Raw genomic sequence first — 45,807 nt, 5'->3', positions numbered from 1 at the left:
ATGCCAATCTGATAAATATTTTTGCAAAACAGCTAACATTTCATTACCTTTGCGTAAAGCTTTCCCTTGTGTGTGAGCCATATAAACTTTGTTTTTTCTCTCAACAATTATATGGCTCTTTTTTTACTTTTTCAAACTAAAAATTTTGTCGGAGGACTGAACTGAATGAAATAAAAATTTAAGCACAAGAGAAGCAAAATATTCTTTGCCTCTCTTGTTTGCTAATCTAAATATTCGTAAGCAGGAATGGTCAGAAACTCTACAAAATTTTCATTCAAAACAATTTCATCAAATATTTTGATAGCTTTTGCCAGATTTCCCGCTTGTATTCTTGTTTCTCCAAGCAATTTCTTGCACTTTTCTATTTCTTCCTGCAAGATTTGCTTGTAGAAAGGTACATCAATCGTTCTACCATCATCTAATTTAGCCAGTGTTTTGAGCCATTGCCAAACCTGAGCTCTGGAAATTTCAGCTGTAGCGGCATCTTCCATCAGATTGTAGAGAGCCGCCGCACCCACTCCCGAAAGCCAAGACTCAATATACAAAATGCCTACATTGATGTTTGTTCGCAAACCTTGTTCGGTAATTTTACCGCCTTCAATGTGAAAATTCAGCAAATCTTTATCCGAAATTTGCAAATCTTCGCGTAAAACGTGTTTCTGATGAGGATTTGAGCCCAGCACTTTATCAAAGGCTTCTTGGGCAATAGGCACAAGGTCGGGGTGGGCTACCCAAGTGCCATCGTAACCTGTCGTGGCTTCTAATTCTTTATCGGCACGTACTTTGGCGAAAGCGTTTTTATTGACTTCCTCATCTTTGCGAGAAGGAATAAACGCCGACATTCCACCAATAGCGTGGGCATTGCGTTTGTGGCAAATCTTTACGAGCAGTTGGGCGTAGGCACGCATAAAAGGCACTTGCATCGTGATTTGACCTCTATCGGGAAATTGAGCTTGGGGCAAATGATGAAGTTTTTTAATGGTGCTAAAAATGTAGTCCCAACGACCTGCGTTTAGCCCTGCCAAATGGTTGCGAAGCTCGTAGATGATTTCCTCCATTTCAAAAGCCGCCAAAATGGTTTCAATAAGTACCGTTGCTTTGATAGTACCTTCGGGAATGCCTACATAATGTTGTGCTTCTACAAAAACTTCGTTCCATAGGCGAGCTTCTAAATGACTTTCCATTTTAGGCAAATAAAAATAAGGAGCTGTGCCACGAGCAAGCAAATTTTTCGCATTATGGAAAAAGAAAAGCCCGAAATCAAACAAAGATGCAGAAATAGGCTCACCTTCTACTAAAAAGTGCTTTTCTACCAAGTGCCAACCACGAGGGCGAACTTTCAGTACAGCAGTTTTTTCATTGAGCCGATAAGTTTTGCCATTTTCAGCGGTAAAATCTATTTGTCGTAAAATAGCATTTTTCAGATTGATTTGCCCCTCTAAACAATTTTCCCAAGTGGGCGAATTGGCATCTTCAAAATCTGCCATAAATACCTTTGCCCCTGAATTGAGGGCATTGATAACCATTTTTCTATCCACCGGACCCGTGATTTCTACACGGCGGTCTTGCAAATCGGCGGGTATGGGGGCTACTTTCCACGATGAGTCTTCGCGTATAGCTTGAGTTTCGGGCAAAAAAGTAGGCAACTTGCCATTTTTGAGTTCCTGCAAACGCTCCTGACGCTTCGCAAGTAGCTCTTTACGCTTGGGATTGAATTTTTTGTGTAAATGTACCAAGAAAGCGACTGCCTCATCGGTGAGCACTTCGCTGTACCGATTGGCGGCTGAAATTTGGGCATTGAGCATCATTATTCCAAAATTTGGGGTTGAAGTATGGATTGGCAATTTAGCGAAATTTCGCTAAAAGTGAAAATTTTGGAAATAAATTTTATGGCTTGCTACGATAAAAGCGTATTATTTTCGCCCTTTGCATTTCAATAAGCCCTTTCCAATCTGCCCTCCAAATAGTTTTTTAACGATTTATTCACGACTTTATAGCCGCCAAGTGTGGGATAATTACCTGTAAAATACCAATCGCCTTGGTGTTGGGGGCAGGCTTTGTGCAGGTTTTCTATACTTTGATAAATAACTTCCACTTCTGCCTGAATTTTACTTTTTTGCTTAATCATTTGAGCAATTTTCGCAGAAATTTGCTCTTCGGTGAAAAGATTATACCATTTTTGAGCGAGATTTTCATTTTCACTAAGCAATTTTTCATCAAAAACAATATGTTCGCCTCGTTCTTTCAGTAGTTCTAACATTGCCCGAAAAGCAACAAATTCACCCATTTTGGACATATCAATTCCGTAACAATCAGGATAGCGAATTTGCGGAGCAGAAGAAACAATAATGATTTTTTTGGGTTCAAGTTTATCAAGCATCTGCAAAATGCTCTCTTCCAATGTAGTGCCTCTTACGATAGAATCATCAATGATAACAAGCGTATCTTGCTTTTTACGAACTACGTTGTAAGTAGTGTCATAGACAGAATTTACCAGCTCTTTGCGATGGCTATCATCAGTGATAAAAGTACGGAGTTTGGCATCTTTGATAACCAACTTTTCTACACGTATGCGTGAGGAAATGATTTTTTCAAGATTTTGATAATCTTGCTTTTGCAAAAGTTCTTTTCGTTTTTGCTCTAAATGATACTCTAAACCTTTCAGAAGTCCTAAAAAAGAGGTTTCGGCTGTATTAGGAACGTAAGAAAAAATAGTATTTTCCAAATCGTACCCAATGGCTTCTAAAACTTTGGGAGCAAGTAAAAAGCCTAACTGCTTGCGTTCCTGATAGATAGCAGGGTCTGTTCCCCGTGAAAAATAAATGCGTTCAAAACTGCAAGATTTCTGAGGCAAAGGCTCGGCAAAAGGTTTTTGCTCAAAAGTAGCATTTTTATGAATAATAAGAGCGTGAGCAGGTTTTATTTCTTCAATTTCCTCATAGGAAGCATCAAAAGCAAGTTTAATAGCGGCTCTTTCAGAAGCTACTACGATAAATTCATCATTTGCCCAAAAATAAGCAGGACGAATACCCGCAGGGTCGCGAGCTACAAATGCCGCCCCATAGCCTGTCATTCCTACAATGGCATAGCCTCCGTCAAAATCTTTGCAAGCTCTTCGTAAAACTCTTTGTAAATCAATTTTTTCCTCAATCACCGCCGACATTTCTTGCTTGGTGTAGAGTTCTTTGTGAGCGTCATAAATGAGTTGATTTTCCTCATCTAAAAAATGCCCGATTTTTTCAAGTACGGTTACGGTATCAATTTTTTCTTTGGGGTGCTGACCAAGTTGAAGCAGTTTTTCAAAAAGTTCATCGTTGTTGGTCATATTAAAATTGCCTGCCAACACTAAATTTCTGCTTCTCCAATTATTCTGACGCAAAAATGGGTGGCAATTTTCTATGCTATTCAAGCCGTGTGTGCCGTAGCGTAAATGTCCTAAAAGCAATTCTCCTGTAAAAGCTACATTTTCTTTGAGCCATTGGGCATTGAGAGCCTCTTTTTTATGCCCTTTGACAGCTTTTTTGATTTTCTTGGCAATCTTTTTGAAAATTTTATGCGTAGCCTGTTGTTTGATAGAACGATACCTACTTATGTAACGATTCCCTGGTGGTACATCTAACTTTATAACCGCTACTCCTGCTCCGTCTTGTCCGCGGTTGCTTTGTTTATCCATTAGCATATACAATTTTTGCAAAGGATAAAGCACAGAGCCGTATTTATCCAGGTAGTATTGATAAGGTTTTCGCAAGCGAATAAAGCCAATGCCACACATTTTGCCAAAAGTTTAGAAACCAAAAACTACAATTTTTCTGCAAAGATACGTAACTTCTTTGGATTACTCTAACTTGCAGAATATTTTACAAAATTTTGTACCTTTGTGCCTTATTTTACTAACAAATGAAACATTTAATTCGTTTCTTTATTCGTTTTGTACCTCGTAAGTATTTGCAGAAATTTGGCATAGGTGCTTTGCGTGTGGTGTCGGTATTTTACAGAGGCAATCAGGTACAATGCCCTATTTCAGGCAAAACTTACCGAAAATTTTTGCCTTATGGCAGAATAAAACCTCGCGAGAACGCCCTTTGCCCTGATTCTCTTTCATTGGAGCGTCATCGTTTGCTTTGGCTTTACTTACAAAGAAAAACCAATTTTTTCCAAGCTCCGCTAAAAGTCTTGCATATTGCCCCTGAAATTTGTTTTCTGAAAAAATTTGAAAAGCTCTCTAATTTACAAGAATACATCACTGCTGATTTAGAATCGCCTTGGGCAAAAGTGAAAATGGATATTCACCGAATGCCTTTTGCTGATGATAGTTTTGATGTGGTTTTTTGCAATCACGTTTTAGAACACGTAACAGATGATTTGCAGGCATTGCGAGAAATTCGTAGAGTGCTGAAACGAGGCGGTTGGGCTATTTTGCAATCGCCATTGGATTGGAACTTACCGCAAACTTATGAAGATAAAAACATTACCTCGCCCAAAGAACGTGAAAAAGCCTTCGGACAAAGCGACCATTTGAGACTCTATGGCAGAGATTATGCCGAACGCATTGCTTCTGTTGGGTTTCGGGTAGTTGTTGATGATTTTGTAAAAACACTTTCAGCAGAGGAAACTAAACGCTATGCTCTTGATGTTAATGAAATGATTTTCGTAGCTTACAAAGATTAAAACAATGAAAACCAAAACTTTACGCAAAAATAAGGTCAATATCATTACTCTGGGTTGTGCGAAAAATTTGGTGGATTCGGAGGAAATTTTTACCCAACTCAAAGCCAATCGTTTTGAAGTTACTCACGAAGAAGTAAATTCCGATGCCAATATTGTCATTATCAATACTTGCGGCTTTATTGAAAATGCCAAGCAAGAATCCATTGATACCATTTTGCAATACGCCGATGCCAAAGATGAAGGTTTGATTGATAAACTTTACGTTACAGGTTGCCTTTCGCACCGATACAAAGATGAACTTTCTGCTGAAATTCCGCAGGTAGATGCTTTTTTTGGCACAAATGAATTGCCTCGTTTGCTCAAAACCCTTAAAGCCGACTACAAACACGAACTCGTAGGCGAAAGGTTGCTTACAACTCCTTCGCATTATGCTTATTTGAAAATTTCCGAAGGTTGCGACCGCCCTTGTTCGTTTTGTGCCATTCCGCTAATGAGAGGCAAGCACGTTTCGCGTCCTATGGAGCAACTTGTGGAGCAAGCCAAGAATTTTGCTAAAAAAGGCACCAAAGAACTTATTCTTATTGCCCAAGACCTTACTTACTATGGATTAGATACCGAAGGGAAAAGAACTCTGCACTTGTTATTAGAAAAACTCGCTGAAGTAGAAGGTATTGAATGGATACGCTTGCAGTATGCTTATCCTGCGGGCTTTCCTATGGAAATTTTGGACGTTATGCAAAAGTACCCCAACATTTGCAAATACTTGGATATGCCTTTACAACACGGCTCAACGGAAATGCTCAAAATTATGCGTAGAGGCATTACGCGTGAAAAAACAGAAGTGCTTTTGGACAAAATTCGTCAGAAAGTACCTGAAATTGCTTTACGAACTACGCTCATTGTCGGACACCCTTACGAGACCGAAAAACACTTTGAAGAGATGTGTGAGTTTGTAGAAAAAATGCGTTTTGATAGATTAGGTGTTTTCACGTATTCTCACGAGGAGCAAACACATTCTTACACAATGCCCGATGATGTTCCGCAAGAAGTAAAGCAGGAACGTGCCGCTGAAATAATGAACATTCAGCAAGAAATTTCTTGGGAACTCAATCAGCAGAAAGTGGGCAAAGTTTTCAAGGTGCTTTTTGATAGAAAAGAAGGGGGGTATTTTATAGGCAGAACTGAACACGACTCCCCCGAAGTAGATAATGAAGTACTCGTAAAAGCCGATAAAAACACCTATGTACGCATAGGCGATTTCGCCAATATTCGCATTACTGAAGCCCAAGAGTTTGATTTGTTTGGCATTCTTGTCTAAAAATCATACCCCATAGAAATAACCCACACGGGACGAGGAGTAACCACAAAATCTTCCACTTTCCAAGCTATATCGGCTTTCAGGTAATAGCCCAAAAAGGTTGTCCGAAAGCCCCAACCATAGCTTGCAAGGAAAGGACTTTTGAAATTATTCACAATAATGGTAAAAGGAGGAGTATCAATAAATTGTGTATTTACGTCATTTTGTCTGTTCCAAGGGGCTGTATTGTTCCAAGCCGAGCCAAAATCACCGAAGGCAATAAATTGCAGATTTTTGAAAAAGTTAGAAGAGATTGAGTTTTGAAGCAAATATTTAATAATCGGCACTCGCAATTCGGCATTAAGAAGCATAAAATATTTGCCGTTTTGGCTATTGAAGTTAAATCCTCGCAAATTAGTTGCAAATTCGTGAAAAAGCACATCAGGATTGCCCTGTTCAAAACTTATGTCTAATGGCGGATTGCCCCCTAAACCTGCTTGTTGTGAAAGATTGTTATCCACACCGCCAAGCATAAAGCGTTTGGGCGAACGCCCCCCGAAAGCCCCTGCACTGAAACGAGTAGCAAAAGTAATTTCCTTGTGCAAAGATTGATAGTGGCGAATGTCTAACATTAACTTATCAAAACCTTCGTTGATATGGCTAAATGAGGGATTGAACTCGTAATAAATTTTTGCTCTTGTTCCCTCCACCATATTTGCTCCTTTCAAAATGGTGTTATCAAAATTAAATTCGGCTCTTGTGTGCAAATAACTGATGTACTCGGGGAATTTTGTGAGTAGAAGCAAATTTACAGAGCGTCTGTCCATATACCCGCCTGTTAGGCTCACACGCATAGAATTGGTAAAGGGATAGGAAGCGGTAAGTGTAAAACGATTACTTGCGTAACGTTGAGCAATGCCCACCGAGGGATTATTGGCAAAAATGCTTTTTCTGTCATAACGAGCGATGAGGTCAAGACGATTGGCAAGATACTGATATTCTGCAAAATAATTGGCACTACGAAGGTCAAAAAGTCCTAACAAGCCGCCTTTCATTCGGTGATTTTCGAGCAAATCGCTTACTTCCATTTCAAAAAGCAAGCCAAAGCCACGAATAGGGTCTATAAATGGCGTAGAAACACTACTTTCAGTAGTAAAAAGCGGTTCGTAGGGATAGGCACCACGTATTTCAGGATTTTTGTTTTGTTTTTTTCTTTGCGAAAAACCGCTCACCATTGTCAGGTTATCGTTTTTCTGATTTTTCATCTTTTCTTTGACGTCCTTAACTACCTCGGGGTCAAACTGATAATCGTCTGTGTCAATTTCTTCGGGATTGTAAGGTTTTTCAGGTTTGTAATCGGGTTCTGCGGGTTGCTGTGCTTTTTCTTCTTGTTTTTCTTGGGCAGAAGTATCTGTAATAGCTTGTTGCTCGGGTAAAAGACCTTTTTGCTTCAAATACAAAATACGAGAAGTGGGAATGCTTTTTCTGTTTTGAGAAAAATCAAAGTTTCGTTTGAGCATAAGTTTTTCTTTACGCTTGTGCCAAGAACGAAAGGCAAATAAATTTCCTCGCTCTGCTACACTAAATTTCTGTATGCTATGCCTTGAATTAGTAAGCTGACGAACCTCTTTACTTATCAAATTCACGCTGAAAAGATTAGAAATGCCATTCTGCTCGCTCAAAAACATAGCTGTTTGTTCGTCAAACATTACAGGATACAATTCTTTTTGCGGGGCATTGGTAAGACGAACTAATTTGTTAGCAGATTCTTGCGGATTGTAATAGAAAAGGTCATAATTTTCTCCAATAGTTCTGAAATCACCGGGCGGAACGTTCAAACTATCCGCAGGGCGATTAGAGGCAAAAACAAGAATTTCGTTGCTTTTGCCCACAAAAACGGGGTCTGTGTCGTCGTAGAGGTCATTGGTGAGGCGTTTCATAAAACGCTCACGAATGGTGTAAAGGTACAAGTCGTTACTACCTGCTTGCACGCCTGCCGAACCGATGCGGTCGCTACTGATAGCCAACACACTCCCATCTGCTGAAATATCAAAACCCGTAACCTGATTGAAAAACTCAAATTGCAGTTGCTCTATTTTTTTTACCTTTCTCTCACCTACTTTAAGAATTCGGAAGCGAGTTTTATTTTTATGTTTGTAACAAATAGCGAGTTGATTATCGTCAGACCAAGCCAAAAGTGGGATTTTTTCGTTTATTCTTTGTGCATTGAGTCTAAAGCCGCCTCTGAAAACCACTTTTCGCTTCATATTATCCAAATTCCTCACCACCACGGCGTAATGTCCGTTTCGGTTTTCAGAATAAGCGACAAATTTTCCGTTGGGGCTAATTTTTACCTCGTTGTAGGTTTTCCGTTTATGATTTTGTTTTTTGAGTTGGGTATCAAAATCCAGTGCTTCGTAATCGTTTTTGGCTTGTTTTGCCATTTCTAAATAAAAATTTCGCCAATCTTCAATAAAATCCTCATACGAAATGCCCAAAGTGCTGGCAATGGCATCTTTTTCGCTACGTATGATACGCGTAAGGTTTAGAATGTTGGAAATATTATTTTCGCCGTATTTGATAGCAATATAATTCCAAATAGATTGCCCTACGAGCATTGCCTCTTTGCCCACTAATTTATGAGGTCGTTTGAGTTGCGGATACTCAATAGAATTTCGCATATAATCGTCCATTTCGCTACTCCACGCATCAGCGACGAAAGCGGCTACGCCCGGCATAAACCAATCGGGCAGGGTGAGCAAAGCTCCATTTTTCAAGATTTCACGAATATTACCGCCGTACATCATTTCATTGACAAAAATCTGGGCAATGCCGAAAGAAATTTCTTTCTTAAACTCGTACAAACTGCCCGTAAAAGGAATTTCAATTTTAGGCTTAATAAAATTCGTTTGCCCACCTATGGTACGGCTGTTCTCATTGGCAAGCCCAACGTTACTTTGTTGCAAATCGGAAACGGAATTATAGATGAAAAGTTTGGTTTTGGCAGTGGGGTTATGCCCTAAAAGAGTGGTAATTCTATCAAATTCACTTTCAGCATAAAGCAAAGCAAAATCGGCAATAGCACTCCCAAAATCGTAGTAATACACTTCAAAATTGGTAGTAGTTTTCATTCGCCAGTCAAACTCTTGAAACTGCACACGATTTTTTCCAAAAGGTCTTTGTGTAATCCCTTCTACTTGTGAATAGAGCGGAAAAGAAAAGCAAAGAATAGTTGCAAAGGCAAAAATGATTTTGCCAAAATTTCTAAGCAGGTTGGTTAATTTCGTGAGGTAGTGGAGCATTTTCGTAAATATGTTTGTAAAACCTATCTGCCAAATAAGGTGCAAGCGAAACGCCTTTGCTACCTAAACCATTAAAAATGCCTACTCGGGGCATTTGTGGGTGTAAGCCGATAATGGGTCGGCGGTTTTTAGTAGCAGGACGTACCCCCGCATTTTGGGCAATTACTCTGAAATCTTTTTTAAGCAAATTTCTTGCCTTTCCTATCAATTCGGTTCGGGCTTTTTCGGAAATTTCCCAATCTAAGCCTTCCCAGCTATATGTTGAAGCTACTCGGTAAGTATTTTCTTGCAAAGGTATCAAACTAACTCCCTGATTAACAATACTCTCAAAACTTGCATCTTCTACCCAAACATCTATCATTTCTCCTTTGGCAAAGTTGAAAGGCAAATTTTGAAAAAAAGGGTTATGAATAGCTTGAGTCCCTTCACAGAAAATAATTCTTTCAGCTTCAATATCTTTGTAAGCGACTTTTTCTGAAAAAATCTGCAAAGCCGAATAATCAAAAATTTCCCTGAAATATAAAGATTTTTTTTTCAAAAAGCAATGAAACGAATTGAGAAGTTTAGGGAGTTCAACCCAACCTGCTTGTAAGGTTTCTACTCCGCCAAAAGGATTTTTAATGTCAGAGCAATATTGATTTTCATTTACATCTGTATTCAGATAAGGCTTAAACTCTTGTAAAGCACTTTTAGCCAGCCATTCATTTTGTTCTTCAATAGAACGAAAAGGACGATAAATAGGCGTGGAGTGCAAAAATTTCTCACCCAAAACCTGCTCCAACTCTCTGTAAAATGTATGCAAAAAGGGAAATAATTCATCAGCGAGCCAAGTTTTTACAAGATTTTTGCCTGTAAGAGGGTTAAAAATACCGCCTGCGACTTGCGAAGCCGAAGGCAACTTGTCGGTACTGATGACAAAAGGTGTTTTTTGATTTTTCAGAAAAGTATAAGCCAAAACCGTTCCCGCAATGCCTTGCCCCACAATAATACAATCGTACATAAAAGCCTTGATTTGTCGTAAAATCAAATTTACAACAACGTTTTACACCTAAAAGTTTGTTCTTTTGGGCATTGCTCTGTAAAATTTACGAAATACCCTAAGTTTTTGTACCTTTGTGAAACAAAGATGTATCATTCAGCGTTTGAACTTTTAAGAACTCCAAAATATGAAAACAGGCGAGGGAGAAATTATTACTACGCGTTTGGAAGATTTGCTCAATTGGGCAAGAGCTTCTTCGCTTTTTCCGATGAGTTTTGGGTTGGCTTGTTGTGCCATAGAGATGATGGCTACTTATGCCTCGCATTACGATTTAGATAGATTTGGCGTTATTCCTCGCACTTCGCCTCGCCAGTCTGATGTGCTGATAGTTTCGGGTACGGTTACGTTCAAAATGGCTGACCGCATACGCCGAATTTACGAACAAATGCCCGAACCTCGTTATGTAATTTCTATGGGCAGTTGTGCAAATTGTGGAGGTCCTTATTGGGAACACGGCTATCACGTGGTAAAAGGGGTTGATAGAATTATTCCTGTTGATGTATATGTACCGGGCTGTCCGCCACGACCCGAAGCCTTGGTAGGGGCTATTTTAGAACTGCAAAAGAAAATTTTGCAAGAAAAACCTTTATCAGACTTAAAAAAATCTACCGAAAATACTGCTTCGGACTGATTTTTGCTTATCTTTGCTTAAATGCTTTTGTGTAATGAATAGGTTTTGGATAGTTTTCGCTTTGCTTGTAGTTGTGCAAATGAGTTTTGCTCAATCTTATCAACAGCTTGAAAAGGAAAGAAAAGAACGGCAAAAAAAAATAAAAGAAATTTTGGGCGATGATGGCTCTACCGAAAATCCTACTTTTGATAAAGAAAGGCAAGTCAGCCTTACGGCGGAAACTGCTCTTTTAGAGGGTTTTTTTGATTTTTCTGTGGAAGAATATGAAAGTGCTTTGCCAAAATTCAAAAGGGCTCTTAAAATCAATCCTAAAAGCTCGGGTATCAATTATCAGATAGCCCTTACACTTTTGGAACTCAAACGATACAGCGAAGCCACCGAATACGCCAACGCCGCTATCAATCTGGAAAACCATATTCCTGATTACTATTTGCTACTTGTAAAAATTTACCAAGAACAAGGTCTTTTCGGCGAAGCGGCACGCACTTATGAAAAAATGTTTGATAAGAAACTTCCTAATACCGAAATTTACTGGAAAGATTTAGCAGAACTCTATCATAAAAAGCTCCAAAAATCTGAAAAAGCCCTCAAAATCTATGAAGATTTAGAACGCAAATACGGCATTATGGAGCATATCAATGCTCCCAAGCAAGAAATTTTTTTGGAGCAAAGAAATCTTACCGAAGCACTGAAAGAAGCAGAAAAATTAGTCAAATTTTACCCTGAAAAACCCGAGTGGCAAGCCAATTATGCCAAAATTTTGCTTTTGAGCGGAAAAGATGCTCAGGCGGAGCAGTTTTTATTGCCTAAAATCGGTTCAGATTACACGTTTCAAACCCATTTGCAACTTTTGCAAGCCTATCAAAAACAAAACAAAAACACTCAAAAAGAGCAATTAGTAGGCGATTTGCTGAAAAACAGCCAATTACCTGATGAGGTTAGGAGTGAAATCTTGAAAAATTTTGTAAATAAAACCGCTCAAAATTTTGAGCAAGTTGTGAAAAATACACCTCAAAACGCAGAAAGTTGGTTAATGCTTGCCAAAGAAGCAGAAAAACAAAAAGATTTCTCCAAAGCTCGTGAGGCTTACGTAGAGGTTGTGAAACTTGATAACAACAATTTTGAGGCTTGGAAAAAACTTTTATTGTATGATTGGCAACTTTATGAAATAGAACAATTGCTTGAACACTCCAAAGAGGCTTTAGAATTGTACCCTACTCAACCCGAAATATGGTGGTACAACGGCAAGGCTTATTTTGAACGCAAAAACTACAAAAAAGCTCTTGAAAGTTATGAGCAAGGAAAAAGTTTTACACGCAAAAATAAATCTGCTATTCTTGAAACCGCTATTGCTGAGGTTTATTTAGCAGAAAACAAAAGTAAGGAAGTTGAAAATATAATTGCAGAATTGCAGCCAACTCTTAATGAAAACAACGATTTTCTGAATTTTTATGCTTACTTTCTTGCTCACAAAAAACAAAAACTTGATGAAGCTCTGAAAATAGCTCGTAAGATTGTAGATTTAGAAAACGAAAATGGTGAGTATTTATACACGTTGGCTTACGTACAATATCGCCAAAATAAACTTTCCGATGCCCTAAAAACCCTTGAAAATGCCCTTAAATACAAACAAGGAGCAAAGTTGCAAGAACTTTTAGGCGATATTTATTTCAAAATGGGAGAGAAAGAAAGAGCCATAAGCCATTGGCAAAAAGCCCAAGACCTCAAAGGTGGTAGCACCTTGCTTTCTAAAAAACTAACCGACAAACAGCTTTACGAGTAAAATGAGTAACTCTATCGTTTCAAAACCAACTTCTACCTTATTTTTTATTCCCTTTGGGGGCTTGCACGGAAAAAAGGTCATTCTACTTTTTGCTTTTGCCTTTGCCTTGCTTTTTTTGGGTAGCTCTTGCCGAAAAAAGCGAATACAGCCCATCAAAGATAATACACAAATTATTCAAAATCCTTTGCCTGCGGGGCAAGATGTGCAAGAAAGCAAGGAAAACTTTTTTTCGCTTTCTCAGAAACCTGCTTTGCTGAATTTTAAGTACCTCTCTTCCAATTCCAAAATTGATTTCACAGACGGCACCAACGAGGAGAAATTCAAAACTACAATGCGAATTCGCAAGGATAGTGTTATTTGGCTTTCTTTGCAGGCAAATGTAGGCGTAGAAGGTATGCGTATTCTCATTGATAAAGACTCCATTCGCTTCCTGAATTATCAAGCCAAAACTTATCAGAGTTATTCTTTTGGGCAGTTAAGCGAACAATATGGCATCTCATTGAATTATGCTCTTTGTCAGGCTATTCTTATAGGTGAAATGCCTATTAAAGAATTTGACGAGAAAAAAGTGCTGAAAGATACTGCCCACTACATTATTCGTCAGAGAATGAATTTTTTGCAAATTGATAACTATTTGCGTTTGCAAGATAGTCAAATGGAAAAACTTTGGGTAAGCGATATGGAACGAGGCAGTCAGTTGCAGATTATTTACAGCAATTTTCAGCCGCTTGCAGAAGGGCTTTTCCCTGACAAAAATCAAATAACACTCAACTATCGGAACGCACAAGGGACTTTCCAACTCAAATTGGATATAGACCACAAAAAAACGAAAATTTCTGATACCCCCCTTGATTTTCCTTTCAGTGTTCCTAAAAAGTATGGACGATTGTAAAAACGCAAAAACTTTCACATTTTTGAGAATTTTTTGCAAAAGTTTTTATTTTTGTGCCAAAATTGCCTGATTTCGGCAGTTTTACGCCAAACTCATTTCTTTTATGAAGCATCTTGTGATTGTGGAGTCGCCAGCCAAAGCTAAAACTATTGAAAAGTATTTAGGTAAAGACTTCACGGTACGTTCCAGTTATGGGCATATACGCGACCTTCCCGAAAAAGGATTGGGTGTAGATATTGAAAAAAATTTTACACCTACTTACGAGATTTCGCCCGATAAGACGGCAATTGTGAAGGAACTCAAAAAAATGTCAAAAGAGGCTGAAAATGTTTGGCTTGCCACTGACGACGACCGCGAAGGCGAGGCGATTTCTTGGCATTTGAAAGAATCTTTGGATTTAGACGACAGCAAAACGAAAAGAATAGTTTTCAGAGAAATTACTAAAAATGCGATTCTGAAAGCTATCCAAAATCCGCGTAAAATTGATATAGACTTGGTAAATGCCCAACAGGCTCGCCGTATTTTAGACCGCCTTGTAGGGTATGAACTTTCGCCTGTACTTTGGAAAAAAGTCAAATCGGGGCTTTCGGCAGGACGAGTGCAGTCAGTTGCGGTGCGTCTGATTGTAGAAAGAGAAAGAGAAATTGAGAAATTTCAGGCGACTTCTACCTTCAAAATTACAGCTCAATTTGAAGTGGGTGGCGGAAAAACTCTCATCGCCGAACTCAAAGATAAAATTAGCACCGAAACTGAAGCACAAGCCTTTTTGCAATCTTGCATCGGTGCAAAATTTTCCATTAAAAATTTAGAAGTTAAACCCGCCAAAAAATCGCCTGCACCGCCTTTTACAACCTCTACGCTCCAACAGGAAGCGAGTCGTAAGTTAGGTTTTTCGGTTGCTCAAACAATGACAATTGCCCAAAAACTTTACGAAGCAGGTAAAATAACTTATATGCGTACCGACTCCACTAACCTTTCCCAAGAGGCTATCGGTGCGGCGGCAAAGGAAATTGAAAAGGCTTTTGGCAAAAACTTCGTACAATCGCGTCAGTACAAAACCAAATCCGAAACAGCCCAAGAGGCTCACGAGGCTATTCGCCCTACGGATTTTTCGGCACATCAAGTAGATGGCGACCGAAACGAACAACGCCTCTATGAGCTCATTTGGAAACGTGCAATCGCCTCACAAATGGCTGACGCTCAATTAGAACGTACTATTGCTACTATTGATATATCCACTAACCCCGCTTTATTTTTTGCCGAAGGGGAAGTAATCAAGTTTGAAGGATTTTTGAAAGTATATTTGGAAGATACTGACGAAGAAACTGATGAGGAAGGCACTAGCAAAATGTTACCACCTTTGCGAGTAGGACAAGATTTGCCACTGCTTGAAATGAAGGCTTTGGAGCGTTTTTCACGTCCGCCTGCTCGCTATACAGAGGCAAGTTTGGTAAAAAAATTGGAAGAATTAGGCATTGGCAGACCTTCCACTTACGCCCCTACCATTTCTACTATACTTAAAAGAGGCTATGTGGTAAAAGAAAATCGTGAGGGCAAAGAGCGAAAATATCAGGAGATAACCCTTAAAAATGGTAAAATCTCTGCCAAAACCAAAACCGAAATCGTTGGTTCGGAAAAAGCCAAACTTTTCCCTACTGATGTAGCTATGGTTGTGAATGACTTTCTGCAAAATCACTTTGAAAGCATTGTAGATTATTCTTTTACCGCCAAAGTAGAAAAACAATTTGACGAAATTGCCGAAGGCAAGCAAGATTGGGTGAAAATGATAAAAAACTTTTACAAAGATTTTCACCCCAAAATAGAAGAAACCGAAGAAATCAAGAAAAGTGAGGTAGTTGCCCATAGAGAGCTTGGCATACACCCTGAAACAGGCGAAAAAGTATTTGCCAAACTGGGAAAATATGGAGCTTATGTGCAGATTGGCGAAGCAGGTAGCGATAAAAAACCTATTTTTGCCAAACTCAAAAAAGGGCAATTTTTAGAAACGATTACCCTGCAAGAAGCCTTAGAGCTTTTCAAATTGCCTCGTGAGGTAGGCTCTTACGAGGGCAAAACGCTTACGGTGGCGATTGGTCGGTTCGGTCCTTATGTAAAAATGGGAAATGAGTTTTTTTCTTTGGGTAAAGATGATGACCCTTACAGCATTACCGAAGAAAGAGCCATTGAAATTATTGAAGCCAAACGCAAAGCTGATTCCGAAAAAACCATTAAAACTTTCCCTGAAAATCCCGAAGTACAAGTTCTGAATGGCAGGTATGGAGCGTATATCAAAGTTGGTAAGCAGAATGTCAAAATTCCCAAAGGTAAAGAACCCAAAACTCTAACACTTGAAGAGTGCTTGCAACTTGCCCAAGAACAAAACGATAAAGAAAAAACCAAAAGTGGAAGCAAGAAAAAATCTTGAGATGACCTGATTTTACACTTTCAAAATAAGCATTTGAAGTATGGCAAATAAATCACAAGTTACCCCCGAAGAAGCAACTTTGCAAAAAATTGTCGCTCACGCCAAGGAATACGGCTTTGTTTTTCCAAGTTCGGAAATTTATGATGGTTTGCAAGCCGTTTATGATTATGGGCAAAACGGCGTAGAACTCAAAAACAACCTCAAACAAATTTGGTGGAAGGCAATGACAATGCTCAACGAAAACGTCGTGGGTATTGATGCCGCAATTTTTATGCACCCGCTCGTATGGAAAGCCTCTGGACACGTGGATAGCTTCAACGACCCAATGGTAGATAACAAAGACTCCAAAAAACGCTATCGGGTAGATCATCTCATTGAGGCGAAAGCCTACGAGTACGAAGAGCAAGGCTTTCCCGACAAAGCCGCCGCACTTATTAGCCAAATGAATAGCTTGCTGGAAAAAGAAGATTTTGAAGGTTTGGGTAAGCTATTGCAGGAGGAAAAAATTGTTTGTCCGGTTTCGGGTACAAGCAATTGGACAGAGGTAAGGCAGTTTAATCTGATGTTTGGTACATTGCTCGGCTCAGTAGCTGATGAAGCCTCTGTGATTTATTTGCGTCCTGAAACAGCACAAGGTATTTTCGTCAATTTTTTGAATGTACAACAAACAGGCAGAATGAAAATCCCTTTTGGCATTGCTCAAATCGGAAAAGCCTTCCGAAATGAAATTGTCGCAAGGCAATTTATTTTCCGTATGCGTGAGTTTGAGCAAATGGAAATGCAATTTTTCTGCCGTCCGGGTACGGAAATGGAATGGTACGAATATTGGAAAGAAAAACGCTATAAGTTTTTGCTTGCTTTGGGTTTGCCTGCTGAAAAGTTACGTTTTCACGTTCACGAAAAGCTCGCTCATTACGCCAACGCCGCTTTAGATATTGAATATGAATTTCCTTTTGGCTTCAAAGAATTAGAGGGTATTCATTCTCGCACCGACTACGACCTAGGCAGGCATCAAGAGTTTTCTAAAAAGAAATTGCAATATTTTGACGATGAAATTACGGATAAAGCCAAGCAACGCTACGTACCCTATGTAGTGGAAACATCTATCGGTGCTGATAGATTATTTCTTGCTATTCTTTGTAATGCTTATACCGAAGAGGTGAAAATCAATGCCAAAGGGGAAGAAACTAAACGGATATTTTTGAAGTTTCACCCTGCAATTGCCCCTGTGAAAGTAGCGGTGTTCCCGCTTTTACGCAAAGATGGCTTGCCCGAAAAGGCTCGTGAAGTGTTTGAGCAACTGCGTTATGATTTCAATACAATTTATGAGGAAAAAGGTTCTATTGGCAAGAATTATACGCGTATGGATTTAATTGGCACGCCTTTCTGCGTAACCATAGACCACCAAACTCTGCAAGATAACACCGTTACTTTGCGTTACAGAGATACTGCCGAGCAGGTGCGTTTGCCAATAGCCGAACTTAATAGCGTAATTGAAAAAGAAGTTTCGCTTAAAAATATTTGGCAAAAGATTGTGTCCTAATATAGTTGTTTCAATTTTTTACTTTTTCGGTGCTTGAATGAGCCAAGCACCGAAAAAGTGTTAGCTTCAAATTTGCATTGGCACTTCTATCAGTAAAATTTGGGTATTTTCCTGAAATTCAATCTCAAAGTTATCTGTTTCCCACACCCCTAAAGCATCTCGCTTATTGAGTGCTTCTTGGGCAATTTGAGTTTTCCCTTCAATTACAAAAGCATACACACCATTCCCCTGTTTTTGAATTTGATAAGTTGTTGTTTTCCCCTTTTCAAAATTACCAAGCCAAAAGTAGGCATCTTGGTTTATCCAAAGGGCATCGGGTTTATCGGGAGCAACTATTACTTGTAAGCGGTTCTGATAGCTTTCAGGAGAGAAAGATTTCTGAGCATAACGAGGTGCTATGTTCCGAATTTTTGGAAAAACCCATATTTGCAAGTGTTTTGTAATTTGGTCGGCGAAGGCGTTTTTTCAGAGTGATAAATTCCTGTTCCTGCTGACATTATCTGCACATCATTTTTGAGAATTACCCCCGACTGCCCTGTGCTGTCAGCGTGAGCTAACCCTCCTTCCAAAGGGATGGTTACAATTTCCATATTATCGTGAGGGTGCGTAGCAAAACCTGTTCCCCCCAATATTTTATCATCATTCAACACTCGTAAAGCTCCAAAATGTATTTTTTCGGGGTTGTAATAATTCGCAAAGCTAAACGAATAATAGGCTTCTAACCAACCAAAATTAGCATAGCCTCTATCTGTGGCACGATGAATGACTTTTTTCATAAAATAAATGTTTTAACATCTATTGTTAAAACAATATTTTTACAAAAAAGTTTCAATTCTCTTTTCCGAGTTTCATCAAGCTATCGCGTTTTTTCTGCGTATTGGGTTTATTTTGCAGATTGGGCGTGCTTTGTGGCTTGTTTTCAGCGAGGGTACTCGTGGGTGTGTTAGGGGCTTTACGTGGTTTAGGAGGTTCTAAAATATTTTGCCTTGTGGGACGATACTCTTCTTGCCACGAAAAACCGCTCAATTTTTTATTTCCTTCTTGCAATTCGTGAGGAGGAATAAGCTCGCCGTTTATTTGCTCGTAAAAGGTAGCCTCTGAAAGTTCATTCTCTTCAAACTCGGCTTTGATACTCCCACAGATTACTTTGTACATTCCGATAAAATTCTCGTTTTCATCAAACTGAAAGTAAATACTTTCGCTATTGCCTCGTACGAATACCTTATCCATTTTGTTATCTTTCAGCAGGGCATCTATGAATTTGCCTTTGATTTGATTGAAATTACCTGCACTATCTTTGGAAATAATAAAGGCATTGTGTCGCATTACGAGCCTATCAGGTTTGTTGTTTTTAGTGAGAATGTGAATAGAATCGGCGAAAATTTGATTTTTTTTGCTCCACAGAATAGGCAAACGATAAAAATGTATTACCGAATCTTTCATATTGTAAGTGAGCGAATCGCAAAGTCCTTGCAAATTGCTTTTGTAAATTTTTACATTTCGGTAGGCAAAAAGCATTTTGGGTTCTTGTGCTTTGCGTAGGCTATCCTCTTCCATTTGTTTTTTCGTCTTTTTGGCTTTCTGCTCTTTATCTTCCATTTTTGTACCTATGGAAACAAGTGTATCAGCAACAATCCAGAGCGTATCTTTGTCTTCATCAATTATACGCATATAGGCTCTGCCCCCATAGAAACGAGAAATTCCCTGTCGCCCATTCATTTTACCTTTACCTGCATTGATGAACACGTTATCTTTCTTAGAAAAAAATTCCACATTACCTTCGGCTTCGCCTTTTTGCTGGTTTTGGTCATAATCTAAAAAATCGCCTTTGAGAGAGTACTCATCAGTTTCTATGCGAGGTTTGCCTTTGAGTTTGGATTTTTTGGTTTTGGTATTGAACTCGCCATCGGTAGTGTAAATAATGCCATCTTTGGTTTTAATTTGGGCTTCTTTGCCAAGAATTTTAATATTCTTGCTGAAATCGTTGTAAGAAAGGGTATCGGAACGAACTTCATAAGGCTCGCCATCTTCGCTGATACCTTTGGCTTTTACGTTCTTGCGGGCAAAAAGATTTTTGGTGTTGGTATCATAAGCCCCCGACTCGCTGGTAAGTTCGTTTTGAGCGTCAGAGAGTTTTCCTCCGCCATAGTAATACATAATTTTGGAATTGATGTTGTAGTCAATAGCGGGAGCTCGCACATTGGTTTGGTCTTTGGTGAAATTAGCATCACCGCGAGCCATTAGCGTTCCTGAATTAGCATCAAAATCCATTTGCCGAGCCGAAAGGGTTGTGCCTACATCATCAGTGATTTGTACATTTCCCATCGCCTTGATAAAATTCTTGCGAGGGTAGAAATACGCTGAATCGCAAAAAATATATCTATTGCCTTGCTTTACGGTGATATTTCTGCCCGTAACCTTGATAAGACTATCATAGCCAAAACCTTCGCTTTGCAAAGCTCCACTTAAAAGTTCTATGGGGTCGCCTTTTTCGTATTTAGCTGTGTCGTAAGGGAGTTTCTGGTAGCGAAAGGTATCTTTTTCAAAGACATTTTCGGGCAAGCGAGGCTTTTTCTTGGTTTTAGGTTGAGCCTGCAAAACAGTTGCTCCAAATACCAAAATCAGTCCTATAAGCCAACAAAAAGTTTTTTTTGCAAGCATTTTCCACCTAATTTTTCTTATTTTGCCTTGCAAAAATATTACCAAAAAAGCCAAAAGCCAAAAAAACTTATGTCAAATCAGGAAAAAATACAAATACTGCTTGCTGAAATCGGAAAAGTAGTGATAGGACAAGAAAAAATGATAAACCGCCTGCTCATAGGACTTTTCACCAATGGACATATACTTTTAGAAGGAGTGCCCGGTCTTGCTAAAACACTTACTATCAGCACACTTGCTAAAACACTTCATTTATCTTTCCAACGCATACAATTTACCCCCGACCTTTTGCCTGCCGATTTGGTAGGAACAATGATTTTTAATCCCAAAGAAGCCGAATTTGAAGTAAAAAAGGGCCCCATTTTTGCCAATCTGATACTCGCTGATGAAATCAATCGTTCGCCTGCCAAAGTACAATCGGCTCTTTTGGAAGCTATGCAAGAAAGGCAAGTAACCATCGGAGAAAATACCTATCCATTGGATTATCCCTTTTTAGTGCTTGCCACTCAAAATCCCGTAGAGCAAGAAGGCACCTACCCTTTGCCCGAAGCCCAAGTAGATAGGTTTATGATGAAAATTTTTGTGGGCTATCCGAGCAAAGAGCAAGAACTTGCTGTAATGCGAAAAATGGCAAATATCAATTTCAAACCCGAAATCAATGCAATACTGAATAAAGAAGATATTGCTAAAATTCGAGATGAAATCAATCAGATTACCATTTCCGAAACTTTGGAAAAATACATCATAGAGCTTGTATTTGCTACGCGTTATCCTGCTGAATATGGCTTAACACAAGAAGCTCAATACATTCAGTTTGGGGCATCGCCGCGAGCCTCTATCAGTATGAACCGAGCCGCCAAAGCCCTTGCTTATCTAAAACAACGAGATTTCGTTTTACCCGAAGATATCAAAGAGGTAGCTGTTGATGTACTCAATCATCGTATTATTTTGAACTACGAAGCCGAAGCCGATGGCATCAATACACGACAAATCATTGAAAATATACTCAAAAACGTGCCTATTACGCAGTAAAAATGTCAGCTTTGTATTTACATATTCCTTTTTGCAAACAGGCTTGCCATTATTGCGACTTTCATTTTTCCACGCAAATAGCCCAAAAAGAGAATATGGTGAAAGCTATTTGTCAGGAAATAGCACTGCAAAAAGATTATCTACAAAACAAAACGCTTCAATCTGTCTATTTTGGCGGAGGAACGCCCTCCCTTTTGAGCAAGCAAGATTTAGAAAAGATTTTTGAGCAAATTCAGCGTTTTTTTGCCCTTACACCTCAAACTGAAATCACGTTGGAGGCTAACCCTGATGATTTAACTTTGGAAAAACTGCACATTTTACGAAAAGTGGGTATCAATCGGTTGAGCATTGGTGTGCAGAGTTTTCATCAGCCTCATTTGATTTTTTTGCACCGCTCCCATACTGCTTTACAGGCGGAAAATTGCGTGAAAATTGCCCAAGACGTAGGCTTTTCAAATATCACCATAGATTTGATATACGCTATTCCCGCCGAAAATCACCACATTTGGGAACAAGATTTACAAAAAGCCCTTTCTTTGAATGTACCTCATATTTCAGCGTATTGCCTTACAATTGAACCTCGCACCGTTTTTGGCAAAAAACTTGAAAAACGTAAAATGCAACCCATTGACGAAACCTTTGCCCGCGAGCAAATGCAAATACTTATTAGCACGCTTACAAGTGCAGGGTTTGAGCATTACGAAATCTCAAATTTCGCAAGAAAAGGCTTTTACTCTAAACACAATTCTAATTATTGGTTAGGTGGTGAATATTTGGGGATTGGGGCTTCGGCTCATTCTTACAACGGCGAAAGCAGGCAATACAATATTGCTGATAACAAAAGTTATATTGCAGAAATTTTTGCAGGCAAAATACCAGCTACCATTGAGCAACTATCACCCAAAGAAAAACTGAATGAATATTTGCTCACAAGTTTGCGTACCCAATGGGGAGCAGAAAAAAGCAGAATACAAGCACTTGAACCTAATTTTTTCAGAGAAAATCGGGATTTATTGCAGAGATTTGAAAAACAAAACTTAATTTTTTGGAATGATGAGAGAATTTACCTTACTCACGAAGGTAAATTTTTTGCCGACCAAATCGCCGCAGACTTGTTTTGGGTTTAGCTAAATGAGCATTATACCTGCTCCAAACCTACCTGTTTGATTTTTATCTCGGCGAGCTGAAAAAAATAAGTCTTTTTCGGTGTAGGTGCATTGAGGCATTACTTCAATGTGTTTGCTAAGTACTCCTGCTTCTTGAAGTTGAAATAGATGCGAATATCGCAAATTGAAATGAAATTTCTGACTTTGAGCATTCCACAATAAGAAATTTTCTTTTGTTCCAAAAACTTTTTCCACTTCGCTTACTACCTCTTCGCCTACTTCGTATTTTTCTACGCTTATGCAAGGAGCTATGCCGACCCAAATATTTTCAGGTTTTGAGCCAAACTCCTTCTGCATTGTTTGTATCATTTTTTTGGGTAAAAGTTTGAGCGTGCCTCGCCAGCCTGCGTGTGCGGCTCCAATTACTTGTTTTTCAGGGTCGTAATACAAAGAACAAACACAATCGGCAGATTGCACCACAAGGGCAATATGTTTGTGTTTAGTGAGCAAGCCATCAGTATCGGGTAAGGCGTTGTTCCGAGAGAAAGCTCCTTTGCCACGTTCCAAAACAGAAATACACAAAATATTATCGCTATGGGTTTGACGTGGTACGCACCAATTTTCTAATGGCATTTGCGTAGCTTCGGCAAGTATTTTTCGGTTTTGTACTACATTTTCGGGCAAATCATCTGTGCCAAAACCTAAATTGAGGCTATCAAAAGGGGCGGCACTTACTCCACTTTGTCTTGTAGAGATAAAATGCTTAAGAAAAGAAAATTTTGCTAAAATCTGGAACTTTAAAAACATTGCTATACACTTTTCTGCTTTTTAAGTCAAAAAGTTTGCTTTTTCAACTCGTTTTATTCAACGAAAGAAGTAAAAAAAATTACTCTTCACAAATCTGTTCTAAACTATATTGAAATTTTACAAAAAAGCAAAAAATATCCAAACAAAAGCCTTTTACATTGTGTTGCAAAAGCACGAAAACACAGAAGGAAATGAGAGTTAGAATCGTTTTTGGCTTAAAAAACAAAGGGGCTTGCGTGCCTTTTCATCATCAACACTTGCTTTATGAGCTGGTAATGAGGCTATTACCTCCTACCTACAATCTTTACACTTACAGTTTTTCAGGTTTGAAAGGGCAAACTCAAACTACGCAAAAGGGATTGCATTTTTATTCCTCAAAGGTTACTTGGGTCGTTTCAAGTGTAAGCAAAAGTTTTCTAAAACAATTAGTTTCGGCTATTTTTCAGCAAAAAGAATTGCATATCGGCGAACTTTTGCTTAAACCTGAATATGTTGAAAAAGAACTTTTGCCCGATTTGAGCAATAAAACGCAGTTTTTATGTATTTCTCCGATAGTGCTTGCCAATCCGAATAAAAATAGTTTTTATGCCAAGCATTTTGTTTCCCCTTCGAGTAGTTTATTTTCTGATTTAATCTATGAGGCTACACTTTCGCGTATGGAAGCCTCTCATTTATACTCGCCTGATGAAATGAAAGAGTTTAGCAAATTTCAAATTGTTCCTGATGCAGAGTATTTGGAACGCATCAAAAACAATGACAAAAAATTTGCTCGCATCTATACTTTACAAGAAAGTGGTATTCGCTACGAAATACGAGGTTATACCTTTCCTTTTACCTTGTATGCTCACCCCAAAGTTCAGGATTTTGTTTTGGCTTGTGGGTTAGGCTCTTATACGTACAGGGGCTACGGAATGTTAGATTTAGCCGACCATAGCCAAACTCAAAAATTTATTTTGCCCCATTGGGAGATGATTGATGAAGATTTAGAAGTTATCAAAGTGAATACCAAAGATGAATTTTAAGTTCAAATTTTATAGCTTTGCCCAAATTTTAGCTTTTTCTGTATGCAAATAAAATACTGGATAAAGGCTTTTCGCTTGCGAACTTTGCCTTTGGCTTTGTGTAGCGTAGGAATGGGAGCTATTTTGGCGTATCAATATGGTAATTTTCAAGTAAAAATTTTTTGGCTTACGATTGCTACAACCACTTTTTTACAGATACTTTCCAACCTTGCCAACGATTATGGCGATGCTCGCAGTGGTATTGATAAAAACCGCAAAGGCGAGCAAAGAATGGTGCAAAGTGGTTTGATTAGCCACCAAGCGATGTTGAAAGCTGTATTTGTTTTTATTTTTCTTTCGCTTTTTTCGGGGATATGGCTTTTGTATGAAGCCTTTTTTAGGGGTACGCCACAAATCTATCGTTTTTTGAGCTTTTTAGGATTGGGTTTGCTTGCTATTGTTGCGGCAATAACCTATACAATAGGCAAAAAACCCTATGGCTATGTAGGTTTAGGAGATTTGGCGGTACTAATTTTTTTCGGTTGGGTAGGTGTGATAGGGGCTTTTTATTTACATACTCACCAATGGAACTGGTTAATTGTATTGCCTGCAACCTCTTGCGGATTGCTTTCGGTTGCTGTTCTGAACATCAACAATATACGCGATATAGAAAGCGATAGCCAAGCAGGAAAAAACTCTATCCCTGTGCGTTTGGGGAAAGAAAAAGCAGTATGGTATCATTATTTTTTGCTCATTACAGGTGTTTTGTTAGTTGTCTTGTACAATTTGCTTATTTCTGTTCCTCTACGACAATACCTATTTTTGCTTATTCTACCACTTTTGTGGAAAAATGCTTGGGCGGTTCGCCATTTACAAGGATTGCAATTAGATAGTTACCTTAAACAAATGGCTCTTACTACTTTGCTTTTTGTGATGCTTTTCGGAATAGGAATTTTTTGGCACTAAAAAGAAAAAGGATAGTTGAGACTATCCTTTTTTGTTTTTTTATTTTTGCAATTTTTCTTTTTCAGGTAGGGCTTCTTTGGCGGGTCTGCCGATGAAGCTCGCCATTGAGTTGTAAATATTCAGCCCCTTACCCACTACCAAATCAAAAAGACGTGTGGGCATAATGCCTCGCAAAATGGGTATCAGATGCACTGACCAAGGAGCTTTTACCTCTATTTCATTGTATTTTACTGCTTTAATAATTTGGTCAGTGATTTCTTCGGGCTCAAGCAATGGGGCTAAAAGAGGAGCTTCTACGCCTTCAAACATTCCTGTTTTGATGTAGCTGGGGCAAACCGTAGTAACGTGCAAATCCCCTTCCATTTCTTCTAACTCTAAACGCAAAGACTCCGACCAACCCAAAACCGCCCATTTGCTACCCACATACACACTCATTTTAGGATTAGCGAGCAAACCTGCCGCCGAGGCAATGTTGATGATATGTCCGCTTTTTTGCTTTACCATTTCGCCCACAAAGCATCGTGCTACGTGCATAACCCCTAATACATTGATACGAATGGTTTTTTCAATTTCTTTGTGAGAATGCTCGTGAAAATTTTTTCCAACTACAACCCCCGCATTATTAAAAAGAATATCTATTCTGCCCACTTCTGAAAGAGTAAGGGTTGCGGCACGTGTAATATCATCTAAATCGGAAACATCTACCACATAAGGATGCACCGAATAGCCTTTTTCGCTTAGTTCTTGGGCTGTTTTCTCTAAATTTTCAGCATTGATGTCCCAAATTATCAAATCAGAAGCTCCTTCACGCAAACATTTTTCTCCCAAAAGTTTGCCAATGCCGTTGGCTCCACCTGTAACCAAAACTTTTTTGCCTACAATCTTTGTCATAAGATTTCAGTTTTTGTGCGAATTTACAAATAAAATTTGGTAAATGCTCGGCTTGCAGAAAGTTTTTTTGCAAAAAATAACTGCCTTCTAAAAAGTAGTGTAAAAAATAGTTTTCTTTTGAAAAAAATGCTATTTTTGCACCTCAAAAATATTTCGCAAACGTTAAAGAGCGGTATTGTTTATGATGGAAGAAGATAAAGTACTCGGTAACCAAGCAAACTTGGTGGAAACGGCATCTGAAAGCCTTGTTTCAGAAACAGAAGAAAATCACACAGAAGATTTTTCTCATTATTCAGCCGAACAACTCCTGCATTTGGTTGAAAAATATCATAAAAAAGAACTGCCCGAGCAAGAGGTAGAAGAGGCTTATCAGCTATTAAGGCAAATAAAGCGTGTTTTTGATGCTTGGGTGGCTCATCAGAAAGAGGAAGCCTTACATAAATATATTGCCGAAGGAGGAGAAGAGGATAGTTTTATCTATAAGCCAAGTCTTACAGAAGCGAAATTTTATCAGATATACAATCAGATTGCCAAAAGTCGCAAAGAAATACAGAAGAAAATAGAAGAAACACTCCAAAAAAATTTGGAACGCAAAAAAGAAATTATTGAAAAATTGCGTGAGCTTATACAACTCGAACAAGAAAGCCGACAGACCAACGAAATGGTCAAGAACTTGCAACAAGAGTGGCGTAAAATAGGAAACGTACCCAAAGGGCAATCAGGAAATTTATGGGCAAGCTATAATGCCCTGATTGATATGTATTACAGCCGATTAGGCATTTATAATGAACTCAAAGAACTTGACCGAAAACGCAATTACGAAGCCAAACTTGCCATCTGCGAAAAAGCAGAAAAATTGGCAGAGTTGCCTTCTATCAAAGAGGCTATCAAGCAACTTACCGATTTACACGAAGAATACAAACACATCGGACCCGTGGGTAGCAAAGAAGACCAAACAGCTCTTTGGGAGCGTTTCAAAAAAGCCTCTGATGTGATTTATAGCCGTAAAAAAGAACTCATAGAAGAACGTAAGAAAGAGCTTCAAGAAAATCTTGCTAAAAAAGAGGCTCTCTTGCACAAAGCAAAAGAATATGCAGATTTTTCGGGTGAGAAAATCAAGCAATGGCAAGATGCTACCCACTATCTTATGGAACTGCAAAAAGAATGGGAAGCCATAGGACAAGTTCCTTTGGAAAAATCCAAAGAAATCACCAAAGAATTTTGGCACTGCTTCAAGATCTTTTTCCGCAGAAAATCTGAATTTTTCAAGAGTTTAGACGAAAATCGTCAGAAAAATTTAGAACAAAAAATTGCCCTTTGTGAAAAAGCAGAAAGTTTGACCAGCAACGCTACTGAAGGAAATTTAGAGGAAATTGCTGAAGAACTCAAAAAACTCCAAGAGCAGTGGAAAGAAATTGGAGCTGTTCCTGAAAACCAAAAAGAAGCTATTGCTGAACGTTTTAGAAAAGTGTTAGACGAATTTTTTGACAAACGCCGTAGCTTTTTTGCAGAAAAAGATAAGGAAGAAAAAGAAAATTATGACAAGAAAAATGCCTTGTGTGAGCGTCTGAAAAATTACTCTGCCGAAGATTTAGCAAATTTGGATATAGAAAGCCTTATTGACCAAGCCATTGAAGAGTGGAAATCTATTGGCTTTGTACCACGCAAACAAATTACCAAAATCAAAGATAAATTCTATAATGCTCTCAAATCGCTTGCAAAAAAAGTAGAAGACGGCGAAAAGAGAGATTATGTTGATTTGATTGTGGAAATTAAATGGGCAAACCTCAATGGTAAAAATTCTGCCAAAGACCTCGCCAAAAAAGAACAAGCTATTCGTAAGAAAATTTCACTATTGGAAGATGAAATTTCAACGCTTAACAATAATTTAGGATTTTTTGAGGTTTCGGGCAAAGAAAATGCTATTCGGGGTAGTTTTGAAGAAAAAATTCGCAAAACAGAGGCTCAAATCAAAAGCCTTAAAAATCAGCTTAAAATGATTAGAAACTTTTAAGCAAACGTATATCTAAAAAATTTGCAATATGTCGGTGGGCTTTCATAGAAAAGCCCACTTTCCATTTCTGCCAAACCTGATAAGTAAGCCCCCAACGATGATACCACCAATGAAAAAAATCGGTGTCATTGTAAAGATATAAACCTAAATGCTGTGTGAAACGAAACCTACCCAGAGCAAACTGATGCCCTGCAAATACCCCCCAACGCCAAGCATTTTGAGATAAATTGGCTTGCCTGATACGTTCTTGCAGTGAGCCGTCCCAATACACTTCTGTTCCGCCGCCTACAATACTCAAACGTCCTATTTGTTTGTGCAGTTGCCCACCTACTCCGAATATCATAAAACGTTCTTTTTGCCCCACACCTGCCCCTTTGTTTGAAAGAAATAAGAATGCCTCTCTTTCCCATTCTGGGTGGGGCTGAAAGGGAGTTTTCGGACGTTGAGGAATTTCAAAAGGGTGTAAAGTATAAAGCAAACCTACGGAAGTAGTAATCCAGTTGATACCCTTATTAGGGTCTTTGATGCCTCCATTAGATATGTGCTGATAATTGATTTGCCATTGAAAATGCCAAAATTTATTTACACGCACTTGTAAGCCTCCTGCTACATTCAAATAAGCACTCATAGGCAAGCTGTAAGAGCGATTGTTCGGATTTTTAATTGAGTCAAAAGGATTAGTAAGATAAGAAAAACCCGCAATTCCTCGTAATGTAAATTGTAAGCGTTTGGAAAGATAAAAAGTAGGTTCTAAAAAATAACCTACTTGAAGGCTATGCCCCAAAACTGCGTTGTCGTAGTTATAGTAGCTAAAAACCAGCCCCGATTGTGGATAGCAAAGACAATTTTGCCAAACTTTTTCAGAAATTTTTTGCCAATTTGCCTCCAATTGCAATCCCCAAGGATACGAGCCTGCTGTATTTTCCACTTCGGGAGAGTGGGCAAAGATAGTTCCATAATGTAACTGCCCCCCCAAACGAAAAATACTTTTGGTGCTATCATTTTGGGTAAAAGCTTTATGAAAAATACAGAAAGCAAGAATCCAAGCAGTACATCTCATAAATTCAGCTTAAACGCCCTCAAAAACAAACGGCTGCTTATGAATGTTTTGAAATGAGCTATTTGATTTACTTAGTCTCTAATAACTGCTCCCAAATCTTTTCTAAACCCTTCCATAAGTTTCTGCATAGTTTTATCAATTTGCGATTCGGTAAGGGTTTGCGTTTCGTCTTGCAAAATAAAACTAACGGCATAAGACTTCTTTCCTTCACCTATTTGCTCTCCCTCATACACGCTAAAAATATTTACAGCTTTGAGCAATTTTTTCTCCAAAGCAAAGGCTTTTTGTTCTACTTCTTGGTAAGAAACGGATTTATCTAAAACCAAAGACAAATCGCGGCGAACTTCGGGGAATTTGGGGATTTCTTGGTAGGTAAATTCATCATTGTATTGTGCTATGAGCCAATCCCAATCTAATTCGGCATAAAACACCGAGCCTTTCAAATCTGCTGTTTTGAGAATATAAGGTTGTAGTTCTCCTATTTGAGCAAAAATTTTATCATTTTTTTGTAACGCCAAGCCGTAAGCAAAAACTCGCTCATCTGCCTCTTGTTTTCTAACATCAGAAACTTTCAGACTTTGCAATATTTTATCCACAATATTATACAAATGATGAAAAGTAGTTTTGGGTGCAGGGCTATGTTGCCAGCCTTCGGCATTCCAATTGCCTGTTACCCAGAGAGCTAATTGGGTTTGCTCTTCATATTTTTCGCTTACACTACCTTGTGAGCCTTTTTTACGATAGATTTTGCCAAATTCAAAAATTTTAATATCTCTTTGCTTGCGATTTAGGTTGTAGGAAATGGCTTCTAATCCCGAAAAAATCAAACTCTGACGCAATACTTCTAACTCTTCGCTCAACTTATTAAGAATAACCACATTTTGAGATTTATCAATATTTTTCAATATCTGGGCATACTCAGGTTTAGTAAGGGAATTAGTGATAATTTCATTAAAGGCGTTTGCGGTAAGAATTTCCGTGATTTTTTGTTGAAGTTTGTGCTTATCTGTTTTAGGAAAGGAAGCTATAAAAGAAGCACTTAAATTTTCACTAAATTCAATGTTGTTGAAGCCATAAATGCGTAAAATTTCCTCTACAATATCAGCTTCTTTACGCACATCTACACGATAAGGAGGCACACTCACGCTAAATCCTTGTGCTGTTTCATTTGTAATTTTAATTTCTAAACCTTTGAGAATGTTTTTGATGAGCGTTCTATCCAAAGATTTACCAATAAGTCTGTCCAAGTTTTTGTAACTTACTTCAAAATTGAAATGTGTAATTGGTTGTGGGTAAATATCAATAATTTCAGAAGCGACTTTGCCCCCTGCTACCTCAGAAATCAGTATAGAAGCAAATTTGAGGGCATATACGGGCATATTGGGGTCTGTGCCACGCTCAAAGCGGAAGGAAGCGTCTGTTTTGAGGCTATGTCTTTGGGCTGTTTTACGAATAGTATCAGGGTGGAAATAGGCACTTTCAAGAAATATTTTGGTGGTATTTTCAGTAACACCCGAATGTAGCCCCCCAAAAACACCTGCCAAAGCAAGAGGTTTTTCAGTGTCGCAAATCATTAGGTCTTGGGCAGAAAGTTTGCGTTCTATGCCGTCAAGTGTTACGAATGGTGTATTTTCGGCAAGTTTTTTGACAATAATTTTGCCCCCTGCAATACAATCGGCATCAAAGGCGTGTAGGGGTTGCCCTAAATGATGTAAAACGTAGTTTGTAATATCAACAACGTTGTTGATAGGGTTCAGACCAATGGCTTTTAATCTATTTTTCAGCCAATCGGGAGAGGGTTGCACGCTTACACCTTCAATGAGAATTCCTGCATAGCGAGGGCAGGCTTGGGTATCTTCTACAATTACCTGAATAGCTTTGCCTAAACCTTCTACGAATTGAGCATTTGAGGGCTGGCATAGTTCTTTTTGTAAAAGCACTTTCAAATCTCGGGCTACGCCTAAATGTGAAGCGGCATCAATGCGGTTGGGAGTAAGCCCTATTTCAAAAATATAGTCTGTTTCAATGTTGAAAAATTCTGTGGCAGGTGTGCCGTTAGGTAAATCTGTTTGCAGAACTATTATTCCTTCGTGAGATTCACCTATGCCGATTTCATCTTCGGCACAAATCATACCTATGGACTCTTCGCCACGAATTTTGGCTTTCTTAATGGTAAAAGGCTCACCTGTTGTAGGATATAAGGTAGTACCTACCGTAGCTACTACTACTTTTTGCCCTTGGGCAACATTGCTTGCACCACAAACTATGGGCAAAGTTTCTGAGCCAACACTAACAGTAGTTTTGGAAAGTTTATCGGCGTTGGGGTGTTTTTCACAAGTAAGTACCTCGCCAATTACCAGACCTTCAAGGGCATTATTGAGCTTTTTGCCTTGATATAAATATATTTTTTCTACGCTTTCCACTTCCAAACCTGCTTGGGTAAGTACTTGGGCAAGGTGTTCAGGTGTTTCGTTGAGGTCAAGAAAGGTTTTGAGCCAATTGTAAGATATTTTCATACTACATTATTTACTTGCAAAGATACGCTAATTTTGATGTAAGGCAAATTTACTTGCGTACAGAAAAATAAAGGACTTCCGTTGGGAAGCCCTTTGTAGTGAGATGCAGGGGGGAAATTATTTTTTCTTTCCTCCTGATTTTGCGGTAGATTTTCCGCCAGAGGCTTTTTTGGCTCCTCCGCTTTTTGCTTTGGAAGCCGCTTTTTTGTTTTTAATTTCTTGAACTTCCTTTCGAATGTCTTGGGCAAGCACTTTCAAATCTTGCATTGCCTTACGCACGCGAGTACCAGCGGCTTGGTTGTCTTTGTCGTAGAATTTTTCTACATCTGCTTCAATAGAAGCCACAATTTCCTTTACTTTTTTGAATTTTGCTGACATAGTAGTAAGGGTTTAAGTGAAACAAATAATGACGATTAACTTTCCAAATCTAAATATTCTTTTGAAAAGTGCAATAAAAAAAATCATTTTTTTTTCAAAAATTTTCAACTTTATTTATCAAAGTATTGAAAATCAAAATTTTGTTAAAAGTTTTAGTATGCAAAATTAAGGCACTTTTTTTTGAAAAATTTTGCTTTTTGAAACTATAAAATTAACTTTGATAAGTAAAGTTTTTCCTAAAAAGCCTTACAACTCACTTTTATTTTTGAAGTAAAAGCCTGTTTCTTGAAAAGTTACTTTGAAAAAAAAAGTGGCTTTTTTGGATATTTGAAATAAGTTTTGAAAATCAAAGTATCACTTTTTGAGAAGATTAGACAATGAAAAAGTAGCTTGTAACGTTTTTTGCTGAAAAATGTATTTTCAAAATTTTCAAACCTTGAACATTTTGAACACAAATAGGACGAAAAATCTTTATTTTTACGGCAATTCCTTCAACCTAAATTAAAAAATTTATGCTCACCGTGGAAAAAATCGGCGGAACGTCTATGTCCGCTTTTGGAGAAGTTTTGCAAAACATCATTCTCTTTAACCCCAATCGTATTTACAACCGAATTTATGTAGTTTCGGCATATTCGGGGGTAACCAACTGGCTGCTGGAAGATAAGAAAACCAAAGAGGCAGGTATCTATCATTTTTTTGTAAAAAAGCAGAATTATGCTCAAAAATTAGAGGAACTGAGTTTGAAACTGCAAGAAATGAATGCTACCTATCAACATTTAGGATTAGAGGTAGCAGTAGCCAACGATTTTATTCAGAAGCGTATCAGTGATGCTCAAAAGTATTTGGAGAGTTTGGCAGATGTTTTAGCTTCGGGCTACTTGCCACAAGAAAACATTTATCAGGCGGCAAGAGAAATATTAGCTTCTATCGGAGAAAGCCATTCAGCCTTTAATGCTGTCAATATTTTACAAAACAAAGGCTATAATGCTACACTTATAGATTTGAGCGGCTTTCACGATTCTGAACCGCTAACAATTGATGAGCGTATTAGAAAATATCTGGCAGGTATAGATTTTAATCAGACCATTTGCGTTGTTACGGGCTACGCCAAGGGCATAGAAGGTATTATGAGAGAATTTGACAGAGGTTATTCCGAAGTTACTTTTAGTAAAGTAGCAGTGCTTGTAAAAGCTGATGAAGCCATTATCCACAAAGAATATCATCTTTCATCTGCCGACCCCAATATTGTAGGCGTTGAAAACTGCCGCCCCGTAGGAATGACTAACTATGATGTAGCCGACCAGCTCGCTGATGTAGGAATGGAGGCTATTCACCCCAAAGCCTCAAAACCTTTGGAAATAAATGGCATCAATTTGCGTATCAAAAACACTTTTGAGCCTACTCACGAAGGTACACTGATTACCAAAAACTATGTATGTCCTGAAAGTCGTGTGGAAATTATTACAGGCTCGGATAAAGTAATGATTTTAGATATTCACGACCCACTAATGGTAGGCTCGGTAGGCTACGATTTGCGTATAATGCAAGAGCTTGAAAAGCATAGCGTAAGTTATATTTTCAAGACTACAAGTGCCAATAGTATTTCAATGGTAATTTGGGAAAAAGATGCTAAAAAGGAGCTATTAGAGGCTTTGCAGAACAAATACGAAGCCGTAACTATACAAGAAGCGGCTTTGGTGTGCTTGGTAGGCACTAATATTCACCAGCCGGGCATTTTGGCTCGTACAGCCCAAGTGCTTGCCGAAAATGCTATCAATATTCTGAGTGTGGGTTGTGCTTTACGCCAAGTGAATATTCAGGTGGTAGTAGAAAGGCAGTATTTTCGCAAGGCAATTAGCTTGCTCAATCAGTGCTTTGCAGAAAGAGGAGCGGTTTTTTCAAAGTAAAACACCCATTACGGCAATATCATCAATTTGCTCTTCGCCGCCTCTCCAAGTTTCTACAAAATCCGAAAGAATTTTTTGTTGTTCTTGGAGGGGCTTGTGCATATTTTCGGCAATAAGTTCAATAAAGCGTTTTTTGCCAATTTTTCGGTGTTCTGTATTAAATTGGTCAATGTAGCCATCGGAAAATAAATAAATGAGCGTGGAAGGAGCTAAAATTCTTTCTTGCTGTGTAAATATTTTTTCAATTTGTGTATTGTAGCCACCAATATTGTAGCGGTCGGTTCGGATTTCTTCCAAGGTTTCTTGTGATTTTAGCAGAATAAAAGTTTTTGCCCCTCCGATAACAAGTTTGCGAGTAGCAGGATACCAAACACAAATTGAAATATCCATTCCATCGTGGTTGTGGGTTTCTTGCTGATGCAAGAATTTGACGACACTTTTATCAAGTTCTTGTAAAATTTGGGCAGGCTCGTGAATGTGCTTATCAATGATGATTTGGTCTAAAAGCGTAACAGCCATAATACTCATCAAAGCACCGGGTACGCCGTGACCAGTGCAGTCGCCTAAAATAATAAAGGTAGCCTGATTTTGCTGGGTAACATAATAAAAATCTCCACTAACTATATCTTTGGGCTTGTAGAGAATGAAATAGTTTTGTAAAGTTTTTTTCAAGCGATTTTCGTAAGGCAAGAAAGTTTTCTGTATGCGTTCGGCGTATAGTATGCTATCCATTACATCTTGGTTCTTGACAGCCAGAGCTTCATTGATAGCTAAAATTTCTTCGTTCTTTTCTTGTAGCAAGGCAGTTTGTTTTTGGATTTTGAGTCGGCTCAGAAGGGTTACAATTCCTAAAATAATACTGACAAGGGAAATTATAGCAGAAATTACCAAAAATAACTCTCTTTGCTTGATTTCTTTTTTGAGTTTATCGTTTTCTAATTCTTCTTTTTGCACTTCAAATTCAGCGTTGAGCATTAAAACTTGTTGGGCATTCGTTGCCTTATTGATTGAGTCAGAAAGATGTATGAATTCTTTTTGAACTTTGAGGGCTTCGGGATACTTACCTGTTTTCTCAAAGATTTCTGCCTGAGCTTGCAAGATATTTCTGCGAGAAATGTTAATGAGAATAGGGTTAAGAATGAAAATATCTTTATTTCGTGCATTAAGAATACTATCAGCCTTGAAAGCATTTTCTTGAGCTTTGGCGAGGTTACCTTTTTTCAAATAATAGTTTGCCATTTTGGTATGCCCTGCTACTACGATGCTCCAGTCCTGATGCTTGTAGGCATTGTTCAGATATTCTTGGAAATAGGTGTAAGAACTATCTACATAGCCTTTTTTTAGTAGTATATCCCCGATATTTCCTTTAGGCAAACTTACCCAAAAATCTAATTTTTCTTTTTTAGCGACTTCAATAGCTTTTAGGTAATAAGGCATAGCCTCATCGTATTTTTCCTGACGAAAATACATTAGTCCGATATTGTTTAGAATACGAGCATAGGGGTAATGATACTTTTCGTTTTTGGCAAATTTTTCTGCAAGGATTTTTTCTAATTTTCCCCAGTACAAAATAGCTTTTTCGTAGTTGGAACTTCTATAAAAAGTGCTTCCTAAAATATCATAAAGTTCAATGACTTGTTGGATAGGTATTTGATTATAGTAGGTTTCAATGAGTTGATTGGCTCTTAAAAGATGTTTAAGACTTTGCTTAAAATCTCCTTTTCGTTGTCCTGTATATGTGGCTAAATCAAATTCAAAAAATACCAAAGCCGCATAGCATTTATATTTTTCAATTCTTTTCAGAGAAAGTTTAAGCAAATCCTCAACTATATCAAAATCGCGTTTTCTACTTGAAAGTACATCAGGTAAAACATCTAATAATGGATAATATTGACAAGTCTTGTTGTTTTTTGCAATAACTTGAAAAATTTTATCCAAATATTTTTCTGCAATGAGCGAATTTTTATCATTTTTCAGATACCAGTAAGCCAGATAATTTAGATAAGAAACATAATATTTTACAGAATTGGTGTCCGACTTTGCTTGTTCTTCTAATTGCGAGCTAATTATTGTAGCGATTTCTTTGCTAATGTTTTGGTCGGGGTTGTCTATCAGAAAATCGTTGATTTTATAGGCTATATCTTTGGTGAAAATATTTTTTTGTATTTCATTCCAAGTAGAATCAACGATTTTTTGCATAGCAGGCTTTTGAGCATATATGATGCTATTCCACAAAAAGAGTATTACTGCTATCCGATAAAGCATTACATTGAAGAGTGAAAATTTTTGCGAGAATAAAAGTAGTTTTTTTTTACAAGAAAGCAAAAAAATACCTAAGTAAGTTTTTATCAATAGACTTACTTAGGCAGATATAAAACTCTTTCCACTTGCTACGATTTTACAAAAGTGAAGGTAATGTAGAGAATATGCTTATCGGCTACAAGTTCTACGTTGGAGTGGGTTTCTTTAATTTGCCACCCATTTTTAAGCATATCTTCTACCTCCTTGAAATCTATGGCAGTGGTTTGGGTAAGATTTACCGCTTTGTTGATGACTTTGGTTTCCATACAATTGAATAAGGCTTTTGTTTAATAACACATTTTAAGCAAAAATAGTCTTTTTTATTAGATTTTTTTTGATAAAGTAAGAAAAAACGCAATTTTATCCGTGTTGTTGGGCATCTACTACTGCAATGGCAATTACATTTACAATTTCGCTTACCGAGCTACCCAGTTGCAAGATATGAACAGGCTTGTTCATACCTAATAATATAGGACCAATTGTATCGCAATTGCCTACTTCTTGCAAAAGGCTAAAAGAGATGTTACCTGATGAAATTCCCGGGAAAACAATGGTATTACACTCCTTTTCCGCCAAAACACTGAATGGATATACTTCTTTGAGAAAATCGGGGTTTAGGGCGATATGAGGCTGAATTTCGCCATCTATGATTAAATCAGGGTAGCGTTTTTTACAGATAGCCAGCACTTCTTGCATTTTACTGGGGATTTCTCCTTGTGCCGCCCCGAAGTTGGAGTAAGCTCCCAAAGCAATATGTGGTTCAAAGCCAAAAAACTCTACACCTCGTTTTACAAGTCCTACAATTTCTACTAATTCATCTACCGAAGGACGCTCATTTACGGCAATATCTGCGAAAAATAAGGTTCTACCTTTATTTATCACGATACCCATTCCTGCCACAAGTTCATTGGCTCTACCTCCGATTACACGCAAGGCAGGGCGAACCGCTTTTACAAAATCTCGGCTCATACCCGAAATAAAGGCATCGGCTTCTCCCAGTTCTACAAGCATAGAACCAAAATAATGTCTTTCTCGCATCAGTTTTTGAGCCTCATAGCGAGTCATACCTTTGCGTTGGCGTTTTTGGTACATTCTTTCGGCGAAATCTAAAATTCTATCTTCGTGTTCGCGAGGGTCTATGATAGTGAAGCCGTTGAGGTCAATAGAGTGTTTTTCGGCAACCTCTTCAATTTCTTTCTGGTTACCCAGTAAAATAGGAATAGCAATGCCTTCATCGGCTACGATACGAGCGGCTTTGAGAATTTTATGATGGTCGCCTTCGGCAAAAACTACTTTTTTAGGGTTCATCTTAGCTTTTTGAATGATGCCATTCATCAGTTTTTGGTCAATGCCGAGCTTTTCAGAAAGTTGCTGTTTATAGGCTTCCCAATCGGTAATGGGTTGGCGAGCTACGCCTGACTCCATAGCGGCTTTGGCAACCGCAGGGGCAATAGTAGTAATAAGACGAGGGTCTATGGGTTTGGGAAGAATATAATCTTTACCAAACTTCAAATCGTTTTTGTTATAGGCTTTTTTTACCATTTCAGGAACAGGCTGTTTGGCAAGCTCGGCAATGGCATAGACGGCGGCAAGTTTCATCTCCTCATTGATTTTAGTTGCCCTTACGTCCAAAGCTCCTCTGAAAATATAGGGAAAACCCAGTACATTATTCACTTGGTTGGGGTGGTCGGAACGCCCCGTTGCCATAATTACATCGGGACGGGTTTTAATCGCCAAATCGTAGGCAATTTCGGGGTCTGGGTTGGCACAGGCGAAAACTATGGGTTTTTCCGCCATAGAAAGGAGCATTTCAGGCGTAACGACATTTCCTTTGGATAGTCCCAAAAACATATCTGCTCCTTTCATTGCCTCTTCCAATGTGTTGAGGTCTCTATCAGTAGCAAATTCAGCTTTGGTAGCATCTAATCCTTCTCTACCTTTACGGATAACCCCTTTGCTATCCAGCATTACGATATTTTCTTTTTTTACACCAATAGCCACATACAATTTGGTGCAAGAAATAGCCGAAGCACCCGCCCCATTCACTACTACTTTGATTTCAGAAAGTTTTTTTCCCACTAACTCCACTGCTCCTAATAGTGCCGCCGCTGTTACGATGGCTGTTCCGTGCTGGTCGTCGTGCATTATAGGAATGTTCATCTCTTCACGCAAACGGCTTTCAATTTCAAAACATTCGGGAGCTTTGATATCTTCCAAATTGATACCTCCAAAGGTAGGTTCAAGCGATTTGACAATTTCAATGAACTTCTTGGGGTCTTTTTCATTGATTTCAATATCAAACACATCAATTCCTGCAAATTTCTTAAAAAGCACTCCTTTCCCTTCCATTACAGGTTTAGAGGCTTCGGCACCAATATCTCCCAGCCCCAGAACAGCCGTACCATTAGAAATAACAGCTACCAAATTGCCTTTGGCAGTGTATTTATACACCTCTTCTACTTTTTGGGCGATTTCCTTGCAAGGTTCTGCCACTCCCGGTGAATACGCTAATGCTAAATCAATTTGTGAAATGAGTGATTTGGTAGGCACAACTTCAATTTTTCCTGGTTTGCCTTTGGCGTGATAATCCAAAGCATCTTCGCGGCGTACTTTGATAGACATAGTCAGTAAATTTTAGTATTTTTTGCTATGCCAAGCTACAAAAAGCCTCAAAAAAACCAAAATTTTTCTTGGTTTTTTACAAAAGTTTTGAAAAACTTTTTCTCTCCACAAAAAATTTACGGAGTAAGATTATTTCTTTGTTGCATAAAAACAAAATGATAGTGCTATGGAAAAAGTAGGAACTTGCAAAGAGCATAAACTTCAGAAGGCTTTTGAGAGCATTATTCAGAAGCACAAGCAAAATTTTGGCAAAGATTTTGCGATACGTTGGTTAGAGGTGAATCCAAAAGAAAAATTAGCAATAGTTTTACTTCGTAAAGAGTTAGAAAGGCAAGCAAAACTCATACAGGAACTTTCCGAGAAAATGAGTGAGTATAAAAAAGGGAAAATGCTAAAAATTCAAAAAATTGAGCTATGAAACCCATTGAGAATCGGACGGCTTTTGCCCCTAATAGCCAACCTCAAAAGGCTAAAAAGCAAGAAACTACCCAACAGCGTTCTAAAAAACAAGAGGAACGCTATCAGCCAAGAGTAGATTAGCAGGCTTTTTGGGGAAAAATATTCTTTTCAAATCTTTTTCCAAGATTAAAGCAATTTCTTTTCTTTGTAGCAAAAAACAAAAACGGCAAAATTTTTGCTTGCAATTTCCTGACCTTTCTTGTCAGCTATGAAAATTCTGGATTGGTATGTGTTCAGAAAGTTTGTGAAAACTTTCTTTTTTGTTGTTTTGATTTTTGTTTTGATAGTACTAATCATTGACATTGTGGAAAAAGTTGAATATTTCCGCAAAATGAAGCCTACCTGGGTGGAAATTATCACGCAATTTTATTTCAACTATATTCCTTATCTTATCAATTTGGTCAGCCCTTTGCTGATTTTCATTGCGGCGGTATTTGTTACGGCTCAAATGGCTTCGCGTACAGAAATTATAGCTATTTTGAGTGCAGGCGTAACTTTTTGGCGTTTTTTCAGACCTTTTTTGCTGGCTTCTACCATTTTTGCGGTGATTACCTTTATCCTTACAGGTTGGGTTATCCCCAATGCCAACAAAGTACGTGTGAATTTTGATATAGAACACATCAAAGGAAAAGATATCAAAGCCTATCGGAATTTGCATATAGGCATAGCCCCCAATGTGTATGCGTATATGCAAGACTATCAGAGCTATTCGCAAGTGGGTTATCGTTTTACTTTGGAGAGAATACAGGGGAATAAACTTGTAGAAAAATTAGAAGCCCCTACCATTGCTTGGGATAGCACCAAAAGGAAATGGAAAATAGATAAGTATGTTTTACGAAAATTCAAGGGAGAAGAAGAGGAGCTAATTTTTCACGATAAGCCTGTGGATACTACGCTGAACATCAACCCCGAAGATTTTGCTGATAAACACCTTTTTCAGGAAAAACTTACCTTTGATGAATTAGACGCTTATATCGCTTTGCTTCGTCAGCGTGGTTCGGAAGGGGTAGATTTGTATGTAACTGAAAAATACGCTCGCTATACATACCCTTTTGCCGTGATTATCCTTACGTTTTTTGGTGTTCTGATGGCGTCTCGTAAAAATCGTAGAGGTGTAGGGGCTCAAATTGCCACAGGTTTTGTACTGGCTTTTGTGTATATTTTGTTTTATATTTTGGCTACTAAAGCGATTGCGACAAGTGGTACTATGCCTCCGCTCATTGCCGTTTGGCTTCCTAATACAATTTTTGTACTTTTAGGCTGGATAATGTATCGCATTATGATACTCAACGACGAAAAACTGAAAAGAATTGTTACAGGAGAATTTTTGAAAGATTGGCAAACAATTTTTGGGTTCAAAACGCAAATTATCTCAAAACAAAAAATCTCAGAAGTTTCAAATTAGCTTTTATGCAAAAACCCACGCTCAAAGATTATTTTCTTTTGCACCTGATTGTACTTATCTGGGGCTTTACGGCTATTTTAGGCGATAAACGCTTGGTAGATTTAAGTTCGCTGATGGTGGTTTTTTATAGAACGCTTATCACTTCCATAGCTCTGTGGATTTGGTTTCTGTGGGCAAAAAAGCCCTTTCAACTGCCTACAAAAGATTTTTGGAAAATACTCGGAACAGGCGGTATCATTGCAGTACATTGGTTGCTTTTTTTTGGGGCTTCGCGAGTTTCTAACGTTTCTATTTGTTTGGTAGGACTTGCCACAACTACCTTTTGGACAAGCCTGATTGAGCCACTTTTCTATAAACGAAAATTTCGCACATTTCAAATTTTTTTAGGAATTGTAACTTTTGCGGGTATTTTTCAGGTATTTAGGGCGGAGTTTCAATATGCCGAAGGTTTTTTATTAGGAATGTTCTCGGCTCTGGCAGGGGCGATTTTTAGTGTATTCAATTCTAAATTTATTCGTCGTTATGACCAATTTACGATTACTTTTTACGAAATGATAGGTGCATTTTTGACTATTACCTTATTTTCGGTTATTTGGGGGGCAGTGGGTTTGGAAAATCTTAAACTTTACCCTACCGAATGGGAATGGCTTTGGATTGGAATCTTGGCTTTGGTTTGTACGGTTTTTGCTTATCCTATGGGCGTAAAGTTAATGAAAAAATTTTCGGTCTTTGCAGTAAATCTGACGGTGAATTTGGAGCCTGTTTATGGAATTTTGTTGGCTTTTGTTATTTTTGGGGAGAAGGAAAAAATGTCTGCCAATTTTTATTTAGGGGCAAGTATTATTTTGCTGGCAGTGTTTTCATATCCACTAATGATGTACGTTTCAGCACAGCGTAAGAAACGTAATCAACTCATAACTTCAAAACCACTTGTAGAAAGCCAAATAGAGCATTTTTAAGAGTTCAGATGGCTTTGTATTAGAGTTACGTAAGGTTAAAAAAACAAAAATTATAGTTTGTTTTATTAAGTTTTTTGTATCGTCCATCTGAAAAAATTTAATATAGGTATTCTTATTTTTAATGTTATGAAAAAATTATGGTTACAACTTGTATTTTTGTGTCTGGTATTGCAATTAGCCGCTGACCCCTTAAAAGACTCCACAAAGAAGCATTCTTTGCAATATCTCTTTGCCAAACCTGAAAAAATCCTCAAGCCCGAAGTACGTCCCTTCATCACAGATGATGCTCGTGTAGTAGGCAACCAGTTATTTCAAATTGAAACTTGGGGCAGAGTTGATGAAGCTAATCTGCAATGGTGGGTGCTTGCCGCCTACGGACCTACGCCTTGGTTGGAATTGACAACAGGCTGGGTAAAAGGTCTTGATTTTGAGCCTGAACGTGGTTTTGCCTATGCTTTGCCGCTCATACAAGCTAAATTTCTCCTAAAAGAGTACAAACCTAATCAAATGCCTGGGTTTGGTATGGTGATAGGTACTTTTCTGCCCCACGGAAAAGGTTCTTTTAAGCCACCCGGCTATGGTACTTTTGGTTATCTGACCATAACGCAAAGTCTGGGTGAAGGAGATAAATTGCTTATTCACGGAAACGTTGGGTTCAATTACTTACACATTGCAGGTGAGCATCAGTGGCTCAATACTTGGGGATTGGGTACGCAAATTAAAACTTATGGTGGGTTTCATTTGGTTGGAGAGATTTTTTCAGGAGACCCTTATGTACCCGGTTCGGGAACTTCCTTTCAAGCGGGTTTCAGGCACTTTTTCAGTGATGATTTGCAAATTGATAGCACTATTGGCAAGGGCATTGCAGGGGACGAAATTTTGCCTCTTTGGGTAAGTGCGGGCGTAAGAATGGTGTTTCATTGGTTTGAAAAAAAGTAAAATTACTCGTTTTACCCAAAATTTTAAGGGTTTTGATGTTTTTTCAAGTGAAAAATATCAAAACCCAAATTTTTTGTATCTTTGCCAAAGATTTTTAGCAAGAAACATCAGAACTCCTTTCAAAGCAATGAAAATCAGTATTTTGCAAACCGAAAAATTTGAAAATCGCCATCACGGCTATTTTGGTGATGACTTCAAAGCAATGCTTGAAGTGGTTGGGGTAAAATCGTTAGAAGAATTGGTGGAGCAAACTATACCCGCTTCTATTCGTTTGAAAAAAACTTTGAATTTACCTGCACCTCTTACAGAAGCAGAATTTTTAGCTCATTTCAAAAAAATTGCCCAAAAGAATAAAATTTTCAAGTCTTATATCGGAATGGGTTATTATGATACCCACACACCTACCGTAATACTGCGAAATATTTTAGAAAATCCTGCTTGGTACACTGCTTATACGCCTTATCAAGCTGAAATTGCACAGGGACGCTTGGAAGCTCTCATCAATTTCCAAACTATGGTCATTGACCTGACGGGTATGGAAATTGCCAATGCTTCGCTCTTAGATGAAGCCACCGCCGCCGCCGAAGCTATGACAATGCTACTGGCTCAACGCAAAAATGAAAAGAAAAACGCTACTACTTTTTTTGTTTCCAAAGAAGTTTTCCCTCAAACAATTGATGTACTTTACACCCGTGCCGAACCTCTGAATATTAAAATTGAAGTAGGCGATGTATCAAGTTTAGACCTTACACGTTCAGATTTGTACGGGGTGCTTTTACAATATCCCGACCAAAACGGAGAAATACACGACTATACCAATTTTATTGCCTCTGCCAAAGAAAATAATGTATCGGTAGCCGTTGCAACAGATTTATTAGCTCTGACGCTTATCAAATCGCCCGGCGAAATGGGAGCTGATGTGGTAGTGGGCAGTTCGCAACGTTTTGGCGTGCCAATGGGCTATGGAGGACCTCACGCCGCATTCTTTGCTACCAAAGACGAATACAAACGAAATATACCCGGCAGAATTATCGGCGTTTCCGTAGATGCACACGGCAATAAAGCCTATCGTATGGCTCTGCAAACCCGTGAGCAACACATTCGCCGTGAAAAAGCAACTTCTAACATCTGTACTGCTCAGGTTCTACTTGCTGTAATGGCAGGAATGTATGCCGTTTATCACGGACCCAAAGGACTTAAACAAATTGCCGAACGAATTTTCGGACTTACTGAACTACTGAAATTATCTTTACAAAAGGCAGGTTTTGAAGTTATCAATCAAAATCATTTTGATACGCTCAAAATTAAAGTACAAAACAAAGCATCTATCCGCAAAGAGGCTGAAAAACAAGAAGTAAATTTCCGTTATTTTGCTGATAGCTACATTGGAATTTCCCTGAATGAAACTACTACACTTGCCGATGTAGAGCAAATTATTGCAATTCTTGCAACTGCCGAAGGCAAAAATGTGATTTTGGATAAAAATTTAGCAGAAAACATTACGCTTGCTTTACCTGAAAATCTGATTCGTAAATCGGCATATCTCACGCACCCTGTTTTCAACAGCTACCACACCGAACACGAAATGCTTCGCTATATGAAGCAATTGGAAAACAAAGACCTTTCTTTGGTGCATTCTATGATTTCATTGGGTAGTTGTACTATGAAACTCAACGCCACTACCGAAATGATTCCTGTTACTTGGGCAGAACTTGGTAAAATTCACCCCTTTGCACCGCAAGAGCAGGCTTTGGGCTATCAAGAAATGATTGACACACTTTCGGCGTGGCTTGCTGAAATTACAGGCTTTGATGCAGTGAGTATGCAACCTAATTCGGGGGCTCAAGGCGAATATGCAGGGCTGATGGTTATTAGAGCTTACCACGAGAGTAGAGGCGAGGGGCATAGAAACGTATCTCTTATTCCAGCTTCGGCTCACGGTACCAATCCTGCTTCGGCTGTAATGGCGGGTATGCAAGTAGTGGTGGTAAAAACCGATGAAAAAGGTAATATTGATGTAGCAGACCTCAAAGCCAAAGCCGAACAACACAAAGATAATTTGTCTTGCTTGATGGTTACCTATCCTTCTACTCACGGCGTTTTTGAGGAAAGTATTCAGGAAATTTGTGCTATCATTCATCAATACGGAGGGCAGGTGTATATGGACGGAGCCAATATGAATGCTCAAGTAGGGCTTACCTCACCTGCGGCGATTGGTGCAGATGTTTGTCATTTGAATTTACATAAAACCTTCTGTATTCCGCACGGCGGAGGCGGACCGGGTATGGGACCTATTTGTATGAAAGCTCATTTAGCTCCGTTTATGGCAAAACATTTCACGCTCACACATCACGAAGGAAACAACGGAGCAGTTTCTGCCGCCCCTTTCGGTAGTGCCTCCATTTTGGTAATTTCTTATGCTTACATCGCTATGATGGGGGCAGAAGGACTTACCCGAGCTACCCAAATGGCAATTTTGAATGCTAACTACATTAAAGAGCGTTTGAAAGGACATTACGAGGTGCTTTATTCGGGTAAAAATGGCAGAGCCGCCCACGAAATGATTTTAGATTGTCGTCCTTTCAAAACTTTTGGCGTAGAAGCCGAAGACATTGCCAAACGTCTGATGGATTATGGATTTCACGCTCCTACGCTTTCATTCCCTGTGGCGGGCACGCTAATGGTTGAACCCACTGAAAGTGAAAGTAAAGCAGAACTTGACAGGTTCTGCGAGGCTATGATTGCCATTCGCAACGAAATCCGTGAAATTGAGCAGGGCAAGTACGATGCTAAAAATAATGTTTTGAAAAATGCTCCTCACACTGCCCCCGTTGCTTTGGCGGATACTTGGAGTTATCCTTATTCACGGGAGAAGGCGGTTTATCCTTTGCCTTTTGTGAAAAAAGCTAAATTCTGGCCCTCTGTAAGTCGTATTGATAGTGCATACGGCGATAGAAATTTGGTGTGTAGTTGTATTCCTGTGGAAGCATACAACCAAGAAACGCAAAGTGTAGAAGTAGGAGCTTGAAATAGTGATAAAGAAAAGGGGGTGCTATAGCAACCTCTTTTCTTTAAATTTACGTGAATTATAAGTCTAACTTATTGTTTTCAAGGGATTTAAATAAAAAAACTTAGGGTAATTGAAAAAATGATTAACTTTGAGTTGTACTTTTTAAATATTTAATCATATGAGTCAATTACCTCTA

33 protein-coding genes and 1 pseudogene are annotated in these 45,807 nt (G+C 38.5%); 19 read left to right on the top strand and 15 right to left on the bottom strand.

Annotation, left to right across the window (positions count from 1 at the left end; translation table 11 throughout):
• Positions 1-221: 221 nt before the first annotated feature.
• Both aceB and Rain11_RS09810 read right to left on the bottom strand, forming a co-directional pair.
• A complete protein-coding gene (aceB, locus tag Rain11_RS09815; RefSeq protein ID WP_101359187.1) occupies positions 222-1,808 on the bottom strand; it encodes a malate synthase A in 1,587 nt (528 codons plus the stop codon).
• Between the two features lie 125 nt (positions 1,809-1,933).
• Positions 1,934-3,772: an amidophosphoribosyltransferase gene (locus tag Rain11_RS09810; protein ID WP_101359186.1), complete on the bottom strand. Its 1,839-nt coding sequence runs from the start codon at positions 3,770-3,772 to the stop codon at positions 1,934-1,936.
• Positions 3,773-3,897: 125 nt separating this feature from the next.
• On the opposite strand from Rain11_RS09810, the gene Rain11_RS09805 reads away from it, so the two are divergent.
• Entirely contained in the window at positions 3,898-4,668 is a 771-nt protein-coding gene (locus Rain11_RS09805) for a class I SAM-dependent methyltransferase (protein WP_101359185.1), read from the top strand.
• A 4-nt stretch (positions 4,669-4,672) separates the two neighbouring features.
• On the top strand, positions 4,673-5,986 hold the full coding sequence (rimO, locus tag Rain11_RS09800) for a 30S ribosomal protein S12 methylthiotransferase RimO (protein ID WP_101359184.1): 1,314 nt from the start codon (positions 4,673-4,675) through the stop codon (positions 5,984-5,986).
• On the opposite strand, the gene Rain11_RS09795 is transcribed toward rimO, so the two are convergent.
• On the bottom strand, positions 5,983-9,267 hold the full coding sequence (locus tag Rain11_RS09795) for a BamA/TamA family outer membrane protein (protein WP_101359183.1): 3,285 nt from the start codon (positions 9,265-9,267) through the stop codon (positions 5,983-5,985). The genes rimO and Rain11_RS09795 overlap by 4 nt on opposite strands.
• Positions 9,230-10,267 carry an NAD(P)/FAD-dependent oxidoreductase gene (locus Rain11_RS09790; protein WP_133121563.1) on the bottom strand — a complete coding sequence of 346 codons (1,038 nt, stop codon included), beginning with the start codon at positions 10,265-10,267 and terminating at the stop codon, positions 9,230-9,232. Before Rain11_RS09790 ends, Rain11_RS09795 begins: the two co-directional genes overlap by 38 nt.
• A gap of 166 nt (positions 10,268-10,433) precedes the next feature.
• Between Rain11_RS09790 and Rain11_RS09785 the strand changes: the two genes are divergently transcribed.
• The 5 genes from Rain11_RS09785 to Rain11_RS09765 all read left to right on the top strand — a co-directional run bounded on the left by Rain11_RS09785 (position 10,434) and on the right by Rain11_RS09765 (position 17,580).
• A complete protein-coding gene (locus tag Rain11_RS09785) occupies positions 10,434-10,937 on the top strand; it encodes an NADH-quinone oxidoreductase subunit B (RefSeq protein WP_101359181.1) in 504 nt (167 codons plus the stop codon).
• Positions 10,938-10,971: 34 nt separating this feature from the next.
• Complete coding sequence (locus Rain11_RS09780) at positions 10,972-12,720, top strand: tetratricopeptide repeat protein (RefSeq protein WP_101359180.1); 1,749 nt, start codon at positions 10,972-10,974, stop codon at positions 12,718-12,720.
• Position 12,721: 1 nt separating this feature from the next.
• The gene (locus Rain11_RS09775; RefSeq protein WP_101359179.1) at positions 12,722-13,612 is read left to right on the top strand and encodes a DUF4292 domain-containing protein; all 891 of its coding nucleotides are present in this window, start codon (positions 12,722-12,724) and stop codon (positions 13,610-13,612) included.
• Between the two features lie 103 nt (positions 13,613-13,715).
• Positions 13,716-16,037 (top strand): type I DNA topoisomerase, encoded by a 2,322-nt coding sequence (gene topA / locus Rain11_RS09770; protein ID WP_101359178.1) that lies wholly within the window; start codon positions 13,716-13,718, stop codon positions 16,035-16,037.
• Between the two features lie 40 nt (positions 16,038-16,077).
• Positions 16,078-17,580 (top strand): glycine--tRNA ligase, encoded by a 1,503-nt coding sequence (locus Rain11_RS09765; RefSeq protein WP_101359177.1) that lies wholly within the window; start codon positions 16,078-16,080, stop codon positions 17,578-17,580.
• Between the two features lie 66 nt (positions 17,581-17,646).
• Here the strand turns inward: Rain11_RS09765 and Rain11_RS14100 are convergent, their stop codons facing one another.
• The 3 genes from Rain11_RS14100 to Rain11_RS09755 are packed head-to-tail and all read right to left on the bottom strand — an operon-like array spanning position 17,647 to position 20,241.
• Positions 17,647-18,012 carry a pirin family protein gene (locus Rain11_RS14100; protein ID WP_243390578.1) on the bottom strand — a complete coding sequence of 122 codons (366 nt, stop codon included), beginning with the start codon at positions 18,010-18,012 and terminating at the stop codon, positions 17,647-17,649.
• Positions 17,976-18,356 (bottom strand): pirin family protein, encoded by a 381-nt coding sequence (locus Rain11_RS14095; RefSeq protein ID WP_243390577.1) that lies wholly within the window; start codon positions 18,354-18,356, stop codon positions 17,976-17,978. The genes Rain11_RS14100 and Rain11_RS14095 overlap by 37 nt, the downstream gene beginning before the upstream one ends.
• Positions 18,357-18,408: 52 nt before the next feature.
• Positions 18,409-20,241 (bottom strand): OstA-like protein, encoded by a 1,833-nt coding sequence (locus tag Rain11_RS09755; protein WP_101359176.1) that lies wholly within the window; start codon positions 20,239-20,241, stop codon positions 18,409-18,411.
• Positions 20,242-20,310: 69 nt separating this feature from the next.
• Between Rain11_RS09755 and Rain11_RS09750 the strand changes: the two genes are divergently transcribed.
• Entirely contained in the window at positions 20,311-21,270 is a 960-nt protein-coding gene (locus Rain11_RS09750; protein ID WP_101359175.1) for an AAA family ATPase, read from the top strand.
• Between the two features lie 2 nt (positions 21,271-21,272).
• Complete coding sequence (gene hemW, locus Rain11_RS09745; protein ID WP_101359174.1) at positions 21,273-22,397, top strand: radical SAM family heme chaperone HemW; 1,125 nt, start codon at positions 21,273-21,275, stop codon at positions 22,395-22,397.
• Here hemW and pgeF read toward each other — a convergent pair whose 3' ends face one another.
• The gene (gene pgeF / locus Rain11_RS09740) at positions 22,398-23,183 is read right to left on the bottom strand and encodes a peptidoglycan editing factor PgeF (RefSeq protein ID WP_101359173.1); all 786 of its coding nucleotides are present in this window, start codon (positions 23,181-23,183) and stop codon (positions 22,398-22,400) included. It lies immediately after the preceding gene.
• A 191-nt stretch (positions 23,184-23,374) separates the two neighbouring features.
• Between pgeF and cas6 the strand changes: the two genes are divergently transcribed.
• Together cas6 and Rain11_RS09730 are read left to right on the top strand one after the other, a co-directional pair.
• Positions 23,375-24,205 carry a CRISPR-associated endoribonuclease Cas6 gene (gene cas6, locus Rain11_RS09735; protein ID WP_101359172.1) on the top strand — a complete coding sequence of 277 codons (831 nt, stop codon included), beginning with the start codon at positions 23,375-23,377 and terminating at the stop codon, positions 24,203-24,205.
• Between the two features lie 42 nt (positions 24,206-24,247).
• On the top strand, positions 24,248-25,150 hold the full coding sequence (locus Rain11_RS09730) for a 1,4-dihydroxy-2-naphthoate polyprenyltransferase (protein ID WP_101359171.1): 903 nt from the start codon (positions 24,248-24,250) through the stop codon (positions 25,148-25,150).
• 39 nt (positions 25,151-25,189) lie between these two features.
• On the opposite strand, the gene Rain11_RS09725 is transcribed toward Rain11_RS09730, so the two are convergent.
• Positions 25,190-26,041 carry an SDR family NAD(P)-dependent oxidoreductase gene (locus tag Rain11_RS09725; protein WP_101359170.1) on the bottom strand — a complete coding sequence of 284 codons (852 nt, stop codon included), beginning with the start codon at positions 26,039-26,041 and terminating at the stop codon, positions 25,190-25,192.
• Between the two features lie 181 nt (positions 26,042-26,222).
• Here Rain11_RS09725 and Rain11_RS09720 point away from each other — a divergent pair, with 181 nt between their 5' ends.
• Positions 26,223-28,055, top strand: a complete 1,833-nt coding sequence (locus Rain11_RS09720; protein ID WP_101359169.1) for a DUF349 domain-containing protein — start codon at positions 26,223-26,225, stop codon at positions 28,053-28,055.
• Here Rain11_RS09720 and Rain11_RS09715 read toward each other — a convergent pair.
• The 3 genes and pseudogenes from Rain11_RS09715 to Rain11_RS09705 all read right to left on the bottom strand — a co-directional run.
• Positions 28,042-29,115, bottom strand: a complete 1,074-nt coding sequence (locus Rain11_RS09715; protein WP_101359168.1) for an acyloxyacyl hydrolase — start codon at positions 29,113-29,115, stop codon at positions 28,042-28,044. The genes Rain11_RS09720 and Rain11_RS09715 overlap by 14 nt on opposite strands.
• 71 nt (positions 29,116-29,186) lie before the next feature.
• Complete coding sequence (gene pheT / locus Rain11_RS09710; protein WP_101359167.1) at positions 29,187-31,631, bottom strand: phenylalanine--tRNA ligase subunit beta; 2,445 nt, start codon at positions 31,629-31,631, stop codon at positions 29,187-29,189.
• A 204-nt stretch (positions 31,632-31,835) separates the two neighbouring features.
• Positions 31,836-32,009, bottom strand: a pseudogene (locus tag Rain11_RS09705) (histone H1); the annotation flags it as partial.
• Between the two features lie 512 nt (positions 32,010-32,521).
• On the opposite strand from Rain11_RS09705, the gene Rain11_RS09700 reads away from it, so the two are divergent.
• A complete protein-coding gene (locus tag Rain11_RS09700) occupies positions 32,522-33,916 on the top strand; it encodes an aspartate kinase (RefSeq protein WP_101359166.1) in 1,395 nt (464 codons plus the stop codon).
• Here Rain11_RS09700 and Rain11_RS09695 read toward each other — a convergent pair.
• The 3 genes from Rain11_RS09695 to Rain11_RS09690 all read right to left on the bottom strand — a co-directional run bounded on the left by Rain11_RS09695 (position 33,908) and on the right by Rain11_RS09690 (position 38,839).
• A complete protein-coding gene (locus tag Rain11_RS09695; protein WP_133121562.1) occupies positions 33,908-36,181 on the bottom strand; it encodes a SpoIIE family protein phosphatase in 2,274 nt (757 codons plus the stop codon). The genes Rain11_RS09700 and Rain11_RS09695 overlap by 9 nt on opposite strands.
• Before the next feature lie 125 nt (positions 36,182-36,306).
• Positions 36,307-36,483, bottom strand: coding sequence for a hypothetical protein (locus Rain11_RS13920; protein ID WP_165778115.1), 177 nt, complete (start codon positions 36,481-36,483; stop codon positions 36,307-36,309).
• Between the two features lie 94 nt (positions 36,484-36,577).
• Positions 36,578-38,839 (bottom strand): NADP-dependent malic enzyme, encoded by a 2,262-nt coding sequence (locus tag Rain11_RS09690; protein ID WP_101359164.1) that lies wholly within the window; start codon positions 38,837-38,839, stop codon positions 36,578-36,580.
• A gap of 166 nt (positions 38,840-39,005) precedes the next feature.
• Between Rain11_RS09690 and Rain11_RS09685 the strand changes: the two genes are divergently transcribed.
• The 6 genes from Rain11_RS09685 (at position 39,006) to gcvP (ending at position 45,629) form a co-directional block, all read left to right on the top strand.
• Positions 39,006-39,257 carry a hypothetical protein gene (locus tag Rain11_RS09685; protein ID WP_101359163.1) on the top strand — a complete coding sequence of 84 codons (252 nt, stop codon included), beginning with the start codon at positions 39,006-39,008 and terminating at the stop codon, positions 39,255-39,257.
• Entirely contained in the window at positions 39,254-39,379 is a 126-nt protein-coding gene (locus tag Rain11_RS14160; RefSeq protein ID WP_262502176.1) for a hypothetical protein, read from the top strand. The genes Rain11_RS09685 and Rain11_RS14160 overlap by 4 nt, the downstream gene beginning before the upstream one ends.
• Before the next feature lie 127 nt (positions 39,380-39,506).
• A complete protein-coding gene (locus Rain11_RS09680) occupies positions 39,507-40,703 on the top strand; it encodes an LptF/LptG family permease (RefSeq protein ID WP_101359190.1) in 1,197 nt (398 codons plus the stop codon).
• A 5-nt stretch (positions 40,704-40,708) separates the two neighbouring features.
• A complete protein-coding gene (locus tag Rain11_RS09675) occupies positions 40,709-41,662 on the top strand; it encodes a DMT family transporter (protein WP_101359189.1) in 954 nt (317 codons plus the stop codon).
• 126 nt (positions 41,663-41,788) lie between these two features.
• Positions 41,789-42,601, top strand: a complete 813-nt coding sequence (locus Rain11_RS09670; RefSeq protein ID WP_101359162.1) for a hypothetical protein — start codon at positions 41,789-41,791, stop codon at positions 42,599-42,601.
• A 127-nt stretch (positions 42,602-42,728) separates the two neighbouring features.
• Complete coding sequence (gene gcvP / locus Rain11_RS09665; protein WP_101359188.1) at positions 42,729-45,629, top strand: aminomethyl-transferring glycine dehydrogenase; 2,901 nt, start codon at positions 42,729-42,731, stop codon at positions 45,627-45,629.
• Positions 45,630-45,807 lie beyond the last annotated feature (178 nt).

Origin of the sequence: Raineya orbicola, from assembly GCF_002843425.1 — a bacterium.
In the GTDB taxonomy this organism is placed as follows: domain Bacteria; phylum Bacteroidota; class Bacteroidia; order Cytophagales; family Thermonemataceae; genus Raineya; species Raineya orbicola.
Note: the sequence above shows the minus strand (reverse complement) of the source record. Positions and strands in the feature narration are given on the sequence as shown.

Bases quoted from the DNA above. Each gene is read 5' to 3' on its own strand.
- Rain11_RS09780 (WP_101359180.1), top strand. From the start codon at position 10,972: ATGAATAGGTTTTGGATAGTTTTCGCTTTGCTTGTAGTTGTGCAAATG.
- Rain11_RS09725 (WP_101359170.1), bottom strand. From the start codon at position 26,041: ATGACAAAGATTGTAGGCAAAAAAGTTTTGGTTACAGGTGGAGCCAAC.
- pgeF (WP_101359173.1), bottom strand. From the start codon at position 23,183: ATGTTTTTAAAGTTCCAGATTTTAGCAAAATTTTCTTTTCTTAAGCAT.
- rimO (WP_101359184.1), top strand. From the start codon at position 4,673: ATGAAAACCAAAACTTTACGCAAAAATAAGGTCAATATCATTACTCTG.
- Rain11_RS09765 (WP_101359177.1), top strand. From the start codon at position 16,078: ATGGCAAATAAATCACAAGTTACCCCCGAAGAAGCAACTTTGCAAAAA.
- cas6 (WP_101359172.1), top strand. From the start codon at position 23,375: ATGAGAGTTAGAATCGTTTTTGGCTTAAAAAACAAAGGGGCTTGCGTG.
- Rain11_RS09680 (WP_101359190.1), top strand. From the start codon at position 39,507: ATGAAAATTCTGGATTGGTATGTGTTCAGAAAGTTTGTGAAAACTTTC.
- aceB (WP_101359187.1), bottom strand. From the start codon at position 1,808: ATGATGCTCAATGCCCAAATTTCAGCCGCCAATCGGTACAGCGAAGTG.
- Rain11_RS09750 (WP_101359175.1), top strand. From the start codon at position 20,311: ATGTCAAATCAGGAAAAAATACAAATACTGCTTGCTGAAATCGGAAAA.
- topA (WP_101359178.1), top strand. From the start codon at position 13,716: ATGAAGCATCTTGTGATTGTGGAGTCGCCAGCCAAAGCTAAAACTATT.
- Rain11_RS09700 (WP_101359166.1), top strand. From the start codon at position 32,522: ATGCTCACCGTGGAAAAAATCGGCGGAACGTCTATGTCCGCTTTTGGA.
- Rain11_RS09675 (WP_101359189.1), top strand. From the start codon at position 40,709: ATGCAAAAACCCACGCTCAAAGATTATTTTCTTTTGCACCTGATTGTA.
- Rain11_RS09795 (WP_101359183.1), bottom strand. From the start codon at position 9,267: ATGCTCCACTACCTCACGAAATTAACCAACCTGCTTAGAAATTTTGGC.
- Rain11_RS09790 (WP_133121563.1), bottom strand. From the start codon at position 10,267: ATGTACGATTGTATTATTGTGGGGCAAGGCATTGCGGGAACGGTTTTG.
- Rain11_RS09730 (WP_101359171.1), top strand. From the start codon at position 24,248: ATGCAAATAAAATACTGGATAAAGGCTTTTCGCTTGCGAACTTTGCCT.
- Rain11_RS09685 (WP_101359163.1), top strand. From the start codon at position 39,006: ATGGAAAAAGTAGGAACTTGCAAAGAGCATAAACTTCAGAAGGCTTTT.
- Rain11_RS09715 (WP_101359168.1), bottom strand. From the start codon at position 29,115: ATGAGATGTACTGCTTGGATTCTTGCTTTCTGTATTTTTCATAAAGCT.
- Rain11_RS09775 (WP_101359179.1), top strand. From the start codon at position 12,722: ATGAGTAACTCTATCGTTTCAAAACCAACTTCTACCTTATTTTTTATT.
- Rain11_RS09810 (WP_101359186.1), bottom strand. From the start codon at position 3,772: ATGTGTGGCATTGGCTTTATTCGCTTGCGAAAACCTTATCAATACTAC.
- Rain11_RS13920 (WP_165778115.1), bottom strand. From the start codon at position 36,483: ATGGAAACCAAAGTCATCAACAAAGCGGTAAATCTTACCCAAACCACT.
- Rain11_RS09670 (WP_101359162.1), top strand. From the start codon at position 41,789: ATGAAAAAATTATGGTTACAACTTGTATTTTTGTGTCTGGTATTGCAA.
- gcvP (WP_101359188.1), top strand. From the start codon at position 42,729: ATGAAAATCAGTATTTTGCAAACCGAAAAATTTGAAAATCGCCATCAC.
- Rain11_RS14095 (WP_243390577.1), bottom strand. From the start codon at position 18,356: ATGAAAAAAGTCATTCATCGTGCCACAGATAGAGGCTATGCTAATTTT.
- Rain11_RS09785 (WP_101359181.1), top strand. From the start codon at position 10,434: ATGAAAACAGGCGAGGGAGAAATTATTACTACGCGTTTGGAAGATTTG.
- Rain11_RS09695 (WP_133121562.1), bottom strand. From the start codon at position 36,181: ATGCTTTATCGGATAGCAGTAATACTCTTTTTGTGGAATAGCATCATA.
- Rain11_RS09720 (WP_101359169.1), top strand. From the start codon at position 26,223: ATGATGGAAGAAGATAAAGTACTCGGTAACCAAGCAAACTTGGTGGAA.
- Rain11_RS09755 (WP_101359176.1), bottom strand. From the start codon at position 20,241: ATGCTTGCAAAAAAAACTTTTTGTTGGCTTATAGGACTGATTTTGGTA.
- Rain11_RS09690 (WP_101359164.1), bottom strand. From the start codon at position 38,839: ATGTCTATCAAAGTACGCCGCGAAGATGCTTTGGATTATCACGCCAAA.
- hemW (WP_101359174.1), top strand. From the start codon at position 21,273: ATGTCAGCTTTGTATTTACATATTCCTTTTTGCAAACAGGCTTGCCAT.
- Rain11_RS14160 (WP_262502176.1), top strand. From the start codon at position 39,254: ATGAAACCCATTGAGAATCGGACGGCTTTTGCCCCTAATAGCCAACCT.
- pheT (WP_101359167.1), bottom strand. From the start codon at position 31,631: ATGAAAATATCTTACAATTGGCTCAAAACCTTTCTTGACCTCAACGAA.
- Rain11_RS09805 (WP_101359185.1), top strand. From the start codon at position 3,898: ATGAAACATTTAATTCGTTTCTTTATTCGTTTTGTACCTCGTAAGTAT.